Genomic DNA, 57671 nt, shown 5'->3' on the forward strand with positions numbered 1-57671 from the left:
GCAGGAGCACGTGGTGTTGTGAAAATCAACGAAACAGCTGTTCAGGTTATTGTTGGAACCGATGTTGAGTTTATTGCAGATAAATTAAAAAATGAATTAGATAAATAAAACTAAAAAACCCGTGATTTTCAACTTGAAAATCACGGGTTTTTATTTTAATTGCGGATATTTTTAGATAAGAATAGAGTTATTGATTTGTTAATTTTATGAAAATTTTGCACTTCCTACACTGGTTAGGTATAATGGAGGATAGGATGAGCTTACTGGGCAAAAAAATGCATAGTTATCTTTAAGCTGAACGCAAAATTTGCCATCCGTATTAAACGCTTTATTGAATCCAAGGAGGGTTACAATATGAAAAAAATACTAGTAGTAGATGATGAGAAGCCGATTTCAGATATTGTGAAATTTAATTTAACTAAAGAAGGATATGAAGTTTTTACAGCGTATGATGGAGAAGAAGCCTTAGCGATGGTACCCGATGTGGAACCAGATTTAATCTTATTAGATTTAATGTTGCCAAAGGTTGATGGTTTAGAAGTGTGTCGTGAAGTTCGTAAAAATTATGATATGCCGATTATTATGGTAACAGCTAAAGATTCAGAAATCGATAAAGTTTTAGGACTTGAATTAGGAGCAGATGACTATGTTACGAAGCCTTTTTCAAATCGTGAATTAGTAGCGCGAGTTAAAGCCAATTTAAGAAGACACGGTTCAATTGGAACAGCTGTTGTGGAAGAAGAAGACAACAATGAGATTGAAGTAGGTGCGTTAACGGTGCATCCCGATGCCTATATCGTTTCAAAACGTGGTGAAAAAATTGAATTGACGCATCGCGAATTTGAATTGCTGCACTATTTAGCAAAACATCTAGGACAAGTTATGACAAGAGAACATTTGTTGCAAACGGTTTGGGGATATGACTATTTTGGTGATGTTCGAACAGTCGATGTAACCGTAAGACGTTTAAGAGAAAAAATTGAAGACAATCCTAGTCATCCAGCTTGGTTAGTAACAAGACGTGGTGTTGGGTACTATTTGAGAAACCCTGAACAGGAGTAATCGTTCATGAATAAACGAATTAAAATTTTTCAATCCATCCATTTTAAAATTGTTATTGTATTTGTATTTCTGTTAATCGTAGCGCTAGAAATTATTGGTGCTTATTTTGTCGGACAATTGGAAACACAAATGGTTGATAATTTTCAAGAACAAATGAGGCTAAGAGTGGGATTTTTGGATAACAATCTGCAACCCTTATTAAAAAAGCCCGATTCCAAAAATTTTGAATCGGATGTTAGGAGATTGTTAACGGACTTCTCGGCTAAAAATGTCATTAAAGCAGAAGTGATAGATGGGAAATATTATATTGTTGGGACAAGTGATTACCAAGAAAACATGGTAGGACGCAAATCTACGGACTTTGACGTTAAGCAGGCATTGTTAGTTGGAAGTGAAATAACAAGGCAGTATTCAGACGAAAGCACCAATGAACGTGTTTGGAAATTGGTTGTGCCGATTATTTCAGATGACAATAAGGTGCTAGGAGTCATTAATTTAGAGTCGAATATTGAATCAGTATACGATCAAATTAACGATATTACGCTCATTTTCTTTAGAGCATCAATGATTGCAGCGGTGGTTACAGTCATTTTAGCGCTGTTTATTTCCCGGGCAATAACGAAACCTATTTCCGAAATGAAAAAACAAGCGATTCAAATGGCTGAAGGAGATTATTCCGGACAAGTGAAGATTTACGGACAAGATGAACTTGGTCAGTTGTCACTGGCTGTTAATAACCTTTCTACAAAAGTAGAAGAAGCACAAGAATCGACAGAAGCGGAGAGACGTAGGTTAGATGGTGTGCTAGCACATATGTCAGATGGTGTTGTGGCTACAGATCGTCGTGGGAAAGTCGTTATTATCAACGAAACAGCGTTGGATTTACTGAATTTAACACAAGATTACGCTTTAGGACACTCTATTTTAGAAATTCTAAAAATCGAGCATCATTTTACGTTCCGTCAGTTGTTAGAAACACAAGAAGAGTTGATATTGGATTTCTCAACAGAAGAGAATGAAGTGACTTTACGTGGTGAATTTTCATTGATTCAAAGAGAGACTGGATTTATTAGCGGTTTAGTTTGTGTGTTACATGATATTACGGAACAAGAAAAAGTGGAGCGTGAACGTCGTGACTTTGTATCAAATGTCTCTCATGAATTGAGAACGCCATTAACCAGTATGAGAAGTTATTTAGAAGCATTGAATGATGGGGCATGGAAGGATCCTGAAATCGCACCTAAATTCTTAGCAGTTACTCAAGAAGAAACAGATCGCATGATCCGCATGATTAGTGATTTGCTAAATCTTTCGCGAATGGATGCAGGAAAAGATGTTCTTTCATTGGAATATGTCAATATCAATGAATTGTTTAGCCATGTGCTAAATCGGTTTGATATGATGATTCAATCCAATGACAAACCTGAAAAACCTTTTGTCATTAAACGCGAATTTACCAAACGTGATTTATGGGTTGAAGTTGATGCGGATAAAATGATTCAAGTAATGGATAATATTATGAATAACGCTATCAAGTATTCGCCAGCAGGAGGAACCATTACATGCCGATTGGTTGAAACGCACAATAGTGTTGTTTTAAGCATAGCCGACGAAGGCTTAGGAGTTCCTAAAAAGGATATTCCGCATGTCTTTGACCGTTTCTTTAGAGTAGATAAAGCCCGTGCTAGATCAATGGGTGGAACAGGGCTAGGTTTAGCAATTTCAAAAGAAGTTGTACAAAAACATGGTGGGAAAATTTGGTTAGAAAGTGCTGAAAATGTAGGATCAACCTTTTTCATTGCCTTACCTTATGTTCCATATGAGGAGGATGAATGGGAATGAAAAGCATGCATTTTATTCGAGGATTTTTGATTTTTCTAGTCGCCTTAAGTTTAGTATTAACGTGGGCGATTTGGACAATGCCAGGAAAAGATGAAAAAAAAGCGAATAGCAATACGAGTAAACTCTCAGAAATTACCGTTTCTAGAAAAGACAATGAAGTCTTTGTTCCGACAATGGTTGTTCTCCATAAAAACAACATGAAGGAATTGACGGTAGATACTGACATAATGAGAAATTTTAACAAAGAATTTGCAACATGGTCATTTGCTTCGATTGATTCTTCAGAAGTATATTCAGGAGAAGACTACACTGAGAAACTTTCAGAAAATAATAATGTTGAGCTTGTTTTTCCAAATGAATTGCCATTAGGGTTATTTAGTAAGTTTTTTGGGAAACTAGCAAATGTCTATAAAAATGAAACCTTCCAAAGAATTACTGTTTCATTAGATGATCCCACTAGCATTCATTTTTACAATGACCGCGAACAGAAAATTTACTCAGGTGAGCTAGAGAATGGCGATAAGAAAAAACTTAATGAGCTGTTAGATGCTGATGATAAAAACTACACATCGGTTTCTCTTCAAAAGCTAGGAAGTAAGTACGTGTACCTGCCAACAGAAGAAGTGAAATTGCCACAGTATGCGTATATGGTAGAAACACAACCCAATAGTTTCTTCATTTATCGTTTGTTTGATGATACCTCTGAAGTCAAAGAATCAACTGCAGAGGCAGGTTATGAACAATTCAATGATAATATTAGCCGAATGAAAGTAAGTCAATCTACGAATATTTTGTCGTATTATCGTAATCGAACAACTACAAACAAACTTGATTTAGTTGATATGCTGAAAAGTAGTTTCTATGAATTACAAAAATATGAAAATTGGCCTGGATCCGTTCATTATTTTAATTACAATAACCAAAAACAACAAGCCATCTACAGGCGTTACATTGAAGGATATCCAATTTTTAGCAACACTAGTCAAACTAGCACGAATGAAGACGATTTGGGAGCGACTTATATTACCGTATCAGAAAATGGGTTATCACAATTGCAAGTGCCTTTAATTGTTGCTCAGACTCCTTTATCGGATAAAGAAGACGAAAAACAGTTGGCAAAAGGCAGCGATATTTTAGCTTCCTTGAATCAAGTTGGAATTGAAAATGAACAAATCGAAGGTCTTGAAATTGGGTATTGTTGGACGAATAGTAAAGAGTCTAGTCGTGTTGTCGATCTTGAACCTAGTTGGTATGCATGTATCAATGGAGTCTGGTTAAACGCAGAAAGTTTAATTAGACAAAAAGGAGGAGCTACAGATGGACTTTAAACGAATAGAGATTATTTTTACCATTACATTTCTATGCTTAAATATCTTTTTGCTCTCTTCTTATTTGGACAAAAATAAAATTGTATCGTATCAAAATGACAGTAGCTTGAAAATCAATACTTTGGAAGAAATGAAGAAGGAATCAATTGAAGTACCTTCAAAATTATCGGATGAGAAAATAGCGGTTCCCTTTGTTAAAGCTGAAAATGAAGATCTTTTAGAACAAAATTTATCAAAACTAAACAAACAAACAGTCAAACGGATGGAAAGTAGCAATTTATTATACAGTATTTTAACGAGTTCTTTTGAATTGATGCCAGCAGGACGTGAGTTTAAGCGTTCTGATTTAGCAAAAGTGGATGAATTTATTAAAAATGATCAAATTCTTTTTGGTAGTGAGTATCAATATTTCAAATTTACTCCAGATAAAAAAGAGTTGGTGTATACTCAAGTTGCCAATAACATTCCAATCACAGATGGAACGGGCCAAATTACCTTCCATTTAGATAATGATAACCGTATTATTTCTTATGAACAAACCTATGCAGGACCTGTGAAGGTGACGGGTAAAAGTCGTGAGTTGATTTCTGAGAAGCGAGCTGTTGAATTGCTTTATCAAAATAGCGAAGTTCAAGCAAACAGTGAAGTTCGCAAGCCGATTTTAAGCTATCATCGAACATTAAGTCTAAAAGATTTAAGTATTTATGGACCTATTTGGTATATTGAAGTGAAAACGTCGAATGAAGTAAAAATTAAACTTGTAAATGCCATTGATGGATCAATTATTAAAGATTTGTCTAGTCGAACAGATGGAACTGATTCAGCTAGTGATGTGTCGGATGGGAATATGGAATAAATGAACAAGCTTCCTAAAATGAAGCTTGTTTTTTTAGTTAAATATAACCTTTCCTTATTTGCATTCCTCCATTTTTGATGTAAACTATAGAAGATAGATTGAGGAGGCACTAGTTTCATGATGATGGAGAATAATCAAGGATTAAAAGTCAGTATTCTAGCGAGTGGCAGCTCAGGAAATGTGACGTATATAGAGTCCGCCAATCAACGATTATTGGTAGACAGTGGGTTAAGTGGGAAAAAAGTAACCGAATTAATGAAGCAAATTGATCGCGATATTGCAGATGTTGATGGGATATTGGTTACACATGAACATCGTGACCATATTCACGGAGTAGGCGTCTTGGCTCGCAAATACAAGCTTGACGTATATGCAAATGAAAAAACATGGGCAGCAATGTCCCCTATTATTGGCGAAGTCAAAACAGAACAAAAACATATTTTTGAAATGGGCAAAGTAATGACAATCGGTGACATTGACGTGGAAAGCTTCGGCGTTTCTCATGATGCGGTGGAACCCCAATTTTATTGCTTCCATAAAAACAATAAACGTTTTGCAATGTTAACAGATACAGGTTATGTAAGTGACCGTATGCGAGGTGTGATTCAAAATGCAGATGCGTATCTTTTTGAAAGCAATCATGATTTAGAGATGCTTAGAATGGGCCAATACCCGTGGTCTTTAAAACAGCGTATCTTAGGCGATAAAGGACATTTATCAAATGAAGATGGCGCAATTGCTATGGCGGATGTATTAGGAGACGCAACTAAGCGAATTTATTTAGGACATTTAAGCAAGGATAACAATATTAAAGAATTGGCACATATGACGGCAACGGATATTTTAAAAGAAAAAGGGACAGGTGTTAATGAGACCTTTACTATCTATGATACAGACCCAGAAGTAGCCTCTCCGTTATTTAATGTATAAAATAAAGTCTCTGCATAAGTAAAATTATGTCAGAGCTTTTTTTCATACCACAAAATAATGTGAAACCTTATCGATTTTGAAGAAACTGTGATAGAATTAATAGAAGAATAGCGTATTTTTTCCTATAATATTCATATAAAATTCAAAAATTGAAGGTACACTAAGAGTATAAAATACAACTAAAGAGGTGGATGAAAAGTGAGATACGATGCAAATGGAAATCTTATTCCAGAAGAAAATAATCAAACAGAAGTAGAAAAAAATGAATTCGTAAGTTCAGAAAATGAAGCTAAAATATCGCAAGAATCTTCTCAAAATGTTTCACGGGAAACACCAAAAGAAACACCTAAAAGAGCTTCATCAAGCTCTTCGACGAATGGAAACGGTGGAAATGGAGGCGGTCGTCCGCCAAAAGAACCAGCAACGAATCCACCACGTAAATCGGGTGGTTCTTGGAAGAGTGGCTTAATCGGTGGACTAATTGGTGGTTTGATTATCGCTTTAGTCGGTGGTGGATTAGCATTCTCTTATCTACCAAAAGATAATAGCTCAGTACCAGACACTACAACCAATAAAGGCAACGTTGTAACGAGTAATGTCAAAGCAAACGTAACGACAGATACAACAAAGGCCGTTGAGCAAGTAGAAGATGCTGTGGTTTCAGTAGCGAATATGCAAAAACAAAACCAACAAGGAATGCTTGGTGGGGATTACAGCCAATCTAAAAGCAACGATAGTTCAAATTTAGAAACAACAAGTGAAGGTAGTGGCGTTATCTATAAAAAAGATGGCGATACGGCTTACGTTGTAACAAATAACCATGTAATCAACGGTTCAGATGCTGTTGAAGTCATTTTAAAAGATGGCACTAAAGTTCAAGCCAAAGTTATTGGATCGGATGTTTGGACAGATTTAGCAGTTTTATCAATCCCTTCTGAAAAAGTAAAAACGGTAGCGACATTTGGTGATTCAGATAGCATCAAAGTGGGCGAACCAGCAATCGCAATCGGCTCACCTCTTGGAACAAACTTTGCGACTTCTGTTACACAAGGAATTATTTCTGCGAAAAACAGAACCGTTGCAATGGACATTAACGAAGATGGCGTAGAAGATTGGGATATGACTGCTATCCAAACAGATGCTGCAATCAACCCAGGAAACTCTGGTGGGGCTCTAATCAACATCGCAGGACAAGTCATCGGAATCAATTCAATGAAAATTTCACAAGACACAGTTGAAGGAATGGGCTTTGCGATTCCAAGTAACGACGTTGTGAAAATTATTAGCGAATTAGAGAAAAATGGCGAAATCGTTCGTCCAGTATTAGGCGTTTCGCTTCGTGATCTATCACAAATTTCTGCACAACAACAAGAACGTGTGCTTAAATTACCTGAAAAAGTAACAGAAGGTGTCGTTATTACGGATGTACAAACGAACTCAGCAGCAGAAAAAGCTGGTTTAAAACAATACGACACAATCGTTGAAATCAATGGCACACCAGTGACAGACAATGTGTCTCTAAGAAAAGTAATTTATAACTTAAAAGTTGGGGATAAAGTTGATGTGAAATATTACCGAGATGGTAAAGAAGCAACGGCTAATGTTACGATGGAAGCTTCAAAAAGCCTTTAAAATACAAAAGACCTAAATCTTGATTGATTTAGGTCTTTTTCTATTTAAAGATGTCTGTTCAGCCAATTTAGTAAATCTTGATAGACAAGCAAGTAAGAATCTTCCATTAAAATTTCATGTCGCAATTCCGGGTATGTGCAAAGGGTAATGTCTGTAAATTGCGCGTCTTCCAACTCATGAAAAACCTTTCGAACGCCTTTTCCCATACCACCAACTGGATCTTGATCCCCAGAAATTACTAAAATAGGAAGCTCAGTTGGAATAGTAGTTGCCCATCCTTTTTTGGTGCCATCGTTGAGTAACGTGAAGAGCGTTAAAAAGCCATTGTTTGTAAAAATAAAACCTGTTTGAGGATGCTCTTCATACCAAGCGACATTCTGTTGGTTTTTTGACAACCAATTAAAATCAGAACCAGTTTCCTCAAAATAAGCGCTAAAATTACCAAAAGCTAATTTATCCACAAGTGGATTGCGTGTTTTAGGACTTATTTTATTTAATAACGTTAAAGGACTTAAAATAAAGTTTAATTCAGGCTTTGGACCACTAGTCCCCATTAAAATTGCGCCATCTATCGTATCCCCATATTCCTGAAGAAAGTTACGAACAATAAAGGAGCCCATGCTATGCCCCATTAAAAAATAGGGCAAATGAGGGTAGTCTAGTTTAATTAAATCATGAAGTTTCTTAATATCTTCAATTACGTGCTGTTTCCCGTTTCCTTTTGAAAAATACCCACGATCTTCAACCGTAGCAACAGAGTCGCCATGTCCTAAATGATCATTTCCGACTACAAGAAATTGATTTTCTGATAGATAACGAGCAAAATCATCATACCGATCAATAAATTCAGCCATACCGTGACTAATTTGCAAAATAGCTTTTGGTGTACCAAGGGGTCGCCAGATACTTGCTGAAATAAGTGTTTCCTGATTATGAGATAAGTACGTGATTCGTTCTTTTACGATGATAAAAACCTCCTTTAAAACAATAAATGAATTACTATGATTGTATCATAAAACCAATTGTTCACAAACGACTATTCTGAGAAAAACAGACAGTTAAAGAAAATTGTGGATAAGAAAATCAAAAAAGTAATGAACATTGGGGATAAGTACTGTAAAATGAAAGATAGTAGGATTGTGGAGTGCATAACTTATCCACAAAAAAAAGGAGGTCCTGTGGATGAAACCGATTTATGCTTGTCACGAACACATTGAAGAAGCGCTTGATGACGCTGTTTATACAGGTTTTGAGATGCCTGTATTAGAGCAGTTTACCCCTGTGGATAACGAACAAACAAAATGTACTTATTGCAAAAGTCAACCCATATATATGGTGGCGAATTTCTGTTCGCCTACCAAATCATGATATGAAATTGTGGACATGTGGATAACTTCTGTGGATAACCTGTGATTAAAGGAGAGAAACTATGAATATCAAAATAATTAGTGTGGGAAAATTAAAAGAAAAATATTTAAAAATGGGAATTGAGGAATACGTGAAGCGTCTGGGAGCGTATTGTAAAATCGAATTGATTGAAGTACCGGATGAAAAAGCACCAGAAAAATTGAGTGCAGCTGAAATGATTCAAGTAAAAGAAAAAGAAGGCGAGCGCATATTAAGTAAAATTCCAGAAAATGCCTATGTATTTGCTTTAGCAATTGAAGGAAAACAACGTACTTCTGAAGAATTTTCAAAAGAAATCGATCAATTAGGGATTAGTGGGAAAAGCCAGCTTGTTTTTGTGATTGGTGGATCATTGGGTCTGAGTGACGCGGTTTTGAAACGCAGCAATACACAAATTTCCTTTGGAAAAATGACCTTGCCTCATCAGTTGATGCGGTTGGTTTTGGTGGAGCAGGTTTATCGAGGGTATCGGATTATGAAGGGGGAACCCTATCATAAGTAGTGAGGGTTCTTCTTGGAGAATGGGGTTGTATGGGGAGTATGGAATTAGCTAACAGTTTTAGGGGAATCATAAGAGGGTATATTAATTAATGTAGCTATTGTCTAGTGGTTGGGTGAAAACTATATTTTTGAGTGAAAAAAATCTAACCAAAAATAAGAAACAGCATGAAATTAACATTTGTAAAAATGTATTTCATGCTGTTTTTACTGTTTTATAACTTGTCCCAACTACTTTTTAATATATTTAAAGTATGCCGATGTGAACTAATCACTTGAAAAAGATACAAAAAAGAATTTACCTCAGAAATTTATAAACGAATATCATCGATATTCTAACGATTACTATCAAAATGTTGACTTAAAATATATAAAATTGTATTTTTGTGTAAGCGGTTTAATTTAATAGTGTATAGGTAGGTGAATAAATGAGCAATAAACTAAAATTCGTTATTGGTATTCTATTAGTATGCTGTTTAATTGGCAGTATCCTAATGTATTTACCTTATCGTAAATCGATTGCAGTAGATGCATTGTATGCTAAATTAGAAAAAGAAAATATTTTAAAAAATGAAGTAACAATAACGAATGAGGTTAGAGACTACAAAATAGCAGGTGGAGGGTACACTTTTTATTTTGAAATAAAAAACGATAAAAAAAAATATCGAGCATTTTATTTTTATGAACGAAAAAGCATCATACTCTATCAAGTAAAAGAAGGTGGGGAACCAGATATAATGCTTGATAAAATTAATTAAATACAAGAATAGGAGTGATGGAATGAAAAAAATATTGTTATTAACGGTATTATTAGCAGGATTATTTTGTTTTACTTCAGAATCAAAGGCAATGGATCATTCGGAGTTACAGTCTCTAGCCAATCAGTTTGCATTAACAGGGGATAAATTAACTACTTTTGAAACAGTAGAAAATAGTAGAGGTAACTTATCTAGGCAAATAAGTGTTCCCAGTTATGATGAATTTTTAAATTACCAAAACTTAGGTATTTTACCAGAAGATATGAGTTATGAAGATTACACAGTAGCTTTAAGTGTCCCAGAACCGACAGATCCAGTTGATACAAAATATAGAGAACGTGCTTTTATCCCACAGGCAGGAGATATGTTTATAACAAACGGAACCTCTTCAGCAGGGCTAACAGGTCATGCAGGAATCTTTTTACCAGATGGATCAATCTTGAGTATAGCTGGTTATGGTGCTAAACCAAAGGCTTTGGGTATTTTTGATTGGATGAAAAATTATTCCTCACAGCCTGGTCAATGGACTAAAATTTATCGAGTATCATCTTATAAACCAGGAAATGCCGCGAATTGGGCAATTGCAAATATTAAAGGTAAAAATATCTCTTATGGACTAAGCGGAGGTATTCTTAATCAAGATCCAACGTATTGCTCTAAAATTGTTTATCAATCTTATTATAATACAAATAATAATGGTTTGAATATGATTTTACCTTCTCTTATTTTACCGTATGCGTTACCTAATGTATTTATGCTAGGTTCTGTTCATGTTGGAACGTGGTCTAGTTAACAAGGTGATTTGACGACAAAAAACCACCTGATGGAGAGTCAGGTGGCAAAAAAGGAGTTGTTCATTATACTTTGGAGGAGTTGTTATGAAAAAATGAAAATAAAAAAGTTAGTTTGGTTGTTGTTTAATTTTAGGTAAGAATGTGTGTCATCCTTACTACTCTTTTAGTATACTTACAAAATGTGAAGAAAGTATGTTTAAAAGAGTAAAGAAGTTTGATGAATATAAGAAGTAAAGAATGCTCTCAATGCCTAAAAGGTTTTTGAGAGTATTTTTGTATTCAAGGATTAAAAGTCATTAATAGCAGTTGTTTAATATAAAAAAATGTATCATGTGACAAATAAAATAGACAAGATACTGTATAAAATGTTACTCTGTTTATAGAAGAACGTTAGTTTTTTATAAATCAATAAAGTAAAAGAAGAAGTGTTTGTGTATCTTTTTGAAAAATAATAAAAGAGGATGATTTTTTTTATGGGTCATATTGCATCTGATAGTGGCGCTGCTACAAACGCTATATCTGGTATCCAATCAGTTGAAGTAAACAAAGGTCAACAAGTTTCTTTAGGAGAAAGTAATGTATCTAGTATGAAGACGGGTACAGAAGTAACGAATCAATTATTACCAGATTTAACTAATTTAATTGAGTGTGTGAAAGAACAAGGCAATAAGTTTCCAAAAATTGCTGAATTGATTGCTATTGAAGACAGTAAAATTAAATTCTAAGGAGGATAAATTGAATAATACGACAAATGATCAAGAACGATTAAAATATAACCGTTTGATTACGGAAAAAGAAAATACGCTAGATGATTTAAATAGAGACAAAAGAAAAATTGAAGAATGTATTTCTGAATTAAAAGAAAATCTACATAGGGGATTTCAAGAGTTAAACATGTTAAATAAAGAAAATATTCGGCATGGAGGTAATGAAAATAGACTTATGCAGAGGCACAATGAGGAGCAAGAACATTTTTTTCAAAAACAATTCAGAGATGCGGAACATCAAATTATAGATAACTACAATGCAGAATCAAAGTCAATAAAGGATGAAACGGAAGTTCTGTATAAGAAAAGGAGTGAAGTTCCGTGGGATTAAAATATTCAAGTGCTGATTCATCTAATTTGATACAAGCATTGACTAGTAATTTAAGAAGTGGAGCAGAAGCTGTTAACCAATTAAAATCTGGAAGTCAAAAAGTAGTGGCGGCTATAGAGGGTAAAACATTATCAGGGGCTGCTTACACAGCAGGTAAAGGGTTATTCAGTGAGCTAATCATCCCAACGATTACAAGAGTAACTACAGCTATTGATTCAATCGAACAAGATATTCAGAAATATCAGTCTGCAGATCAAGTTATTTCAAGTGAAGGTTATTTAGATGAAGATAATCTGAATCAGCAAATCGCGATAAAAAAATCTATGAAACTATCAGTAGATGCCGCCGCTGTTATTGCGAAAACTTTGTCAAGAAATAATCCTGTTGCTAAAGTGCTAGATTCATTGTTTGAATTTCAGAGAAATTTAGGAAGAATGTCAAATGATTTACAAGAAGGTATACGCGATTTGGAAAAGAAATTACAAAAGTTGCAACAATTTTCTGCTGAAACAAGTGGGCTGTTTGGCGATAGTTTAAGTGATATGAAAATAGCTATGCAAGGTGTTATGGTATTAAACGCAACGATTGTTAACAGTGATGGAAGCTATACGTTACCCGATGGGGTTGAGAAAAACTGGTTTACATCACTTCAAGATGCTGGTAAAGTCGGTGAAATGGAAGACAAAGCAAAGAATACAGCAATCAAAGAATTAAATGACCTGTTTTCAAAAAATCCAGCAGCAGCGATTGAAAAAATTAAAAATAATGACCGACTATTTGGATATGTCATTGCGGCTTTAGATAAATTTCCGAAAGGACTTCAAGATGCAGCATTGGGTATCTTTATCGCACAAGAAAGCTGGAACCAATTGCCTAAAAATATTGCTCAAAGTATCTTAAACAACCCAAAATTTGGTTTATATGTAGGTAAAATGTCCTTGGATAACCAAGCTAAAGTATATGGGAATTTATTGCATTTAAGCGATAAAGGATGGGATGTATTAGCTCCACTTGGCTATGTGACAAGTGTACTGTCAAAATCAAAAGCTGGAGCTAAAGTCATTGCAGGTTCGAAAGTTGGTTTAACATTATTTAAGAAGTTTAAACCTATCTCTAAATTTATAAAAGAACATCCAGGAACAAGAGAAGGCTTGGCATATGGTGGAGATGCCTTAACAATTACTGCGTATGCCTATGAAGAGTATACAAATCCTAAAAGCCCAGCTTATGGAAATGAAAGTATGGCCTTATATGGTGGTATTAATAGATTTTTTTTAAATGCTGGGATATTAGAAGGCTTGGAATATGGCGGTCCAATAGGGGCTTTTGCGGGTGGTGTTAACACTCTTATACAAGGGGTTGAATTCAAAACGCCTTTTAAATGGTTAGGGGATAATGGTACTATTGGATGGGATGGTATAATGGGTTTTGGAACTAAAGAAGATGCTGAGAAATGGATTGCTGAGCAATATGAAATTTATGAAGAAAGAAATAAAAATTTAAAAGAAGGCAATGTCAGTAAAATAAAAGAAGATTGGTTTGGAAAACAAGAGGGACGAGTTGATGTTAAAGATTTTAATAACGGATTACCGAGGTGGTAAAATTTGGAAAATATAAGTTTTGAACAAGCAGTAAAAAAAATATCCTGTGAGGATATTCGTAATATGGTAAATAGTCGCAAAAATTCAAGTTCTTTTTTTTACAAAATAATAACTAGCTTTATACTTTCAGTATTAGTCACTCTTCCGTCGCTAAATTATTTTTTAATTTTTCCATGTTTTTCTTTTTTATGCTTAAGTATGATATTAATAAAATATTTAAGTCTAAATCGCTTATTTAAAATAGTAAATTATAACAAATTTATGTTCACAATATGGCAGACAGGAATGATTTTTTTTCTAACTGTGTTTTTATATATAAAAGTAGATAAATACCATATCGTGCCTTTTATATATGTTATTTTTGGATACTTATGTTCTTATTATTTAGTACGCTCTAAAATAGTTAATTTTATAAAAACTGAATATCCAGAATCAAGTGAAAAATACCATAAAAAAACAGGTTTACTAAGTCCAAAAACCTCTAAAATATTAAAAACATTCTTGTCAGTAATTATACTCGGTATTCTTTTTTATAGGTTCAACAAATGGTGGTTAATGAATGTTAATTTAAATCCTGAAAATGGAAGTGTTTTTGAATATATTATTTGGGGTGGAATTTTAATTACATTATTAATTGGTTTGACTTTATTACCGACACTAATATTTTCTCCAAGTAGTTATGTAAAAGGGAAATTGTTAGAAAAATATTCTGAAGAGTTTAGAAAACAATACAACTATACAAAAGAAGAGTGGTATGGGAAATAAATGTAAAATTTAGGAAGAATATAAAAATCCTAAAAGTCCTGCTTATGGAAATGAAAGTAGGGCTTTATACGTTGGCCTTAATAAGTTTTTAGTAAATAGTGAGCCATTGGAAGGAGCATAATTAGTGCAGTTTTTAATAAGTTAGTTCAAATGTGAGGGGTTAGAGTTATGTTTATTTTTGTACAAATAGGGATAGTCGTTATAACCGTTATTATTATAAGCAGCTTTATTATAATTGATCGTAAAAAGTTAGAAAAAGAATATATCGTTAGTGAGAAATATGTAATAGAGAAGGGAACACCTGTAGCTTGCAAAAGCTATAGGCACATACGTATTTCCAAAATGAATAATTATAAAGCGATTAACCATTATGTGACAGCAGATGGCAGAAATTTTGAGACGGTGGCAACTACTTTTTTTGATAAAGAATTAGCTATTTTAGATAAGAATGTGGTCGTCTTAAAATTAAGTGATAATAAAGATTATTCACTATTAATTAGCTATGATATGAAAAAAATGTCTAAAAAAAACTTGTCGATAGTAGAAAGTATAGCGGTAGGGGATACAGTGAAAATGAATGATATTGTAGCAAATTTAAGAGAGCAAGTTTTACCTTATACAATTGATACCACGATTCTGGTGAAATAACGGTCAGAGTCAATTTTTTAGACGAATAAAATGATAGATTAGGAGAAATTATGGCCCCATTCTTTTTGATTTTTGCATATATGTGTGTACCGTACTTTGTATATTCTATAGTATTTTCCTGTTTATATAAGATGTACTCTATTAATAGACCAATGAAAAATTTTGCAACTAGAATAGGACAAGAAGTACCCTTAAAGTACAAAGTAATCAGTTTTTTTTGTTTGGCTGTACTGGCAATTATAGGTACATGGCAGGTACTCCAATACTATTTATTTTCGGGAGCCTATTTTTGGTTTGTACTATTAACTGCTGGATTAGTGTTATTGGTTTATCTAGCTCCTATTGGACTCTGTGTTAGTCCATTTATAAAATTTAATTCTAACGGTAAAAACCGTTTAAGAAAGTTCTATTGTAATTTTGTTGGATCGTACACTCTTATGTGGGCGATAATTCTTTTGGTTGATAAAAATATAAAAATTTATAGCGATGAAAGTGGCATTTCTTATCGCAATGGAAACCTACCATTAAAAATGCTAGGTGGGATAGGTTTACTCATTGTAGGTTTGTACGGACTAGTTAGCATTTCTGCAAAATATAGTAACAGTTACCAAAAAATAAAGTAGAAGAATCAGCATGGACTCTCGCATGGTCTTCAATAGTAGTGAAAGTAACAAAAAAAATAAATCATTTGAAAAAAAATAATAGGTATCATTGTGACAAGCCGCTATTTATAGCATTGATGCCACTAATTTTATTGATGAGTTTAGTGGTAGTATTTTTATTATTGGGTGATTTATTTATTCTAGCCACATTAAGGATGAATCTATTCCCTTTTATAATTTTATTTATTGCGGTACTTCTTTTAAGAAAAGTATGGCTAAGCACAAGAGTAGGTTTAAGGATAAAGAAAATAGGCGCTACTGTGTTGACAATAATGTGGTTAATTGTTTTTTTATTATTAGTTTTAAGGATGACTATTAGCTGGGGGATAACTATTAAAACAGATCCCATTTATATTTTAGAGGATAGTATATTTTTACTAGTGAATGGGTACTCATTTATTTGGACATGGATAGATATTAGTAAAACAATAAACTCAAATGATAGATAAACTAATTAATAATTCACATCTATATCAAAAGGTAACTAAAATGGTGACTATTTTAGTTTTTTCTAAAGTTTTAAAAGTGTAAATTATAGATTGTTGAAACAAGTCTAACCGCAAATGTATATTATTTTTATGAACCAATCCTAGATCGTTTTAGGATTGGTTCTTTTTACCCATCAAAAGAAAGGAGAAAATGATGAGTAGTTCTTTTTTAAGAACGAATATTTTTGTAGTTTGTTGATGATAAATGAAGAATTTATAGGGGACGAGGATTGCATGAAAGAATCTGTGGTTTTACTATAGAGAGCTCTAAAATAAAGCGTAGAAAATTACACATATGCATATAGTTAATTTTTTAATAAATCACTTATTTATTATATAAAATGGTATAATATAGTAGGTTATTTTAATTGGTGAATAAATAACTCGTGAAATTACTTAGTACAGGTTTAAACTATAATCAAAGAATGAGGCCATTATATGAATAAAAAAACAGATATACTCGATGCTTGGATTACTATTGAACAATTATCAGAAGGTTCAATTAAAAAAAATGATCAACAATTAAGACCCTTTGATCAACGAATGGACAATGAGTTTGAAGGGCAATTTATAGAATTTATAACTATACAAAAAAAGAAAACAAATGCGAAAAAAGATGTCGGACTCGTATTTTATTTTGATATTTTCAACTTTCAAGAAATTATTAATATTTTACGGAAAAAATATAAAATTTTGGCGACGGAAGAAGAAACAAATAGCTCAGAAAAATTTACATTTGCCCTTTATTTTGACGAGGAATTAAATTTTATTTCTGAAAAATTATTTTTTACAATAAGTGGTTATATTCGTTATAAAAATGAATTGCCTAAAGATTTTTTCAAGGCAGAAGAGAGTTTACGAGATGATTTAACTAAACAGTTTGAAGATAAAGAGTTTAATACGGTGATGATAGATTTATTAAAACAATACAACGTTTCATTAGATAATTGTCGCTATGGTTTTATAAAGGATTTGGAAAATACCGATGTCAATTTACATTCGTTTTTTATTGACGATTTACAAAAAGCAAAAAAAATCAATACTGGAAATATGGAACGCTATTTAACAGAATACTCAGAAAATCGCCAAAATTTGGATAGCAAAAGCGACTCGCAAAATTTCAATCCGCTTCTTTTTCAAGAAATCTTGCAACCTAAATACTATCCTTTAGGTAGATTTCCAACCAATCCAGACTATTCTCTTTCATTCATGCAAGAAGTAACCGTTAATCTCGCTTTAAATGAAAAGAACACGATTCGTAGTGTCAATGGTCCGCCTGGCACAGGAAAAACCACATTGCTCAAAGATATTTTTGCAGAGCTAGTGGTGCAGCAGGCAGCAGATATTTGCAACCTTTCAGATAAAAAAATAAAAGGAAGTTTGGTATATTGGGAAAAAGCGAAGCTTGGTATTTTGCCATTCCAAATAGCAGAAAAGAACAGTATTGTTGCAAGTTCCAATAATGGTGCGGTACAAAATATTGTCAATGAATTGCCTCAAATCGAAGCAATTCCTGAAGAATTTCGAGAAAAATTACTAGAAGCAGACTACTTTAAAACGATTGCTAATTTAGAGCAAGAACCGAATAAGAAAAACAATACTGAATTACAGGATGACGTCAATTGGGGAACTTTTTCTCTTGAAGGAGGAGCAAAAGCAAATATCACGAAGCTGTTGTCAAAAATTACAAGTATTGAAAACTATTTAAAGAAAGAGTATCAATCAGATGCAAGCGTTTATCAAGAATTTTCAAAATTATACAACGAAGTTTTTAATGAGCGGAATAACGTTCAAAAATACTATGAACAAATGAAGCATGCTCAAGAATTAAAAATAAAATATAAGCAAGAATCAAAGAGTTATTCAAACGAGAAAAATCAGAATCAAAATAGATTAAATAAATTCATTCAACAGTCAAAACTGCAGTCTGATTCCCTAAACGAAGAAAAACAAAAATGGGAAACAATACTAGATGATGTTCAGTTGGAAATAAATAATTTGTCACAAGAATCCAATCAATTGCAAAGAAATTATGAGGTCATCAAATCGCAACAACCTTCTTTTTTTGGATTAAAAAAATTGTTTCATTCAGCAAAAGTCAGCGAGTACTTTGAAAGGTTAAACGAAGCCAATGAGAAATTAAATGAAAATGAAAAAGAGAAAAGTTCGCTATCCTCAACTAAAATTAAAGCCAAATTGGAACTTAAAAAAGCGTGGAAGGATAGCGAGCAGCTTAAAAAACAAGTGAAACAAGAAACAGCCAAATTTAATCACTGGTCAAGTACACAAGAACAAAACCTCAATGAGTTAGTACACAAAATAAATTCAATCATGGAACAAAAAGGACAAAGTAAGATAGAAGAACTAGATTTTTCAAAATCATATGAAGACCTTCAAAAATCAAACCCATGGTTTACAAAAAAGTATCGCATCAAACAATCGGAATTATTTATTTTATCCTTAAAGGTTAGAAAGCAATTTCTATATGAAAATAGCAAACATTTAGCTACGGCTAAGAATATTTGGAAACGTCAACCTGAATATAGCTCCAAACAAAACGGTGAGAAGTTACTAATAGAGTCTTGGCACTGGATCAATTTTGTCATCCCAATCATCAGTACAACATTTGCTAGCTTTGGTCGAATGTTTCAGCACATTCCTGAAAACACAATTGGGAACTTATTTATCGATGAAGCGGGTCAAGCATTGCCACAAGCAAGTATTGGCGCGATTTTTAGAAGTAAAAAAATTATGGTGGTAGGCGACCCTTCACAGATTAAACCGGTTTTAACCTTAGACTCCAATGTCTTAAATCTTTTAGGTCAAAACTATCAAGTCAACGAAACATTTGTTTCTAGCGAGGCCTCTACTCAAACACTTGTGGATGCCACCAGTCAATATGGGTTTCAAAAAAATGAAGACGAATGGATTGGAATTCCACTCTGGGTGCATCGACGTTCAAATTACCCAATGTTCACTATTTCAAATGAACTCTCATATGGAGGTTTAATGGTTCAAGGTAAGCCAGCAGATAGCGCACAAGGACAATCAGAGTGGTTTGATATTTCTGGTAAGGCGAATGATAAATTTGTAACAGAACAAGCAAATTTCCTGAAAACGAAAATAATGGAGCGATTAGAAGAAAACCCAGACTTGGCTGGCGAAATCTATGTTATTTCACCATTTAAACATGTGGCATATAAATTAGCTACAGCATTAGATAGCATAGGCTTTACAAAACGCGAAGGAAGAAAAGTGGTAAATGTTGGCACTGTTCACACCTTTCAAGGCAAGGAAGCCAAAATAGTTTATTTTGTTCTTGGAGCAGATAAAAGTAGCCAAGGTGCTGCTAGCTGGGCAGTATCTGATTCCAATATGATGAATGTAGCAGCTACCCGAGCAAAAGAAGAATTTTATATTATAGGAGATAAGACCTTATACGCATCTCTTGGAAGTGAGGTTGCGAATCAAACGATTTCCATTATCGAGGACTACAATCGAAAAACTAGATAAATACATGCATTTGAAATGTAATTCTTAAAAATTACAAAAACCATTGACTTAATATCCTCTTATGTTATTCTATAGTTACAAATAAATGTAATTTCAAAAAATTACAGAAAGGAGAAGGAGTAGTGAAGCTAAAAAAGCTAGTAGAACTCAATGTTGGCCAAAATGTGTCGCGAATGAAGGATCAAGAAGACCTTGCGTCAATGATGTATACAAACAGTGATTTATTGAATGACCTACACGAAAATCAAGCAATCATGCCTGTCTCCTCTAAAATCCAAAGAAGCGAAAAACATTCCATCGTTGCTGGAGACGTGTTATATAGCTTTATCAGTTCTACAGCCGGAATTGCTAGCCAAGCAAGTGAAGGAAAACGATTCAACCAAAATTTTGCTCGACTCACCATAACGTCTGAAGAACTAGATCCAAAGTATTTATGCTACGTGCTAAATGAATCTTCAAAGGTCACGAAACAAATGGCTATTTTAATGCAAGGAAGCGTCGTGCCAAAAATGACACCCGCAATCTTGCGGGAACTAAACATTCAGTTTCCAACTTTAAAAAAACAGTCTCTAATTGGCGATTCTTACTTTAATTTGAATAGGCAGCACTATTTAGCTAAACTAGAACTAGCCCTACAGAAAAAAGTACATTTGGAACTATTAAAAAAACTAGATCAATAATTGAAAAGAGGAATTTAACAATGGGTGCAGAACTTAATCAACGACTATTCAGTGCAGCGGACAACCTTCGCAGTAAAATGGATGCTTCAGAATACAAAAATTACTTACTAGGATTGATTTTCTATAAGTATTTATCAGATAAATTACTTCAAAAAGTTGTAGAACTAGCGGGAGAATCCCAAACAGAATACGATACGCCAAACAAGCAAGCAGAATTATACAAAGAACTCTTATCTGATTCAGAAACGAAAGCAGATTTAGTTGCTACCTTAGTAGACACATTAGGTTACGATATCGAGCATGACTTTTTATTCAATGTCTTAGCAAATCAAGCCAAACAAAATACCTTCCAATTAAACGACTTAAACAAAGCCTTTATTCAATTATCCAGTAAGTACGAACAATTTAACGGCTTATTTGAAGACGTGGATTTACAATCGAGAAAATTAGGTTCAGACAGCCAACAGCGTAACGTAACGATTACAGAAGTATTGAAAAAATTAAACGACGTGGATGTGCTAGGGCATGAAGGGGACGTGATTGGCGATGCCTACGAATTTTTAATCAGTCAATTTGCTTCCGAAGCAGGAAAAAAAGCTGGTGAATTTTACACGCCTCATATGGTTTCAGATATGATGGCGCAAATCGTAACCCTTGGACAAGAAGACAAGCAACTTTTCAGTGTCTTTGATCCAACAATGGGTTCAGGCTCCCTAATGTTAAACGTTCGTAATTATCTAAACAATCCTGACAATGTTAAATACCACGGGCAAGAATTAAATACCACTACCTTCAATTTAGCGAAAATGAATTTAATTTTGCATGGCGTTGATGCTGAAGATATGCACGTTCGCAATGGGGATACTCTAAACAAAGATTGGCCAACAGACGAGCCATATACCTTTGATTCAGTGATTATGAATCCTCCTTACTCTGCTAAATGGTCTGCCGACGATACCTTTTTAGACGACTCACGCTTCAATCGCTATGGCAAATTAGCTCCAAAATCAAAAGCCGATTTTGCCTTTCTATTACATGGCTTTTACCATTTAAAAGACACGGGGACTATGGCAATTGTCTTGCCACATGGCGTCTTATTCCGCGGAGCAGCAGAAGGCGTTATTAGAAAGAAATTACTAGAAGACGGCAGTATTTACGCTATTATTGGCATGCCAGCTAACCTGTTCTTTGGAACCTCTATTCCAACCACCGTAATTATTTTGAAAAAAAATCGGACAACGCGGGATGTCTTATTTATTGATGCCAGCAACGACTTTATTAAAGAAAAAAATCAAAATAAACTAACGCCAGACAACATTCAAAAAATTGTGTCTACCTATAAAGAAAGAAGCAACATTGAAAAATACGCACATTTAGCCAGTTTTGATGAAATCAAAGAAAACGACTACAACCTGAATATTCCTCGCTATGTGGATACCTTTGAAGAAGAAGAAGTAATTGATATGGCAGCGATTGGGGCAGAAATTAAAGAAATCCGTCAAGAAAAACGTAACTTAGAAAAGGAATTATTTGAAACCATTTCTTCACTACAATTTAGTTCAGAAGATACAGAATGGATAAACGGTGCATTAGAGGTGTTTGATTATGAAGAAGAATAAAGTGCCAGAAATACGTTTTTCAGGATTTACGGACGATTGGGAACTGCGTAAGTTAGGTGAATACGTAATTATTAAGTCAGGTTGGTCACCTTCAAATTTTGAAGTAACTGATGAAATGGGTAGCCTATTTATCAAGGTTGATGACTTGAATTACTCAAAACGTATCCAATCAGACTCAATTCTGAAAGTAAATATTCATCCCAAATATAAAAAACTGAAAAAGGGCAGTACTTTATTTCCTAAACGTGGTGCTGCTATTATGACTAATAAGGTGCGCATTCTGGGCGATGATGGCTATATGGACACGAATATGATGGCTCTTGAACCAAATGGGATTGATTCTGAATTTCTTTATACGTTTATTGCTAGAACAGGTTTGTATAAAATTGCGGATACCTCAACAATTCCCCAAATCAATAATAAACATATCGAACCATATGAAATAAGTCTTCCAAAATTAAAAGAACAAATCGAAATCGGTTCTTTTTTCAAAAAACTAGACAACACTATCGCTCTTCATCAACGTGAGTTAGAGATACTAAAAAATACCAAGAAAGCATTCTTGCAAAAAATGTTTCCGAAAGAGGGCGAAAAAGTCCCAGAAGTTCGTTTTCCAGGATTTATGGATGATTGGGAACTGCGTAAGTTAGAATATTTAGGAAAAGTTACTACTGGTAAAGCATTTAGTAGCACAGACTTTGATGAAAATGGAGAGTATTTGATTATTACAAATAAGGATATTTCTGATAGTTCAAGATCACAAAATACTGTTACTGATCGAATTAACACTTATGATAATAAAGTAATTAGTAAATATAATCTTAGTGGCGAGAATTTATTAGTCACAATGGATGGTGTAAATCTTGGTAAGACAGCAAAGTACAGTAACAATAAAGCGCTACTAGCTCAAAGAGTGGGACGAATTCAATCAGAACAGATTGAGTTTGTTTACCAAGTAACTGCAAACCAAGCATTTTTATCGACGATGAGAACATTATCAGTTGGAAATGCCATCAAGCATATTTCTTTGAAACAGATTGCAGATTATAAGAGTCTTGTTCCAAACAACAAAGATGAACAAGCACAGATTGGTAATTTTTTCAAAAAACTAGATAACACTATCGCTCTCCATCAACGCGAGTTAACAATCCTACAAAACACCAAAAAAGCATTCTTACAAAAAATGTTCGTCTAGGAGGCGGAATACATGCCTAAAATGGCACATCGTGATGAGGCAGAAGTTGAAGCGCATCTAATCGAAGTTCTTGGGGAAGGCCATAATCAATGGACGTATTGCCCTGAGTTAACCTCAGAAGAAGACCTTTGGCAAAACTTACGTCAAAAAATTGTTCAAAACAATCAATCGGAAATTGGCGAAACGCCTTTAACCGATAACGAATTTAAAAACATTCAAACAGAGCTATTAGTAAGAACACAAACGCCTTTTGAAGCTGCTAAATGGCTAAAAGGAGAAAATGGCATTGCTCGTATTACGATTGAGCGGGAAGATCCTTCATTAGGGTCGATTTCCTTGATTTTATATTCCAATCAAGATATTGGGGGTGGTATTTCTACCTATGAAGTCGTGCATCAAATTGCGAAGAAACGAAGCAGTGCCGAAGGAAGAGACCGTCGTTTTGACGTGACCTTATTAATCAACGGCTTACCAATCGTTCAAATCGAACTAAAACAAGTAACTGCAAAAGATGGCTATTTTCAAGCGTTTAATCAAATTAAAAAATATGCAGAAGAAGGCATGTTCCGTAACAATATTTTTTCAACCCTTCAGTTATTTGTGGTATCAAATGAACAAACGACTCGTTATTTTGCGAATGCCATGCCAAAAGACTTTCATAGTAAGTTGCTTTTTAGCTGGCGTACTAAAGACAATCGTAAAGTAGAAAATCTTTATGAGTTTTGCAAGCAAGTGCTAAACATTCCAGATGCGCATCGCTTGATTGCCAATTATACAATCGTCAGCGAAGATCAAGACAATAAAACCTTAATGGTCTTACATCCCTACCAAGTACATGCCATTGAAGCGCTATTTACTGCGGCCAATAAGCATCAATCTGGCTATGTCTGGCATGCAACAGGTTCTGGAAAAACCCTGACAAGCTTTGTTTCAACGAAACTATTGGCAAGGAAATCTGGGATTGACCGGACGATTATGTTAGTGGATCGCAAAGATTTAGATAGCCAAACTACGAGTGAATTTACAAAGTTTGCCTCTGAATTTAACACTGGACTTTCAACCGGAGATGCGAAATCTAATAGTTTAATTGTTGGAACAGGAAATGCTGAGGAACTAAGCGAAACCCTTCTTGCAGAAGCCAATTCCAATGTGGTTATTATCACCACACGTCAAAAGTTAGACGCAGCCTTACAGCAGGCTAAAAAGCAAGAAGAGAAAAAGGGAACCAACCGATTTAAAAAATTAGTCGGACAGCATATTGTCTTTGTAGTGGATGAGTGTCACCGAGCATTAGGTGCTGAAAATATGCAAGAAATAAAAGAGGTTTTTCCAAATTCCACCTGGTTTGGCTTTACAGGAACGCCGATTTTTGAAGAAAACAAGAAACAACTTAAGGGAGAACTTGCCCGAACGACGTATGATCAATATGGCGAAGTCTTGCATACGTATACGATCAAAAATGCGTTAGAAGATGGCGCTGTTTTAGGATTTCAAGTTGAGCACGAAGACACGATTGCACTTATTTCTATCGAGAATAAAATTCATCATCAACTTAAACAAGTTGAAAAGTATGCAGCCTATTCATCAGAGCAAATTAATAAAATCATTGATCAAATGGAGCCAATCAAAAAGGAAACGTACATTGACGCAAGCGTCTACGAGAGTGAGGAGCATATTCAAAAAGTCTTGCGAAAAATCTTCCGCCCTGACAATGCTTATATGAAGTTTAATTTTGAAAATGGACGTCCACAAAAATCAGCCATTTTAACTACCAGCTCCATTACAATGGCAAAACGTTATTATCAAGCAATCAAAGAAATGACAAAAGACCCCAATTGGTTGAAAAATGAATTTCCAAATCATCCAGTTCGAGAAGGTCGTACAATGGAAGATCCAGATTTCCCAAGAATAGCGATTACGTATTCATTGGATGAAAACACAGAAAATGCTGCTGAACAACAAGATGAAATGCAGGGGATTATCCAAGCGTACAATGGGTATTATGGAACCGCTTGGTCATTAGCAGACATTCAGCGCTACAACGGCGATATCAACAATCGACTGGCCCGTAAACGAGCAGAGTTCAAGCAATTTGGCCGTCAAGTGGATTTAGTCATTGTAGTCGATCGTTTATTAACAGGATTTGATGCACCAACAATCCAAACCTTATTTGTTGATCGTAATTTAGAGTATGCAGGACTAATCCAAGCCTTTTCTCGTACCAACCGCACGTATCCTGAGAAAAAGAAAGGGCTAATCGTCACTTTCCGGAAACCACATACAATGGAAAAAAATGTAGCCGATGCAACGAAGCTTTATTCGGAAGCAAAAGAAGAATCAGGATTAGTTTATCCAACTTATCAAGAGTCTAAAAAACGATTGAATAAAGCCTATCAAGCAATTCAAGAGTTTGTTTTTGTAGGAAAAGAAGTAGACGAGCATACGGCATTAGAAGCGAGAATTGACTATGTGAAAGCCTTCCAAGAGTTGAGCAATGCTTATGAAGCTTTAGTAACCTATGATGATTATAACGATGATATGGAGCAATCCACCGACTTACAAGCACAAGTTCATCTGTTAGAAGAGCAAGTGGGCATTTACAATACGGTTAAAGGATCTCTTGTTGAAAAAGAGGAAGCCATTTCTGGTGAAGAAGTTGATTTTTCAGGCATTGAATTTTATGGAGACAACAGCATTAAGCTGTACGACATCGATTCAACATATATCGATCAACTACTAGGCACCTATTTTGCAAATAGCCCAGACATTCGCGAAGAAATCGAGAAGGCGTTACAGAAATTAAATAAAACCGAGTGTGTAAAATCTGTTTATCGAGAAATTTTAAATGCAATGGATAATGAAAAAATCGCAACAAACGAAGATATCTTTGTAGTAAAACGACAATTCTTTACCCAAGCGCGTGATCAAGCAATCCAAAATTTTGCAGATGAATGGTTTGTTTCAGAAAGAGAGCTTCACTCCTCTGCTGTTCAATACATGCTGGGATCTGACCAAATTCCCAATCTTAAAAGAATTATCAGCAGTCAGAATTACGAAGGCTACAAAAAGGTCCATCCAGATGCAAAACCATTCAAGTATGCCCAATTAATCAAACGTGCTTGGCATGAAGTGTTAGATGGATTGGTTATCCCATTAGATGATGAATTAAGATAAGCAGAAAGGAGTTTATATGAATACAGATTGGCAACAATTAAAGCAATCAGCAAATGGCATTCCTCAATACGATTCTTTGATTCCATATATTCTTGAAGTTTTAAAAAATGGAGAAGAAGCAACGAGTAGCGTTATTAAAGAACGGGTTATTCGTTTTTTACAAATACCAGAGTCTATTTTGGCAATTAAATATCCTAATGACCTCAATGGTAATGGCATTTTATTAAACAGATATAGTTTTGCACTTAGTGATCTCTATAAAGCGAATGCCATTGATCGACCAAAGCGGGGCATTTATAAAATTACTGAAATAGGTCAATCTTTATTGCAACAATATGGTAGTGAGTTGACAAAGAAAAATTTAGAGGAACAACCTGCCTACCAACAATATATGCAAGAACTAGCTATTCGAAATGAGCGTGCAGGAAACCTTCCTACTATCGATGAAAACGAGCCAAAAGAAATAAACGTTGAAAGTATAATAAATAATCAAAACAACGAAGTAGCGATTGAACTGCTAAATAAAGTACAGCAAGTAGCACCAGCTTTTTTTGAAATAATCGTAGTCGATTTACTTGTTGCGATGGGATACAGTGGTGAAAATGGTGAAGCAAAAGTTACTACTCGAACAAATGACGGGGGAATAGATGGTATTATCAATCAGGATCCTCTTGGCACGAGCACTGTTTACATCCAAGCGAAAAGATACAAAGAAGAAAATACAATTGGAAGACCTGCAATTCAATCTTTTTATGGTGCTTTAGCAGCAGTAAATGCGGATCGAGGCGTATTTATTACTACTTCAAGTTTTTCAAAAGGCGCTCAAGATTTTGCGAAAAATCAAGGGATTGTATTGATTGATGGAATAAAACTGACTGAATTAATGCTTCAATATGGGGTAGGCATAGAGATAGCCAAAACCTATCAGCTGTATAGAATAGATAATGATTATTTTGAGAGCGAAATTTAATAAGCAATTTTTCATTGACTAGTATAATCCAATACTAGTCAATTTTTTTAAGTATTTACATAGCCATTTGTTCTAGTTTAAAGAATAAAACATAAAAAACCACCTGATGGAGAGTCAGGTGGCAAAAAAGGAGTTATCATGGCTGTAGATTTTTAAATCGCACAGACATGATGTCATTACACTTTGGAGGAGTTGTAATGAAAAAATGAAAATAAAAAAGTTAGTTTGGTTGTTTGCTGTGTCAGTAAACTTATTACTCTTTTAGTATACTGAGAAAGTATGAAGAAAGTGTGCCGAAAGGACGAAATAAATGGGGTCAATCAGTGATGAAAAAATGAAGAGACGCTACTTTAACATGCCATAAATCAAAAATGTAGTAAATGTGAACAAATAACATTTTGTTATTTTATTATATGAGCTAAAATCCTCTTTTTATACTTTAAGTGCATTGATTTTCTATTTTTAAATGATAAAATTGTTCTAAATGGGAAGTTGAAAGGATTCATTTAGTTTACTTTAAACATATAAAAACTGTATATCGTGTTATTTATTTTTTGAGTTTAAAGTTAAATCAACAACTGAGAGATCTTATCAAAAAACGAACGCCTGTTGACCCATTTAAGTGAATAACTAAAAATGCCAACGCAGCAAAAATAGGGACGAAAAGAAGGAGAGGATTATAAATGAAAAAGAAAAAAATAGGCTTGTTCATGCTTGCCTTATTAATCACACAAACCTTGAGTTCTTCTGTCAGCGCTTTCGCTGTAACAACAAGCGAAGAGACTACGGAAGCAGCAGTTAGTAGTGAAAAAGAGGACAGTACAAAAACTAAAAATAACCAAACTGAAACAACTTTGCCAAAAGACGAAAAGGCACAAGAAGTTCCTGCTTTAAGTGAAGAAAAAACAGTAGAAACGCCAATTAAGGAAGAAGCTGTTCCGACAACTAAAGCAGAGACGCCAAATACAAAAGCAGTCATTACAGATGAGATTTTATCAACTATGACGATTACAGATATGAATGGTGTTGAATACAGCCAACAAGCGACTAATCGTATCTTAAATTCATCCCCTGTAACGGCAAAACTAAAATTTGTAGTGGAAGATAAAGATTACTTACCAGGATCTGTGTACACAATGAATTTGCCAGCACAACTTGGTTATTCTGACGCTAGTGGTGAGGTTGGCGGAGTTGGCGCGGCTTGGTCAGTAGATGCAGCAAGTAAAACCGTCAGTATCACATTTAACCAACGAGTGAGAGATACGGAATTTACATTAAACTTGAAAAGCTACATTGCTACGGAGAATAATCCTTTAGTAACCGTAGACACACCTGGACAAACGAAAAATCAATACAAATTTGACTTGTACGAAGAAGTCGATCCCATTAAATACACTGAAAATGAATATACATTTGGTTTGCAAGGCGATATTTACTATAATTTAAATCGAACACTTTCAGGAAATCAAACGCTAGAATTAACAATGGCTGAAACGCCAGAAGCACTATTTGGTAAAGAAGATAAACAATTCGATGTAAATTCTTATGACGTAGATGTTAATGGAACCATTCTACCAGAAACGAAACAAAAGTTAACAAACGGTACAGACTACATCCTATCTGAAGATACAGTGACAAAAACAGCCATTACAGTTCCAACAATGAACCAGCAAAAAGCCTATGTTGTTTCAATTAATCGTACACTTTCTTTAGAAAGTGCATCAGCGTATGATTACTTTCTTTCTCAACAATACCCTACTACAAAAGTTGGGAGTGTGACCTTATTAAAAACAACGGCTGTCAATAAGGCCATAGAGTTTACTGCTAAAACAAGTCAAAGTCAAAAAATGATTAACCAGAAAAACTTCTCTCAAGTTCATGGAGCAAGCTTTCAAAGCAAAGGAAATTATTATTTAACGATTTATGGCAATGCATCCCAAACGAAAAAAGGGGAAAAGATTGTTGTTAATAGTAAAAATGGTCAAGAAATTCAAGAGTATAAACTCAATGCGAGAAATGCAGAAAATCAAAGTGTTCTCATAACGGACTATTTTGACGTTAGCAAAGAAGGAAGCAAAGTAATTTTAACGGCAACAAAAGACAGCAACTTACAAATTTCTATGGACAACGTTAAAATGCAGTTAGAAGAAAAAGATATAGAATTAGCAGTGAGTACTCCCGTGATTGGCATGGATAAAGAATTTATTTTGATTTCTGATAAATACATTCAACCAATTTCAGTTCTTAACCCAAACAATGCTGAAACAGCTTGGGGGAATTACGATCGAAATGGAGCTTACTTTAATCGTACATCAGTCAATGTAGAAGGCAGTCGCGAGGCACCAATTGAAAATGTAATCATTAATGTGAAAAATCCGAATTATTTAACCTTGAGAGAAGTCACGACGGTTTCTTCTTATAAATTAAATAAAGATTACACTGTAACCAATACGGCAGATGGTGCTGTTATTAAATTCACGACACCAATTACCAATTCAATCACAATCCCGATTGGGTTTAACTATGTGCCAGATAGTTTGGCAAAAAACAAAAGCATTCCCGTTGATACCATTCCAATCACGATGAGTGCAGATGGATATGAGCAACTTGATGCAACCGTCACAACTGGGAGTAAGCAAGGCTCAGAACGTACATTACAAGCAAGTGGAAACCAATTTTTAGTGAACGCTCGAAACGATTCCTTTGACTCACTAGTTGTTTTAACGAAAGTACCACAAGGAGCAGATGTAATTTTTGATATCTACGATGTCTCAAATGATATGGTGGACTCTATTTATCCTCAATATTGGGATCGCGGTCAGTACTTTGATAAACCAATGAACAAAAGCAGTGTAGGTTACCCGACCATTACATTTGACGAAGCAACGAATAGTTATCAATTTGATTTTGGAAAAACATCGAAACGTTACATTATTGAATACAAGCTGGCAAACGGTTGGGTTGATGTAAGCCCAATTAGAGTGACCGGGACGACAGCAGAACCTTTGTATAACAATCAAGAAATGTCTGCTACCGCTTCTGTTAGCAATGAAGCAGTAGCGATTTTATCCGCTAGCCAAACAGAGCATGCAACGCTTAAAAATGTGACAAGTAATAGTATGACGACAAAAAATATTGACGATAAAACCCGGAAAGTCATCAATCCAGTATTTGATATCGCAATTAAAGGAGTCACAAATGGCGGAATTGATTTAAATTCAATTGTAATTGATGGGGTACCAAAAGATGCGTATACCGTTAAACAAACGGCAACAGGTGTGAAAATTAGTTTTAACGATTACACACTGACTGAAAACATCACGATTCAGTACAACACCGTTTCAGAAAACCCAGGACGTATTTACTCAGAAACAACGATTAGTTCTGATAGTTTAGATTTAATGAAAGCCGAGCGCAAAACAGTTGCTAGCAATGTAGTTGTATTGAAATTCTCAGATGGAGAAGCAGAAGGAATTGTTTATCTTGGCAAAGTACAGTTCCATACAGTTGATGCAGCAGATAAAACACTTAATATCCCCAATGTTCATTTTGAACTTGTGGATAATCTTAGTGGAGCTACGAGTGAATTTGTGACAGACAGCAAAGGTGCATACAACATTGACGCAATTATGTCAGGTGAGTATACGCTACGTGTAACCGAAGTTCCGAAAGGCTATGTTATTTCTGAAGAGTATCTAACAGGAAAAGGAATTAAATTAACGAAGGGTAGTAATCTAGTTGAAATTCCATTTAACGTAGATTTAACAAGTGTGAAAGCTAAGGATTCTACTATTTTTGTAGGAGATCATTGGCAGCCAGGTGATAATTTTGTTTCAGCAACAGCTGTAGATGGACAATCGGTTGATGTTGATAAACTAACTGTGGAAGGAACAGTTGATACAAATAATGCTGGTAAATATGATGTGGTTTACAAAAACCAATCAGCAACAGCCAAAGCGACCATTACAGTAGTAGAAAAACAAGAAACGCTTGAAGTGAAAAAAAATTCTACCTTATATGTAGGCGATCATTGGCAAGCAGAGGACAACTTTATTTCAGCAACCGATCAAGCTGGGAACGCTCTTGGGATTAACGATTTAACCGTTACAGGATCGGTAGATACAAGCAAAGCGGGAGTTTATCAAGTGACTTACAGTCATGGCAGCCAATCACAAACGGCTACAATCATTGTAAAAGCGGATCAATCAAGTGTAGTTGTGAAAGATTCTACTTTATATGTAGGCGATTCATGGAAAGCCGAGGATAATTTTATTTCAGCAACTGATCGTGAAGGGCAACCGATTTCCTTTGATAAAGTAAACGTAACCGGCGTTGCCGATCCAACTGTTAAAGGGAGATATGAAGTTTCTTACACGATTGACACAGAAGATTTTCCAATAGAAAGTAGCCTTACACGAGTACTTCAAGTAAAAAACAAGCAATTAACAAACGTTGCTACGATTACAGTTCTTGAAAAAGAAGTGCCGGTTAAACCAGAAGAACCAAAAGAACCAATTAAGCCGATTGAACCAGAAAAACCCGCTTCTGGAAATCAAGGAAATACCGAAAAGAATCAAGTCCACATTTCTAAACCTAAGCAAACTCAATCAGAAACCAACTTCCCACAAACTGGGGAAAAGAAAAGTAACTATCTAGTAATTATTGGTGTGTTGATTGTAGTTGTAGCACTAGGTGGAATTATTTTAGTCAGAAGATCAAAAAGAGAAGAAAACAAGTAAGTAAAATAAAGAAACCCAATAAGAAGTTCAATTAATCCTTGAACTTCTTATTGGGTTTTTTAGATTTAAAGAAGAGTATCTTTTAAGACCACTTCTTGGTAATGCAGATAAAGTTCTTCAATAGAGGCACTCATCAAAAGAGGTTCTGCTTTTTTTATTTGTTCTGGCGTCCAATCAAACCATCTAATTTCTAATAACTGTTGGATTTCCTTTTCAGAAAATCTTTCTTTAATAATGCGTGCAGGATTCCCACCTACAATAGTGTAAGGAGGAATATCCTTCGTAACAATTGATCCAGCAGCGATAATAGCGCCTTCCCCAATAGTTACTCCAGGCATAATCATAGCATTCATCCCAATCCAAGCATCGCTTTTTATAAGGGTATCGCCTTTAGGTGCGTAAGAATCCATGATCTGATTTTTAAAGGGATAGACGGTAATCCAATCAGGATGATGATTGTGATTTCCTCCCATTAAAATGGTGACACCTGCAGCAATACAGACATAATTTCCAATGATAAGTTTATCCAGCGTCCAACCAAATTCTTCAATTGGATTAAATAAATTTTTTGTTTTTTTATCGCCCCAAAGATAACGGACACAGCCATCCTCAAAATCTTGATTGGCGTAATAGCCGGAATAATAAGAACCATTTCCGACTTCAATCAGGGGGTTTGTTACGATATCCTTCAAAAGTTTGGTTTCTGACCAGTTGTTAAATTGTTTCATAATGTTTTTCCTCGCTTCTAAGTTAGTCTTGCGTATAAACCTAGAAGCTGAATGCCGTAGCGACATTTTTTAATTTTTTTAACCGACGAATCATGAAAATGCCTCCCTTTTACTTGAGATTATTCTAACATAAACGAAAAAAAGTTAATAGGTAAGCTGTATAATAAAATAACATAATACGACTTTTATTTATGCTGTAATTGGACAATACACTAAGGGGAAATAGAATTAGTGTATCAAATTAACGTAATACACTAATCAGTGTATTTGTTTTTCGTCTATTTTTTTGATAGAAATGCTGATATAATAGTTTTTGGAAATGATACACTAAAGTTGGCACGAAAATTGCTATATAATAAGAGAAGCCAAACAAATGGATGAACAAGAAAGAGGGGATTCTGTTGGGGATTGATATCCGCTTAGTAAGAATCGATGATCGGCTCATCCATGGGCAAGTTGCGATCGTCTGGGCTAAACGGCTAGACATACAACGAATTATTGTTGTAAGTGATGCTGTGACAAAAGACAATATACGAAAAATCTTACTTCAACAAGCGGCTCCACCAGGAATCAAAGTCAATGTGATTACTGTAGCTAAAATGATTGAAGTCTATTCCAACCCACTGTTTGATGGAGTAAAGGTCATTCTGTTGTTTACCAATCCCATTGAAGTTTCGCAAATAGTTAAATCAGGTATTCATTTTCCCACCGTAAATATTGGCGCGATGGGGTATACCTCAGGAAAGAAAATGGTGGCGAATACAATTGCTGTTGACGATGCCGATTTGGAAGCTTTCCACTATTTAAATGCCCAAGGAACGGAACTGGAGATTCGAAAAGTCATTACTGATAATAAACAAAATCTGATGGATGTATTAAAAAAAGCGAAGGTTTAAAATGATCAACTAAAAGGAACCTTGAAAGGGGGCGGTTTTGTTAGGAAAGTCTGTTTTTAATAGACAAAGACTAGCGAAACGTGTAAAAAATAGCTGTGCAGGTTGGCAGCTATTTGAACAAAATCTAGAGACATTATTTAGGAGGTAGAGAGATGGTAGGAATTATCCTAGCAAGTCATGGCGAATTCGCTGAAGGCATCTTGCAATCTGGCGCAATGATTTTTGGAGAGCAAGAAAACGTAAAGGCTATTACGTTGATGCCAAGTGAAGGTCCAGACGATGTAAAAGCAAAAATGGAAGCTGCAATTGCATCTTTTGACAATCAAGACGAAGTATTATTCTTAGTCGATCTATGGGGCGGAACACCCTTCAATCAAGCAAATAGTTTGTTTGAAGCACACAAAGACAAATGGGCAATCGTTGCCGGTATGAATTTACCAATGGTAATTGAAGCTTATGCGTCACGTTTTTCAATGACGTCAGCTCAAGAAATTGCAACACACATTCTTGGAACAGCTAAAGAAGGGGTTAGAATTCAACCTGAGGAATTAGAGCCTAAAGAAAAAACAGCTGCTGTCGTTACTGAAGATGCACAACCAAAAGGATCACTTGCTCCAGGAACGGTTGTTGGAGATGGCAAAATCAAATTTGTATTGGCACGTGTGGATTCTCGTTTATTACACGGTCAAGTTGCAACAGCATGGACAAAATCAACACAACCAAATCGTATTATCGTTGTTTCAGATACAGTTGCAAAAGACGATTTACGTAAAAAATTGATTGAACAAGCTGCACCACCTGGTGTTAAAGCAAACGTTATTCCAATTAGTAAAATGATTGAAATTTCAAAAGATCCTCGCTTTGGAAATACAAAAGCATTGCTATTATTTGAAAACCCTGAAGACGTTCTTAGAGCAGTTGAAGGTGGCGTAGATATCAAAGAAGTAAATGTTGGATCAATGGCTCATTCCGTTGGAAAAGTTGTGGTAAGCAAAGTTCTTTCAATGGGACCAGAAGATGTTAAACATTTTGAAGAAATGAAAGAAAAAGGCATCAAATTTGATGTTCGTAAAGTACCAAATGATTCTCAAGCCAACATGGATGACATTCTTAAAAAAGCAAAAGCTGAATTAGCTAACGCAAAGTAAAAATAAATTAATTAGGAGGCTATTATGTCTATTATATCAATTGTTTTAGTAATATTAATTGCTTTTCTAGCTGGTATGGAAGGAATTTTAGATGAATTCCAATTTCATCAACCACTAGTAGCATGTACGTTAATCGGATTAGTAACAGGTAACTTGACAGCGGGTATCGTTCTTGGCGGTACACTTCAAATGATCGCTCTTGGATGGGCAAATATTGGAGCAGCCGTAGCACCAGATGCTGCATTGGCATCCGTTGCATCAGCAATTATTTTAGTATTAGGTGGACAAGGCGTTAAAGGCGTTCCATCAGCAATCGCAATCGCGGTTCCACTTGCAGTAGCAGGTTTATTCTTAACAATGATCGTTCGTACACTTGCAGTACCTATCGTTCACATGATGGATACAGCGGCAGAAGATGGAAATATCAGAAAAATTGAAATGTTACACATTCTTGCAGTATGTATGCAAGGGATTCGTATTGCAATTCCTGCAGCAGCACTTTTATTCATCCCAGCAGAAACGGTTCAATCATTCTTGGAATCAATGCCAGCATGGTTAACTGAAGGTATGGCTATTGGTGGTGGAATGGTCGTTGCCGTTGGTTACGCATTAGTAATCAACATGATGGCAACAAAAGAAGTATGGCCATTCTTCATTATCGGTTTTGTTGTAGCAGCAATTTCTCAATTAACATTAATCGCTCTTGGAGCACTTGGTGTTGCATTGGCATTGATTTACTTGAACCTTTCTAAAATGGGTGGTTCTTCAAACGGTGGCGGCGGAAGCAATTCTGGCGACCCACTAGGGGATATCTTAAACGACTATTAAATTAAAAAGTAGCTAGCAAAGTCTTATAATGTTCGATTTGTATCGTGTCTCTAAGGTTTCAAACCTCTAAGAGAGCATGACAAAGGAGGAAAAGAAAAATGGCAGAAACAGAAAAAATTCATTTAACGAAAAAAGATCGTTTAGCCGTTGCATGGCGTTCAACATTTATTCAAGGTTCTTGGAACTATGAACGTATGCAAAATGGTGGTTGGGCATTCTCAATGATCCCAGCGATCAAAAAATTATATAAAACAAAAGAAGATCGTTCAGCAGCATTGAAACGTCACTTAGAGTTCTTTAATACTCACCCATATATTGCTTCACCAATTCTTGGGGTAACCTTAGCACTTGAAGAAGAACGTGCGAATGGCGCGCCAGTTGATGACGTAGCAATTCAAGGGGTTAAAGTTGGGATGATGGGTCCATTAGCTGGTGTTGGTGATCCAGTATTCTGGTTTACAGTTCGTCCAATGCTAGGCGCACTTGGTGCATCTTTAGCAATGGGTGGAAACATTCTTGGTCCAATTATTTTCTTCGTAGCATGGAACTTAATTCGTTGGGGCTTTATGTGGTACACACAAGAATTCGGTTATAAAGCCGGTTCTAAAATTACAGAAGATCTTTCTGGTGGCGTATTACAAGACGTGACAAAAGGAGCGTCAATTCTTGGGATGTTCGTTCTGGCAGCCTTAGTACAGCGGTGGGTATCGATTAAATTCTTACCCGTTGTCTCTGAAGTTAAGCTAGACAAAGGTGCGTATATTGAATGGGATAAACTTCCAGGAGGAGGCGAAGGAATTCGCAATGCTTTCGAACAAGTGAACTCAGGATTAGCCCTTTCATCTACTAAAGTAACAACATTACAAAACAACTTAGATCAATTGATTCCTGGTTTAGCTGCATTATTATTAACATTCTTCTGCATGTGGTTATTGAAGAAAAAAGTTAGCCCAATCGTTATCATTCTTGGTTTATTCGTAGTTGGTGTGCTTGGTCACGTAATCGGTCTTTTATAAGCCGATAACCAATTAGTGCTTATCTAAAAAGTGGCTGCAGATAATTGTCTCAGCCACTTTTTTTATTGGCGAAACTAAATAAAAAACGTATAATGAATGAAACAAGCTAAACGAAATGGAGCGGATAGAATGGTAGAGTCAATTAACACAAAAGTAGATTTGGTGATAGATGCCACCGCTTTTACAGGTCTAACAGATTACGGGAAAATTATGATTGGAAACAACGGTTTTGAATTTTACAATGCTCGTGACGCCCATAAATTTATTCAAATCCCTTGGGAAGAAGTTGACCAAGTGATTGCTTCAGTCATGTTTAAGGGGAAATGGATTCCGCGTTATGCGATTAAAACAAAGAGAAATGGGACTTTCACCTTTTCGTCAAAAAACCCTAAAAAAGTTCTTAGAGCCATGCGAGAATACGTAGATCCAAGTCATATGGTTCAATCATTGAGCTTCTTTGATGTGATTAAACGAGCATTTAAATCAATGGGGAAAAAGAAAACTAACTAAACATTTATTTAACCAAGAGTCATTCTAATAGAGAGTGATTCTTTTTTTGTTGGAAGCTAGAACTCAATGACTGTATTTGGGATAGGGGCCTTTTTTCATTAAGTAAATTTTTAGAATAACCTTAATAAAACTTAAGTACTTAACCGTTGCTAAAAGAAGGGGAAACGATTAAAATTATGCTAAGTAGCATACCAATGAACGAGCATTTAAATGAAATTAGTCCACAATCGTTATAAAATAGGAGGCAACAATTAGATGAAACTAAAAAAAATACTTACCGCTAGCTTTGTTGGATTGATCACACTGGGTGGATTAGCAAGTGCTCATCCAGTTCAAGCCCGTACGTCAATCAATGAAACATGGGGAAAACCAGCTTTTACAAGAGGCGTAACATTAAATCAAAGCCAAATTGCAGAAACACGCAAGCTATTAGGGATACAATCAGATGATGCTGTTGATGAGTTTGTCGTAGATGGCAATGTTATTTCAAAATATTTGCAAAACAGCAATAATCCAGGTGCCCAAGTTTATTCCAGTTCACTGATTCAGCGGACATCAGCAGGTGATGGTGTAAAAGTCGAAATCGTAACGCCTGAAAATATCACATTGATTACTACTGAACAGTATCGAAATGCAAGCATTACAGCAGGTGTAACGGATGCGACCATCAAAGTAGCTTCAGCAGTTCCAGTAACAGGAGAAGGAGCTTTAGCCGGCGTATTTATGGCATTTGATGAGAATGGCCAAGCATTAGACAAAGAATCAATTGCCGTTGGGCAAGAAGAGTTGGGAGTTATTTCAGGAATTTCAGAAGCGAATAAAGACAATGCAGATTTTAGTGACGCGAATCTAAATGTTGCCTTTGCTGAAATTAAAGCGGAACTTGCAAAAATTCATGAAAAACAAGATCAACTTGCAACAAAAGAAGATGTTGAAAAAATTGTCAACGAAGCATTGAAGAACAACAATTTAGAGAAAGTTGTGACACCTGAACAAACCACACAAATTACTAATTTTATGATTCGCTTCCAAAATTCGCCAGCGATTAATAACAAAGAATTGATTAGCCAACTCAATAACTTCGGAAAAGATGTTATGAATAATGCGAAAAACTGGCTTGGAGAAGCCCGCAATTCGTTAAACTCAGAAGAAGCACAGAACTTTTTACAAAAAGTGAGCAATAGTTGGGATCGTTTTGTCAGCTGGGTAACAGGATTTTTTAACTAGATAAAGGAGAACCATTCTTAAAAAGAATGGTTCTTTTTTTGAGTAGATTTAAATAAAAGAGGCCGTCCTAAACATACATTAGGACGACCTTTTTTACTCTAGTATAAATGGAAAGCGAAAAGATTTCTGGAATTTTTCTTTTAAAATCAGAAGCATCAAATTTTGCCACATTTCTGGTCGAGAAATTTCAGTAATGAAAAATAGAATTTGATCGGGCTTCTGATGCTCAAAACAATCAGAAATAATAATTCTGGCATCATTAATATCATCTACAATAACAATATTTTCTTTACCGAACATAGTAAAGAGTTTTCTTTTGATAATATTTACTCCTGCCACATGTTTTGAATACTGAATGTATATTTTTAAATACATAGGGTCAACGTAGTCAATAATAGAAGCAATTAAAAAGTAATACCCATTTAAATATTTTTCGTCAACTTTCATATTGTATTCAGTAGTTATTGAATGAAAAAAATGCATAATTTTATGTTCAATCAATTTGAAACGCTCGGATTTAGTCGAAAAACGTTTCAGGCTGACAGGATTTGCAAACAATACAGACAAGTCTGTATCAAAATAATAAATGTAGATATGAAAAATAAAAATATAGTAGAAGGTAACAGCACGATCTTCAATTGAAATAAAAACATCTGGGAAAAATTGCGTGAAAATTGACTCGGTTAATTCTGTAGAATGTTTGACAATTGGAGAGTTTAAGGACTCCACTTGAGAATAAAGAGCAACCTTTTCCTCTAAATTATCAAGCTCAGAAATCGAAATTCTAGACAATAAATTTATAAATAAAAGCTCATCTTCATCTGTTAAATAGTCATGAGAATAAACCGATACATCATTAAGTTCTTTAAAAATAGTCGCAATTTCTTTAATATCTTCAGAAAGTGTAAAAGGCGGATTTCTTTTATCTAAATAAGATAATAAAAATAGAATTTCTAATTTTTTTGTTTTAGAGGGATTGTGAGCGGGAGCTGAAAAGGCGAGCTTGAATTCTTTGTTGAATTTTTTTATTGGAAACAGGTCTTCAAGAGGCCATGCGATTCCTTGAGAAATTCCCCAGTAAAAAAAGTAATAGAATGTTTTTAAATGTTTTGGAGAACCAACTAAGTTATTCTCATTTTTGGTTTCAGTAAAAACAATATCAATTTTAAAACCAGCTAAGAAGCGTTTAAGATCAGCCATTTGTCTGTATAAATGGGGGGTGCTGATGTATAAATACTCAGCTAATTGAATCATTGAATCAAAGTGTTTCGTTAAAAGTGAATAAATAATATTGAATTGGATTGAATTTTTCAAATAGTGTAGTTGCAAACTCACCATAAAGTATTCGATGTTCATAGGAGAAGAATTTACTATCGAATAACAATATTTATTTTTTTTAATTTCCAAATCCTTAAAATCTTTTTCTATTTCTAAATCATGAGCCAGTTCTTCAATCGTGTTTAGTGTTGAACGTTTAGAAATTTGAAGTAATTCAGAAAAGGATTCAAGGGAGAGTTCTTTTGGATGAGTGTAAACAAGCTCTCTAAATAAAGTTAATTTAGCTAAATCTTTTTTCGTCATTAATGTGTCCACAGCAAAACCTCCTTTTATTGAGTAGCAAATGATATGTAAAGCAATTTATCTAGCTCTAAGATTATAACGGAAATAAGACGATAGTCAAATACGTCGAGAATAGTAGTTTTAAATATAATTCCAGAAAACGTATACGAATACTATTAAATAAGACTTTTATCATAAATTGGAGAATTAGATACTAAATTAAGATAACATGAGAAAATATAAATGTTCTACACTTATAGTACAGTAAATTAATTATTACTTGTACAAATAAGGCGATGGAGTGACAAAATGATTATTGATGATAATTGGGACGATGTTTTCATTTATAATGTAGAGTTTCAAGTTTTAATTACGAGTAAAACAGGTGAATTTGAGAAAAACATTTCGAAAAGTTTGGTTTTCAGTAGTGAGCTAGATGAAAATAAAGTAGCTGATATTGTCAAAGAAAAATTTGGGAATGTTATCAAAGTAAACTACGTTGATTATTTTGGAGATTCATTAGAATTTAAAAATCAAAATCAATTGGAAAGGGGGTGAACGGATGCGTACGCAAAAGCAAGAATTGCTTTTGTTTTTCATTATTGTGCTAGTTCTTTGTTTCCCGTCAGTGTCTTTAGCAAATACGACAAAAAGCCAAGTAGGTATTTTTTTTACTGAAGGAAATGAAGCTGATGAGTTAGTGCAGGAAAAAAAGTCTAACGGAAAAAAAAATCCTAGCATAGGGGCTAAGGAAGTGCAAAGAGGGGATTATTTACCTCAAACAGGGGAGCAGGGTCAAGAGAATATACTTATAGTGGGGAGTCTACTTTTAGTTATTTCAGTAGTAGGAATGAATAAAATAAAACGGGGGTAGTAAAAGATGATTTTAAAAAGAATGTTAGTTGTAGGATTAATTAGTACAAGTTTTTTATTTAGTACAGCAACATACGCAGTTACCGGAGATGAGGTAAAGGGGAGTGAAGATGGAAAAAGTGGAACTTCTTATGGTTCTATTAATTTAACTCCTGGAGACCAAACAGAAGGCCCAACAGAACCAATTAAGCCTACAATTCCACCAGGGGAAACTGGAAATAGGGGTTCTTTGACAATTGATAACGTAGCCCCATTATTGTTTGATACACATAAATTAGAAGGAAAAGAACAAGTGTATACTTCAGTAGTAATGGATTCAAATGCCCAAGTAACTGACAACCGTGGAGAAGAAGCAGGTTGGAATTTACAAGTTTCACAAACTGCATTTATAGATAGTAAAGATGCAACGAAAATATTAAAGGGTGCAAAGTTGATCTTACCTGTTGGATTGCTTGAAACAGCTGGGACGAACGTATCTCTTGCGCCTACAGTGTCAGCTGTTGAAGTAAATGAAACACCTAACGTTTTAATGAATGCCCTAGCAGGTTCAGGTGCGGGAACTTGGACAAGTGTTTTCAACAAAGATGAAATTAAATTAACGGTACCAGCTGGAAATAAAAATGGAGAATACATCTCTACAGTAACGTGGTCGTTAATGGATGCACCAAAATAAAAAAGTAAATGAAAAGGGGTAATAAAAATGAAAAAGAAATTAATCGGTCTATCCTTAAGTGCAGGTATTTTAGTTAGTATTACGTTAATGAACAATTTGCAAGCAAATGCAGCAGAGGTCAGTAAAGGTTCTTCAACAGCTAATTTTGAATTACAAGCAGGAGATTCGACGACAATTCCAGAAGTAATTGATCCAGAACTTCTACCACCAACAGGAAATAAAGGACCACTCAGTCTAGATACTGTCTCAAGTTTTAATTTTCAAACAAAAAAACTAGGTGCAGAATCAAAAGCGCTTCTTGAAGCAACGCCTGTTTTAGGAACTAAATTAGGACTTCAAGTGACAGATGAACGTGGGGAAGATTTAGGTTGGAATTTAAAAGTAAGTGCAACGCCTTTTAAAACCGAAGACGATACATTAGAGTTAAAAGGCGCTGTTATGACTATTCCAGAAGGAGCACTAACGACAAAAGAAGGGGTAGATCCACTTTTAACACCAACGGCTTTTAAAGTAGCGTTATCGCCAACACCAACAAGTATTATGAAAGCTAGTACAACACAAGGGCGTTCAACATGGGTAAACTCATTTGAAGCCAAAGGAGAAAAAGTAACTTTAGCTGTTCCATCGGGAAATAAAGTTGCCACCTATTCATCCACAATTACTTGGTCGCTAGAAGATGCACCATAACAGGATTTAAAAAATAACAGAAAATGATAGGGGAATACGATGAATAAAAGATTTTTTTTGACTGCACTAATTATTTCAATCCCAATGGCTGGAGGATTACAAGTAAGTGCTGCCTCACCAGGAATATCAGACAGCAAAATTGATTTTCTTGCAGGAGACGGTGTAGTGACGCCACCAGTGAATCCAAAAGAACCAGATAATTTGATCCTACCAAGCCCTATAGATAGCTCAGATCCAGAAAATGAAGGAACAGGTCAAATTGGACCGTTATCTGTTGATTATGTTTCCAATTTAAAATTTGGAAAACAGAAAATTTCAGGAAAAACAGTTGCATATAAAGCATTGAATGCGGATCCTTTTGTACAAGTGACAGATTTACGTGGCTCAGGAGATGGCTGGAGATTATCAGCAAAAATGAGTCGGTTTATTAACGAAAACAATCACGAATTAAAAGGTGCTACCTTATCAATGCAAAGCAGTATAGTAAAAGCTGGAAGTACAAGTAATATATCACTATCTCCAGTTTCATCAGATATTGTATTTGATAACCAAGAAAGTAAACCAGTTATTATTGCAACGAATAAAGGAGGGCGGGGTACGTGGCTCAATGTTTGGTCTGGTGCCGATCAAGCCAATGAATCTATTCAATTAAATGTTTTAGCAGGTACACCAGAAGCGAACACTGAGTATACATCTTCAATCACATGGGAACTGGAAGATGCACCAAAATAAGTAAAACTTACAGACAAGGATCACTTTGAAAAGGAGGTCCTTGTTGTTTCATTAAGAAAAGGGGAATCGATCAAGATGAAAAAATTACATTTACTAACCGTTGTATTACTAATAGGGAGCTTAATTTCACCAATTATAGGTCAAGCAGAAGGAAGCATGGCTTATTCTGCAAAAGCTAATATACCAGAAAACCAAATCAACAAAACACTTACTTATTTTGATCTGAAAATGGAACCAGGTCAAGAACAAGAAATTACCCTAACTGTTAGTAATTCTAGCGATAAGGAAACAACAATCATTCTTTCTCCTAACATTGCGACAACCAATCAAAATGGTGTGATTGATTATAGTCAAAATAAAGTAAAACTAGATTCCACCTTAAAAATTCCCCTCAGTTCCATTATTTCAAAGAAACAAGAAGTGACACTGGCTCCTAACGAAACCAAACAAGTTCCATTTACACTTAAAATGCCAGATAAACCTTTTGAAGGTCTTTTGCTAGGCGGATTTTATGTTACTAAAAAAGAAGAAGCAGATGCTTCAAAAGAAGCTGAAAAAAACGTGCAAATTAAAAATAATTATTCGTATGTGATAGGCATCCAATTAAGAGAAGCATTAACAGAAGTGAAACCTCAGTTAAAAATGAATCAAATTAAACCGACCTTACTAAACTATCGAACGGCTATAACTGTGAACTTACAAAATACAAAAGCGACGCTCATAAAAGAATTCGATGTCCATGCAAAGATAAGAAAAAAAGGCAATGCGACTGTTTTACATGAAATAACAAAAACAGATATGTCAATGGCGCCCAACTCAAATTTTGATTTCCCTATAAACTGGAACAACCAAAGCTTAGAGCCAGGAACCTATACATTAGAAATGACCGCTAAGTCAGGTGACAATCAGTGGGAATTTGAAGAGGAGTTTAAAATTTCAGCAAATGAGTCTAAAACGCTAAACAAAGACGCTGTAGAATTAGAAAAATCCACTCCAAATTGGCTAATGATTAGTTTGTTAGCAATAGGTGTCATAACGATAATGACTAGTGGAATCATTTATTTCATTTACAAACATAAAAAGAAAAAAGAAGCAGAACGTCAAGCTCGGATAAGAAAGCAAAAAAAGCGAAAAAAAGCTCAAGCAAAGAAAAAAAAGCAACAATCAGAAAATGTTAATGAACACTGAACTGATTAAAATAACTATGGGAAGGAGGCGTTTAAAGTGAGAAAACTAAATGTGAGTTGTCTCTTATTAACGATTTTAGGATTTGGAACCCCCGCTTTTGCCGAATCAACTGGAGTGGTTGATTTTGAAGATGATACCGATGTCATGAGCCCTGTTAATCCACTAAATCCATCGGAATTAGGAATGGAAGATCCCAATAATCCGTCTACGAATAATCCTGGACCTCTGTCACTAAACGTTGCCCCACTTCAGTTTGATTTTGGCGTAAAAACAATGAAAGATTCTGTTTTAAGCTACTCAGCAAAGGATGTTGGAACTCAATTTATTCAAGTAACGGACAATCGAACAGATGCAAATGGATGGGTGTTGACTATTCAGCGAAATGAACTAGTATCGAAAGAAAATACAGAAATAAAAGGTGCTAAATTAACAATTCCTAAAGGAATCCTTCGGAATTCTTTACATGTACCAGCAAGCAATAGTGCCGAAGACGAACATCTAAAGACGTATAAAGTAGAAGTTTATGGTGATAATACACCAGTAACGATCTTATCAGCAGATCAAATCAACAATAATGGAAAAGCAACAACGATAAGCGCTTGGGAAAGTTCTAAAGTACAGTTAACATTTAAAACAATAATCACTAAAAAGGGAAGCTATACGTCTACTATTAACTGGAGTTTGTTAACAGCACCAACTAGTTGAATTAGAAAATAAATTTGTTGCAAATGGACACAGTAAAGGAATGGAATCATGAAAAAAATAATCAGCGCAATGAGTTTGATCTTGTTACTACTTGGAAACAATGTTTCTGCTGAAAGTTCGGAGGAAACGGCACAACCAAAATCTGATGTCAGCTATAGCGTTAAAAAAGTAAAAGCAGCTAATGAAATTAATGAAACAAATTCTTTTTATGATCTAAGAGCAACAGTGGGTGAAAAAAAAGAAATTCAAGCGATCATAACGAACGCATCAAATCACCCAATCTTTGTAAAATCTCAAATATTTACAGCTTTTACAAATGAGAATGGCGCAATTACGTACAACGATATACCTAATCCTGTATCAAAAAGCTTGAAATTTAAACTAAGCGATTTTACAACGATTGAGTCTTCGGATAAACGAGTGGAAGTACCGCCTCATTCAGAAAAAACAGTAACATCATTGATTGATGTGCCAAATAACGCACCAGATGGTGTGATATTAGGCGCTTGGTACTTTGAAAAAGAAGATCAAGTAGTAGAAAATCACGAAGAAAAAGGGATTGGAATAGCGAATAAATACAGCTATTCACTTGCAATAAAAGTAACGGTCAATCAAGAAATTGACAAACCTGAATTGAACTTAAAAAAAATCACTACAGGATTAAGCAACTACCGAAAAGCGATTCAAGCAACTATTGAAAATGAGTCGCCAGGAATTGTTTCAAAACTAACCATTAATGCTCAAATTTTAAATCAAAAAAATAATAAAATTTTATACGAACGGCAACAAGAAGAAGTAACGATGGCTCCTAATTCAAGTTTTTCTTATCCTATTTTTTTAATGAATCAGGAGATGAAAGCTGGGGATTACATTTTAAATATAGAAGCGACCACTGAAGACCCAAAATGGCCAAGTCAAAACTGGAGCTGGAGTCAAACCTTTCGCATTACTAAAGAAAAAGCACAGCAAATAAATCAGGAAGCACTAAATGACAATGTCTCAGCAAAACAAAATAAGGATGTACTTATTGTTGGTATTTTGTTTCTTAGCCTAAGTGTCGTAGTAATATTGTTCTTAATAATAAAAAAGAAATATAAGAAAAAAAAGAAAGTCAGAAAAATCATTAAACGAACTAAAATGAAAAAAGAGTCACTAGATAAGAATAAAGGAATAGGTTGGTGAAACATTTGAATAAATATATAAGAAAACTTCTTTTTGTTGTGGGTCTCACCTTAATCGGATGGCACTATTGTCCACTAAATGTATCTGCTGAAATTAGTCAAGAATCTCTAGTAGATAGACCTCAACCAACATCAGATAAGGTAACAGACATAAATCTGTTAACTAAGTATAATTTATTAAAAGGTAGTAAATTCAGAGCGTATTTTTATGATAAGTGGTGGGAATACGGAAGCATAGATCAAGACAATAATATATTAAATCGGAGTTATCAGCCTTTAGGGAGTCTGAAAAAATTTGATGACATATCATTTAGCTTTATGGTAAATGGAAACAGTAAGATGTTAATGGTAGCTCGTACTTTTCTGGTCAAGCCAGGTCATGAATATCAAGTTAGTTATTCTCTTAAGAATGCGTCTTATGACCCTTTATATCCTCTAACTCTTAACATGGCTATTGTTCCAGGAAGTACTTTTGGAGGAATACCCTATAAAACCTTGCCAAATACGTTTGATACTATGATGTATCAAAATTTTAAGGTGGATATTGAGACTGCTAAGGAAGCCTCATACACAGTAAATATGGATTCAATACAAGTCTATCAGGGCATTATCAGTACAAATACTACAATCATTGATCTAAATCAAAATATTATTGAAGCTAGAAGGGATGTTGAAAAGCTATTTACTGACAATACCTATACAAAATTAAAAGAATTTGTAACGCAAAAAGAATTGGATAGCGTGAAAAAAACTGTTGATTTAGTGGTGAATTCAACCGAAAGAACGTTTCTACTTCAATATACAGAGTTAGCACAAAAATTTTTAGATGATGTACAAATGACGTTAACAACAACAGAGATAAATGACAATATAGAAAGCCTAAACAATAAAGAGGTTAAAGGAACAACTTACCCACATGCCTATGTCCGGATTACAGGAAAAACTAGCTTACCTACCGCCAGTCTACTTTCACCATTTAAAGATGATCCTAAAAATTTTACAATCCAAGCAGATGAACTTGGCAATTATACAGTAAGATTAGAAAATGATGAACATTTTATTGCAGGTGAAAAAATTGTTGTTGAAGCCAATAGACATGGCAAACAAGCAATTGAAAATGTAGTAGTTAAAGATAAAACGCCACCCAAAGGAGAAGCAAAATCCATTCATAGTATTTTAAAAGATGCGATTCCAACACCTGACAAATTTGTGACAGACTTAAATGATTCCAACCCTAATAATAAAAAAATTACAGCTGAGTACTCAACGAAAAATAATAGCGATCAACTGCAACAAATGATGCAAAAAAGTGGGACGTATACGGTTTATGTGATGATTAAAGATGAAGCATCTAATAGTACTGAAATTCAATCAGAATTAATTGTTTATGATTCAAATTCACTATTAGAGAGCACCGATTTTCAAATGGATCAAGAAGAACTATTAAGTTTTTCCAATGAAGAAATGGCCAATCATTTTTTAAGAAGCAGTCAAACGCAAGCCTATCTAATCAAAGATACCAATAAAATTGATTTAACAGATAAACTTCAACTTAGAGGTTTAGATACCTTTAAAAAAGAGTTGGGATCTTATACCTTGAGTTATTTTTTATCTAAAGAAGACAGCGGTTTAACGATAGATTTAACAAGTGAATTTATAGTAACGGTTACACAACCTGACGCGAGTAAGCCAGTAGAACCTACTAATCCGCAACCAGAGACAAGTGTTGACGCTGAAAATGAGGGGACAGGAAATAAAGGATATCTTCGAATGGACTATGCTCCATCAATTTTTGACTTCGGTAAATTAAAAACCTCCTTTTTAAATAAGACGTATCAAGCAAAACAGCCTTTGTCTGTTTCTGGGAAACCGCTAACTAGACAATGGGTACAAGTATCTGATACTAGGTCAAGTAGCAATGGGTGGACGCTAAGCGTACATCAAAGCACTCCGTTTGTGGGGTCTGATGGCTCAACTTTGAAAGGCGCAATATTAAGGATTCCTAAGGGAACAATTTACAACACACTATCAAATGAAATCCCTGTTAGTGATACTAGTATAATTAGTCATGAAATCAGTCTTAGTGAGACACCAACAGCCATTTTAGCAACGCCAAAAAACAAGAATAGAGGGAAAAAAATAACAACTAATGTTTGGAATCCTTCACAAGTTACCTTGTATGTACCTAGTGGCAGCGCAAAAAATAAAGTTCATTACCAAACAACGGTTAATTGGTCACTAATGACTGATGTTCCAAATTAAATTTTTAAAAGATCACAAAAAATTATGAACAAAAAATGAGAATCTTCTGGAACTTATAGATAACAATAGAAAAAAATGATATACTGATTAAACAGTTAAATACAAATTAGGTTGGGCGCAAGCTTTCAAGATCTAGTTCTCCAAGGGTGAGGAGAACATCTTGAAGGCGTGCGCTCTTTTTTGTATTTATTTTGAAAACTAACAGAAGCAGAAGGGAATGGTTGAATGAAATTTTACAACAAGGAGAGCCAAGAGGTACTAAATGAATTTAAAGTGTCTATAACAGAAGGATTAACAGATACTGTTGTGGAATCAAATAGAGAGCGTTTCGGAGCAAATAAATTAAACGAAGAAAAATCAGATCCCTATTGGAAAATCTATTTACGCAGTTTTAAAGAGCCAATTGTGATTGTTTTAATGGGTGCAATTTTATTGTCTTTTTTCAGTGCCTATTACGATTTTCAAATTAAGGGTGATGTAAAACACGGAACAGAAGCTCTTTATGAAGGAACGGCAATTTTAATTTTGATTATCATTAATGCGACCCTGTCTTTTTGGCAAGAAATTAGTGCTAAAAAAAGTTTAGATGCGTTAAAACAACTTTCCAATCGTCAAGTCGCTCTTTTACGAAATGGCAATTGGGGACGCTATGATTCAGTCGACCTTGTGCCGGGAGATATCGTAAAGGTAAACGTTGGTGATTTTATTGAAGCAGATATCAGATGGATTGATACGTCAGAACTACAGGTGATTGAATCGCATTTAACAGGCGAAGCAGATGCCATTCAAAAGGACAGTCAAGTGCTTGAAGGAGAGATTGGTGTTGGCGATCAACGAAACATGGGGTTCTCAGGATCAACAGTTTCAAATGGTAGTGGAATTGGGATTGTTGTTGCAACCGGTCAAAAAACCGAATTAGGAAAAATTGCTGAGCTACTTCAAAATGTTGAGTCAAAACCTTCACCATTGCAACACACAGTTGGAAAATTGACGAAATCGTTAATGTTGATTTCTGGTTTAGTCGTTGTGTTCACCTTAATTGTTGGAATGATTCAATCCTATCAAGCAACAGGGGCATTAACCTTTTCCGCAATTGGCGGGGTGTTGTCTACTTCAATTGCTTTAGCAGTAGCCTCTATTCCAGATGCATTGCCAGCGGTGTTATCCATCGTTTTAACCATCGGTGCCAGCAAGATGGCTAAAAACAAAGGGTTAATTAAATCACTAAACAGCGTTGAGACGCTAGGCGCAACTTCTTATGTTTGTTCCGATAAAACAGGAACGTTAACGAAAAATGAAATGACCGTGACGCAATTCTTTGCCAACGGTGACGCATACTTTGTTACAGGCAAAGGGTATTCACCAGAAGGTAAAATTATCAGTGACAATCCAGATACGAATGCCTACCAATCATTTATGAAAGGTGCTGTTCTATGTAATGAAGCCGAGGTAAAATTGGTAGAGCAACAATACAAGCCTTTTGGAAATCCAACAGAAGTAGCTTTAGTGGTTTTAGGAGAGAAAGCCGGAATTACCAAAAAGGACATCCTTGAAAAGGGCAGTGAGATTTACCGTGTTCTACCGTTTACAAGTAGCCGAAAAATGATGAGTATTATTGTAAAAGAAGACGACCAGTATAAGCTTTATACCAAAGGAGCACCAGATGTATTGGTTGAAAAAAGCGCCTATATTTTACATGAAAATGAACGCGTTGAAACCTCTCTTTTAATTAAAAAGTTAGAAGAAACAACCTTGAATTTTGCTAAAGAGGCATTAAGAACGCTTGCCGTAGCGGAAAAAGTTTTAACCAAAGAAGAAGCAACCAATGGAACGGTGGAAGAATTAGAAGTAGGCTTTACTGTGACCGGTATAGCCGGGATTATTGACCCGCCAAGAGAAGAAGTCAGAGAATCTGTTCAGCAATTGAAGGAAGCTTCAGTTAAGGTTGTGATGATTACTGGGGACCATGAAGCAACTGCTAAAGCGATTGCCTATGATTTAACCATTATTGACTCGTTGGACGCGCCTTCAATCAAAGGGTCAGCAATTGAAAAAATGACCGATGAAGAGTTATTTGAAGTTGTCAAAGAAACACAAGTTTATGCTCGTGTTTCACCAGAACACAAACAACGAATTGTCGAACAGTTGCAAAAACACGGTGAAATCGTTGCAATGACGGGAGACGGAGTGAATGATGCGCCTGCACTAAGAGCCGCGGATATTGGCATTGCAATGGGGATAGCAGGAACAGAAGTGACGAAGGACTCTGCTGATTTGATTTTACTAGACGATAAGTTTACGACGATCCAAAAAACAGTTGAAAGTGGACGAACCATTTATGCCAATATTAAAAACTTTATGCGTCATGAGTTGACAACAAACGTAGCAGAAGTGTTATCTTTATTAATTGGCCTGCTTTTCTTCACAAAAGGGATGGGACAAGTTCCAGCGTCAACACCGACTTTAACAGCTTTAATGATTCTTTGGGTAAATATGGTCAGTGACGCTGTTCCATCATTTTCACTAGGATATGATGTGGCAGAATCAGATATTATGAGTGAGAAACCACGTAATCCAAAAGAGTCAGTCTTAGCAAATTACACATGGTCTCGTGTGTTGATTCGAGGAACGGTAATGGGATTAATGGTATACGCAGCCTTTATCTTGGCAGCAAAAAATGGAATGAGTAGCAATCAAGCCCAAACCGTTGCCTTTTTAACCCTAGTATATGGGCAATTATGGCACGTTTTTGATGCCCGTAGCTCTAAAACATTATTTAGAAGAAATCCATTCCAAAATAAACCTTTAGTCGCAGCCGTTTTATTTGCTGGAATTAGTTCGTATCTTGTAACGATTATTCCATTTTTCAATACAGTGATGGGCACAGCACCATTATCATTAAATGTTTATCTTTTATTGCTAGTTGTTCCCGCAATTCCGACGTTCATTTTATCAGGATTAAAAGAATTGTTTGGCATTAAAATCTGGTAAAACAAAAACCATCTATTTTGAATAGATGGTTTTTTATTTAAGCTAAAATTGTTCATTGTATGAGACTAAGAATCGTTTTCATTTAGGGGTTTCTCTTCGCTTTTCTTATTTTTCGATGGTATGCTTTCACTAGGAAAGAGAACGAGTTTTGATTTAAGTTCAATTAATTTGTTAAAGGAAGAATGCGCCTATGAGAAATGATAAAAAATTGTATTTGGTATTAAGTGTGGGAATTATTGCTCTGATTTTAGAATTTTTGTTTCAGCAAAATAATCTCGCGCAAGGATTAATAACAATCGCTGGCGTGGTCATGTCAGGAGTGATGTTTGTTGGAATGGTTAAAACGTTACGTTCAGGGAGTTATGGAGTAGATATTTTAGCGATCACAGCTATTATTGCTACACTAGCAGTTGGAGAATACTGGGCAAGCTTGATTATCCTCATTATGCTGACCGGTGGGGATTCACTGGAAGATTATGCAGCTAAAAAAGCGCGGAGCGAGCTAAAATCGTTATTAGATAATTCTCCGCAAATTGCGCATAAATACGAAGGAGATCAACTTGTTGAACTTCCTGTTGAAAACGTTAAGGTAAAGGACGTTCTAGTTGTTAAACCTGGGGAAGTCGTTCCAGTTGATGGTACGGTGCTATCTGGACAATCGCTATTTGATGAAGCCTCATTAACGGGTGAGTCAAAACCTGTCAACAAACAAGCAGGAGATTTGTTAATGTCTGGTTCAATAAATGGCGACGGAGCCATTACGATGACAGTGGACAAAGTAGCAGCAGATAGCCAATTCCAACACATTGTTCGACTCGTAAAAGAATCAGAGCAACAACCTGCTCATTTTGTTCGATTAGCAGACCGATACGCCGTTCCATTTACAATTGTTGCGTATTTAATTGCTGGAATTGCGTGGTACATTTCAAAAGATCCGAAACGTTTTGCTGAAGTTTTAGTCGTAGCCTCACCATGTCCGTTGATTTTAGCAGCTCCAATTGCGATGGTTTCTGGAATGAGCCGTTCTAGTAGAAACGGAATCATTATTAAGACGGGTACAACGATTGAGAAATTAGCAACGGCTAAATCCATTGCATTTGATAAAACAGGAACGCTCACCAACGGTGTGTTATCTGTTGACCAAATTCGATCCACTGGAACGATAGCAAATGACAAGATGGTCTTGCTTGCAGCGAGCGCGGAGCAACAATCAGGCCATATTCTGGCAAAATCATTGATGACCTACGTTGGCAATCAGAATTTATTAAAAGCAAGTGGAATTGAAGAGTCCGTTGGAAATGGGGTTACAGCGGAAGTAGAAGGCCAAGAAATAAAAGTTGGGAAATTAACTTTTGTTGCACCCAATCAAACACCAGAAGGCATCAAACAAACAGCTTTATTTATTTCAGTTAACAACCAATATGCGGGTTTTATTACTTTTACAGATACCATTAGAAGTGAGGCTAAAGAAACAATTAGTCAATTGAAAGCAGAAGGTTTGACCAAACTGATGATGCTAACCGGTGATCAAAAAGATGTTGCGGTTACAATTGCCAAAGAAGTAGGGATTACAGAAGTTAAAGCAGAATGTTTACCAGGTGATAAAATTTCAGCATTGAAAGAAATACCTGATTCAGAGCGTCCAATTATAATGGTGGGAGACGGAGTCAATGACGCGCCTTCACTGACTATTGCAGATATCGGAATTGCAATGGGAGCACATGGGTCAACTGCTGCAAGTGAATCTGCTGATGTAGTTGTCCTAAAGGATGATCTAAGCAAAGTTAGTACCGTGATTCAATTATCAAAAGATACAATGAAAATTGCCAAAGAATCCGTTCTATTAGGTATTTTAATTTGCACCATTTTAATGTTGGTTGCAAGTACAGGGGTTATCCCAGCATTGCTAGGAGCAGCGTTGCAAGAAGTGGTTGATGTTGTTTCAATTTTCTCTGCACTTCGGGCACGGAAAGACCGAAAAAGAAAACGTATAAATTAACAAAACCCCATCCTTTTTATTTAGGATGGGGTTTTTAACCAGTAGATAAAATAAGTATGAGGGTTACTTTGTTTTCAATGGAATGTTATTTTTTTCAAGATACCGATAGACAGTTGATCGAGAAATTTGAGCGGTTCGAGAAATTTTAGCAATGGACATATTTGTGTTTACATACAAATCCAGAACCAATTCAATATTCTTATTAATGGGTGGACGGCCAAGTTGCTTCCCGTTATTTCGAGCAGCATTTAATCCGGAAATGACGCGCTCGCTGATTAATTCAGCTTCCATTTCAGCAAAAGCGCTCATAATAGTGAAAAAGAATCGACCCATTGACGTAGTAGTGTCAATGTTATTTTGAATACTAATAAAATGAATATTCCGCTGTTTAAACTCTTCCATCAAAATCAAGAGGTGTTTCGTACCTCGAGATAAACGATCCAACTTGAAAATAACAAACGTATCCCCTGATTGCAATTCATTAAGTACCTTGTTCAGCTCCGCTCTTTTTTCGTTCCTACCGCTTTCTGTTTCGGTATAAATACGGTCACATCCATAATGTTTCAGTGCAGCTAACTGAGAATCCAGTTGTTGATAATGTGTGCTGACGCGAGCATAACCTAGTATAGCCAAAAAAATTCCTCCTAAAAGTAATGAACTAATCCTATCATAATCGAGTTAGTTCATTATTTAAAGAAAAAAGGAAGTGTTTTTTTAAGAAATTTTCGTTGTTATAAAAAGAAAAAAATTAAAACGGAAAAATAAACGTTATTTTTTAATTCCATAGAGAATACAGCCTGATAAGTTTGCAAGTAATTGGCCTGTATTCGTTTGAGTAAAATCATCGTTATTCCCTCCGCTACTAGGATCAGGAGGCAAAACAGCCTTTGGTTGAATCGAGTAGGGAGTAAGATTAGAAATTTTTAGAGCGGATTGTTTTTTTGTAGTTTCTTTTTTTACTTTTGTTTTCTTTTTGACAGATGCTGTTTTTTTACGAGGGGCTGGATGAACAGTTTCAAGTTCTTTGTTTTGTCTGGAAGGACCTACAGTATCCGTAGATTCAGGAGGTGCTTCAACGGGGTCTACTGTGATCGCTGGATTGAGCGGGTTGACAGGCGAGCTATCGGCTAATAAAACGATAGCCGGATCATTTGGACTAGCTTTAATAGACATAGGGAAAAAGAGTCCCGAAAATAACAAGCCGCAGATAATAGAAGATTGAGTAAAATGTAAAAATTTATGGTTCATAAAATTCACCTTTCCTTATGTTTCAATTCAATAATTTTGTTTCCGAAGTATTCCCAATCAGTTGGCAAAGGCGGATTTTTCCAAATAATATAATCGCACTGGGAATGAGCGGGTTTAAAATCAGAAAGATACAGATTTGTTTGATTGGATAGACTGGGTTCAATCACGATATTTAGAAATTTAAAAGACTTGATTGAAGTGCTAATGAAATGATTATATGATTTTCCATGAGAAAAGTCGACACAAACGTATATAGGATTATTCAAAAGTGAGGCAGGTAAGTATCGAATCAAGGAAAATAAATAATCATAAAATAAAATAGTTGTTTCCTCATTCTTATTGAAATTCTTATGAATAAAAAATTCAGAAAATAAGAAAAAATCGGGATAATTTTCTTTTAAAAATTCAGGATTGGCTTGGAAATACATCATTAAATCAGAATGATTAAACTTTAAAAATTTGTAGTGAATCCGATTTAATTCCTTTTTTAACAAAGCATAGTAAGTTTCCTCTGTTTGAATATCAAAACGGTTGCCTAGCTGTTTTAAAAAAAGATCGGTTAAATCTAAAGCAGGTGTGCAACTTGATTCAATAAATTTTAGAGAAGCGGTTGTATTGATTTTTGGAATCAAATTTCCAGCAAATAAGAAGGAACATAAAAAGCTGGTTTCCAATTTTAATTGCGCTTTTGTCAGAGTTGTTGTATCTACAAAGAATTGAACAATCATTGGCTTTATCGTTAATTGAATAGCATTAAAAGGCACACTAGTTCCTTGTTTTTTCAGTGTATTTCCAAAAAAAAGTCGTTGAAACGTAATACATAAAAAGAAAGTAATTTTAATTTTCTGTGTAGAAGAGAAGGTAGTGTTGAGAAAGGCTGAAAGTTCCTTAAGAAATAATTCGGCTAGTTCAACGAGTTCTTTAGAGAATGGGTACTCTAAGCTGTTGAAAGAGTGAAAATATACCTCAAAAAGAAAGAGACGAATGTCCGATTCTAGCCCTGCAAGCTGTAAATCAGAGTCAATCGTAATACGATAATTTTTTAAAATAGTTTCCAATTCACTTCTCAATAGATACGCAGCAGAAAGGCTTAGAAATTGATTTGCTGAGAACTGTTCTAACGAGAAGTTCTTTTCTTTAAACATACCATCTAACAAGAGAAACAAGTTAGAAGCCTTTAAATAAATCCACTGTAACGAAAGAATTGAATCAGTTCCATCGGATTGAAAGGTAATTTTTTTTGAATCTAATTTGATTTGAATGCCAGTAATATGATGGTCGGCTAAGTCTTCAATAATTTGTTTAATTGATTTTTTGACAATAAAATTTGAAAAAGAGAGGGCGTCACTGACTTCTTGAATCGATGTAGTTTGTAAAGGAGTTAATTCTAAATGATGTAAGATGGCCATTCTATGTTGATATTCTTTATTTAACAAAAAATTCATGAGGATCCTCCTTATACATTATTTTATTTAATCTAGTCTATACTTTATAGGAATATAATTATCAAGTCTAGAGCTAATTTTTATGTTTTAAGTGAATTCAAACAACTATAGAATAACAGAGACATATATTTAATGCTATTTTATTTTAAAAACTAGCTTATTTAAACCCATTCAAATAAGGATTCTAAAAAATTTCCAAAAAAAATAAATTTTTTAAAATGACAGTGAAAATAGTAGATGATATAGTAATTGCAGATAGGAACAACATAAAAAAAGTGTCTCGTAAACAAATGTTTACGAGACACTTTTTTTTTGCCTTTTTCACCAATCTAAATTGGCATCAAAGCTGACTTTCACTCGTGTATGACGATTTTTTTAATAGCGTGTCGTAATCATTTGTTTACACGACTCATTTAAGGGGTGAAAGAATGCAAGTCAGGATGAACAAAAAGCAAATGAGCATATGGATTGTCGCACTATTTGTTTTAGGATTAATCGTATCCGGAATTCACTATGTAACTAAATTTAAAGAATCTGGAATTAAAGCTGAGGAATTAAATTTAACGATTTCCTCAAGCCAACAAGAATTTTATGAGAATGAAGAGTTTCAATTTGACATAACGATTGCTGATCCGTTAAGCAATCCAGTAATTTATTTAGAAGTACCACTAGAATTTGAATTAAATACAGAGCACATTCTCCAAGCCAATCAAGGAGTAATTGAAAGAATCGAACCAGTAGGAACTAGACAAAAAATTACATTGGCAAGTGAGATAAATACTCCTATTAAGCTAAATATAGCAGGGAACCTTACAAATGCAGGAGAGTTCAAGGCAACTGTAGCAGATGAAGCTGGGGCAGAAAAACAATTTCCTATCACAGTCAAAGCACATCCGTCGATAGAAACATTGAATGAACCAAAGGAGAATACAGAAGCAGAACCAGTGAGTCCAGAAGTTCCAACAAAAGAGCAACCCACTCCGAATGAGGAACTTGAGCCACCGGCTGTAGAAAATCCATTAGAAAAGACAGAAGCAGACAGTGCTATTCCTTCTTCTCAACTAGAAGCAATTCAATCCCGATTGAATTTATTGCCAAAAGATTCTCTGTTGGTAAATGAACCAGACGTCATCAAAATTCCAAAAACAAATCCACCTCAAACCATTTCAGGAGAGTATGGGCTTGTACTCACACGTTTTAAAGAAAGCACAGTTAATTACTTTATTCATGGAGTAAATAAAGGGAAACCAAGTGCGAAACAACGTATTACAAGAGCACAATCAGGCGAAGATACCTATATTTACTACACAAAAACAGGTATCTATAAAGGGCGAGTGATTGATGTTAAAGAGGTCATTGTAAACACAGCAAGTGGCGGGTCTTCATTTGGAACAGCGACACCGACTCCAGGGGGGAGCAATAATATGCTATCAGCATGGGTTGGTGGTGGTTCAAGGTATAATCCTGCGACAATCAGAGTTGAATTTTATGATTCTGAAACAGGAGAGAAGATCA

General features: G+C 35.0%; 47 protein-coding genes and 1 other annotated feature (1 of these 48 only partly in view). Of the genes, 41 read left to right on the forward strand and 6 right to left on the reverse strand.

The genetic code is table 11. The features are described 5' to 3' along the window. Positions 1-354 precede the first annotated feature (354 nt). From yycF to CDIMF43_RS02215, 6 genes are all read left to right on the forward strand, one after another. Positions 355-1062: a response regulator YycF gene (yycF, locus tag CDIMF43_RS02190; RefSeq protein WP_034572575.1), complete on the forward strand. Its 708-nt coding sequence runs from the start codon at positions 355-357 to the stop codon at positions 1060-1062. Positions 1063-1068: 6 nt separating this feature from the next. Next, positions 1069-2904 carry a cell wall metabolism sensor histidine kinase WalK gene (gene walK / locus CDIMF43_RS02195; protein WP_109841070.1) on the forward strand — a complete coding sequence of 612 codons (1836 nt, stop codon included), beginning with the start codon at positions 1069-1071 and terminating at the stop codon, positions 2902-2904. Next, entirely contained in the window at positions 2901-4232 is a 1332-nt protein-coding gene (locus CDIMF43_RS02200) for a YycH family regulatory protein (RefSeq protein WP_162532897.1), read from the forward strand. The genes walK and CDIMF43_RS02200 overlap by 4 nt, the downstream gene beginning before the upstream one ends. After that, a complete protein-coding gene (locus tag CDIMF43_RS02205; RefSeq protein ID WP_109841072.1) occupies positions 4222-5088 on the forward strand; it encodes a two-component system regulatory protein YycI in 867 nt (288 codons plus the stop codon). The genes CDIMF43_RS02200 and CDIMF43_RS02205 overlap by 11 nt, the downstream gene beginning before the upstream one ends. A 120-nt stretch (positions 5089-5208) precedes the next feature. Next, on the forward strand, positions 5209-6018 hold the full coding sequence (locus tag CDIMF43_RS02210; RefSeq protein WP_404989895.1) for an MBL fold metallo-hydrolase: 810 nt from the start codon (positions 5209-5211) through the stop codon (positions 6016-6018). Positions 6019-6486: 468 nt separating this feature from the next. Further along, positions 6487-7650 carry a S1C family serine protease gene (locus CDIMF43_RS02215; protein ID WP_051915751.1) on the forward strand — a complete coding sequence of 388 codons (1164 nt, stop codon included), beginning with the start codon at positions 6487-6489 and terminating at the stop codon, positions 7648-7650. 44 nt (positions 7651-7694) lie between these two features. On the opposite strand, the gene CDIMF43_RS02220 is transcribed toward CDIMF43_RS02215, so the two are convergent. Next, positions 7695-8639 (reverse strand): alpha/beta hydrolase, encoded by a 945-nt coding sequence (locus tag CDIMF43_RS02220; RefSeq protein WP_332888387.1) that lies wholly within the window; start codon positions 8637-8639, stop codon positions 7695-7697. Between the two features lie 193 nt (positions 8640-8832). Between CDIMF43_RS02220 and CDIMF43_RS02225 the strand changes: the two genes are divergently transcribed. From CDIMF43_RS02225 to CDIMF43_RS02310, 17 genes are all read left to right on the forward strand, one after another. Continuing rightward, positions 8833-9018 (forward strand): CxxH/CxxC protein, encoded by a 186-nt coding sequence (locus CDIMF43_RS02225; RefSeq protein WP_074402374.1) that lies wholly within the window; start codon positions 8833-8835, stop codon positions 9016-9018. A 61-nt stretch (positions 9019-9079) separates the two neighbouring features. Next, on the forward strand, positions 9080-9559 hold the full coding sequence (gene rlmH / locus CDIMF43_RS02230) for a 23S rRNA (pseudouridine(1915)-N(3))-methyltransferase RlmH (RefSeq protein ID WP_034572552.1): 480 nt from the start codon (positions 9080-9082) through the stop codon (positions 9557-9559). 424 nt (positions 9560-9983) lie between these two features. Further along, positions 9984-10313: a hypothetical protein gene (locus tag CDIMF43_RS02235; RefSeq protein ID WP_109841074.1), complete on the forward strand. Its 330-nt coding sequence runs from the start codon at positions 9984-9986 to the stop codon at positions 10311-10313. Positions 10314-10335: 22 nt separating this feature from the next. Then, on the forward strand, positions 10336-11106 hold the full coding sequence (locus tag CDIMF43_RS13780; RefSeq protein WP_109841075.1) for a C40 family peptidase: 771 nt from the start codon (positions 10336-10338) through the stop codon (positions 11104-11106). A gap of 474 nt (positions 11107-11580) precedes the next feature. Next, positions 11581-11832 (forward strand): hypothetical protein, encoded by a 252-nt coding sequence (locus tag CDIMF43_RS02245; protein WP_034572549.1) that lies wholly within the window; start codon positions 11581-11583, stop codon positions 11830-11832. 10 nt (positions 11833-11842) lie between these two features. Continuing rightward, complete coding sequence (locus CDIMF43_RS02250) at positions 11843-12205, forward strand: hypothetical protein (protein ID WP_109841076.1); 363 nt, start codon at positions 11843-11845, stop codon at positions 12203-12205. Next, positions 12196-13806 (forward strand): T7SS effector LXG polymorphic toxin, encoded by a 1611-nt coding sequence (locus CDIMF43_RS02255; RefSeq protein WP_109841077.1) that lies wholly within the window; start codon positions 12196-12198, stop codon positions 13804-13806. Before CDIMF43_RS02250 ends, CDIMF43_RS02255 begins: the two co-directional genes overlap by 10 nt. 3 nt (positions 13807-13809) lie before the next feature. Further along, positions 13810-14571: a hypothetical protein gene (locus tag CDIMF43_RS02260; protein WP_109841078.1), complete on the forward strand. Its 762-nt coding sequence runs from the start codon at positions 13810-13812 to the stop codon at positions 14569-14571. 168 nt (positions 14572-14739) lie between these two features. Then, complete coding sequence (locus tag CDIMF43_RS02265; RefSeq protein WP_109841079.1) at positions 14740-15219, forward strand: hypothetical protein; 480 nt, start codon at positions 14740-14742, stop codon at positions 15217-15219. A 661-nt stretch (positions 15220-15880) separates the two neighbouring features. Beyond that, positions 15881-16330 (forward strand): hypothetical protein, encoded by a 450-nt coding sequence (locus CDIMF43_RS02275; RefSeq protein WP_109841081.1) that lies wholly within the window; start codon positions 15881-15883, stop codon positions 16328-16330. Positions 16331-16807: 477 nt separating this feature from the next. Beyond that, positions 16808-19882 (forward strand): AAA domain-containing protein, encoded by a 3075-nt coding sequence (locus tag CDIMF43_RS02280; RefSeq protein WP_109841082.1) that lies wholly within the window; start codon positions 16808-16810, stop codon positions 19880-19882. Between the two features lie 122 nt (positions 19883-20004). Continuing rightward, a complete protein-coding gene (locus CDIMF43_RS02285; protein ID WP_162532898.1) occupies positions 20005-20562 on the forward strand; it encodes a restriction endonuclease subunit S in 558 nt (185 codons plus the stop codon). 20 nt (positions 20563-20582) lie between these two features. Next, positions 20583-22181, forward strand: a complete 1599-nt coding sequence (locus CDIMF43_RS02290) for a type I restriction-modification system subunit M (RefSeq protein WP_109841084.1) — start codon at positions 20583-20585, stop codon at positions 22179-22181. After that, positions 22168-23376, forward strand: coding sequence for a restriction endonuclease subunit S (locus tag CDIMF43_RS02295; protein WP_109841085.1), 1209 nt, complete (start codon positions 22168-22170; stop codon positions 23374-23376). The genes CDIMF43_RS02290 and CDIMF43_RS02295 overlap by 14 nt, the downstream gene beginning before the upstream one ends. Positions 23377-23388: 12 nt before the next feature. Then, positions 23389-26550 carry a type I restriction endonuclease subunit R gene (locus tag CDIMF43_RS02300; protein WP_109841086.1) on the forward strand — a complete coding sequence of 1054 codons (3162 nt, stop codon included), beginning with the start codon at positions 23389-23391 and terminating at the stop codon, positions 26548-26550. A 16-nt stretch (positions 26551-26566) separates the two neighbouring features. After that, on the forward strand, positions 26567-27520 hold the full coding sequence (locus CDIMF43_RS02305) for a restriction endonuclease (RefSeq protein WP_109841087.1): 954 nt from the start codon (positions 26567-26569) through the stop codon (positions 27518-27520). A 683-nt stretch (positions 27521-28203) separates the two neighbouring features. Next, on the forward strand, positions 28204-32259 hold the full coding sequence (locus CDIMF43_RS02310; protein WP_109841088.1) for a bacterial Ig-like domain-containing protein: 4056 nt from the start codon (positions 28204-28206) through the stop codon (positions 32257-32259). 65 nt (positions 32260-32324) lie between these two features. On the opposite strand, the gene CDIMF43_RS02315 is transcribed toward CDIMF43_RS02310, so the two are convergent. After that, on the reverse strand, positions 32325-32987 hold the full coding sequence (locus tag CDIMF43_RS02315) for a CatB-related O-acetyltransferase (protein WP_109841089.1): 663 nt from the start codon (positions 32985-32987) through the stop codon (positions 32325-32327). A gap of 401 nt (positions 32988-33388) precedes the next feature. On the opposite strand from CDIMF43_RS02315, the gene CDIMF43_RS02320 reads away from it, so the two are divergent. The 6 genes from CDIMF43_RS02320 (at position 33389) to CDIMF43_RS02345 (ending at position 38612) form a co-directional block, all read left to right on the forward strand. Further along, the gene (locus CDIMF43_RS02320) at positions 33389-33883 is read left to right on the forward strand and encodes a PTS sugar transporter subunit IIB (RefSeq protein WP_074402381.1); all 495 of its coding nucleotides are present in this window, start codon (positions 33389-33391) and stop codon (positions 33881-33883) included. A gap of 152 nt (positions 33884-34035) precedes the next feature. Continuing rightward, a complete protein-coding gene (locus tag CDIMF43_RS02325) occupies positions 34036-35031 on the forward strand; it encodes a mannose/fructose/sorbose PTS transporter subunit IIA (RefSeq protein ID WP_074402382.1) in 996 nt (331 codons plus the stop codon). A gap of 24 nt (positions 35032-35055) precedes the next feature. After that, complete coding sequence (locus tag CDIMF43_RS02330; protein WP_034572473.1) at positions 35056-35859, forward strand: PTS mannose/fructose/sorbose transporter subunit IIC; 804 nt, start codon at positions 35056-35058, stop codon at positions 35857-35859. Positions 35860-35957: 98 nt separating this feature from the next. Then, positions 35958-36875, forward strand: a complete 918-nt coding sequence (locus CDIMF43_RS02335; protein WP_074402383.1) for a PTS system mannose/fructose/sorbose family transporter subunit IID — start codon at positions 35958-35960, stop codon at positions 36873-36875. A gap of 129 nt (positions 36876-37004) precedes the next feature. Then, positions 37005-37385: a DUF956 family protein gene (locus CDIMF43_RS02340; RefSeq protein WP_034572467.1), complete on the forward strand. Its 381-nt coding sequence runs from the start codon at positions 37005-37007 to the stop codon at positions 37383-37385. Positions 37386-37640: 255 nt separating this feature from the next. Next, the gene (locus tag CDIMF43_RS02345) at positions 37641-38612 is read left to right on the forward strand and encodes a DUF1002 domain-containing protein (protein ID WP_109841090.1); all 972 of its coding nucleotides are present in this window, start codon (positions 37641-37643) and stop codon (positions 38610-38612) included. Between the two features lie 93 nt (positions 38613-38705). On the opposite strand, the gene CDIMF43_RS02350 is transcribed toward CDIMF43_RS02345, so the two are convergent. Further along, positions 38706-40205, reverse strand: coding sequence for a helix-turn-helix domain-containing protein (locus CDIMF43_RS02350; RefSeq protein ID WP_109841091.1), 1500 nt, complete (start codon positions 40203-40205; stop codon positions 38706-38708). A gap of 276 nt (positions 40206-40481) precedes the next feature. Between CDIMF43_RS02350 and CDIMF43_RS02355 the strand changes: the two genes are divergently transcribed. The 11 genes from CDIMF43_RS02355 to CDIMF43_RS02400 all read left to right on the forward strand — a co-directional run bounded on the left by CDIMF43_RS02355 (position 40482) and on the right by CDIMF43_RS02400 (position 53463). Continuing rightward, entirely contained in the window at positions 40482-40730 is a 249-nt protein-coding gene (locus CDIMF43_RS02355) for a hypothetical protein (RefSeq protein WP_074402386.1), read from the forward strand. A gap of 4 nt (positions 40731-40734) precedes the next feature. Beyond that, a complete protein-coding gene (locus CDIMF43_RS13785) occupies positions 40735-41046 on the forward strand; it encodes an LPXTG cell wall anchor domain-containing protein (protein WP_074402387.1) in 312 nt (103 codons plus the stop codon). Positions 41047-41052: 6 nt separating this feature from the next. Beyond that, the gene (locus CDIMF43_RS02360) at positions 41053-41718 is read left to right on the forward strand and encodes a WxL domain-containing protein (protein ID WP_227001269.1); all 666 of its coding nucleotides are present in this window, start codon (positions 41053-41055) and stop codon (positions 41716-41718) included. A 27-nt stretch (positions 41719-41745) separates the two neighbouring features. After that, on the forward strand, positions 41746-42405 hold the full coding sequence (locus CDIMF43_RS02365; RefSeq protein WP_109841092.1) for a WxL domain-containing protein: 660 nt from the start codon (positions 41746-41748) through the stop codon (positions 42403-42405). A 39-nt stretch (positions 42406-42444) separates the two neighbouring features. Next, the gene (locus CDIMF43_RS02370) at positions 42445-43137 is read left to right on the forward strand and encodes a WxL domain-containing protein (RefSeq protein WP_109841093.1); all 693 of its coding nucleotides are present in this window, start codon (positions 42445-42447) and stop codon (positions 43135-43137) included. Between the two features lie 75 nt (positions 43138-43212). Continuing rightward, entirely contained in the window at positions 43213-44325 is a 1113-nt protein-coding gene (locus CDIMF43_RS02375) for a DUF916 and DUF3324 domain-containing protein (RefSeq protein WP_167554788.1), read from the forward strand. Positions 44326-44361: 36 nt separating this feature from the next. Beyond that, on the forward strand, positions 44362-45030 hold the full coding sequence (locus CDIMF43_RS02380) for a WxL domain-containing protein (RefSeq protein WP_074402391.1): 669 nt from the start codon (positions 44362-44364) through the stop codon (positions 45028-45030). Between the two features lie 48 nt (positions 45031-45078). After that, a complete protein-coding gene (locus CDIMF43_RS02385; RefSeq protein WP_109841094.1) occupies positions 45079-46212 on the forward strand; it encodes a DUF916 and DUF3324 domain-containing protein in 1134 nt (377 codons plus the stop codon). Between the two features lie 5 nt (positions 46213-46217). Continuing rightward, the gene (locus CDIMF43_RS02390) at positions 46218-48473 is read left to right on the forward strand and encodes a WxL domain-containing protein (RefSeq protein ID WP_135017056.1); all 2256 of its coding nucleotides are present in this window, start codon (positions 46218-46220) and stop codon (positions 48471-48473) included. A 109-nt stretch (positions 48474-48582) separates the two neighbouring features. Continuing rightward, positions 48583-48629: a sequence feature (sodium ion sensor (DUF1646 type); this cis-regulatory element may regulate processes involved in with the transportation of sodium ions), on the forward strand. Between the two features lie 69 nt (positions 48630-48698). Next, positions 48699-51464 carry a cation-translocating P-type ATPase gene (locus tag CDIMF43_RS02395; protein WP_109841096.1) on the forward strand — a complete coding sequence of 922 codons (2766 nt, stop codon included), beginning with the start codon at positions 48699-48701 and terminating at the stop codon, positions 51462-51464. A gap of 190 nt (positions 51465-51654) precedes the next feature. Continuing rightward, complete coding sequence (locus CDIMF43_RS02400) at positions 51655-53463, forward strand: heavy metal translocating P-type ATPase (RefSeq protein WP_109841097.1); 1809 nt, start codon at positions 51655-51657, stop codon at positions 53461-53463. 63 nt (positions 53464-53526) lie between these two features. On the opposite strand, the gene CDIMF43_RS02405 is transcribed toward CDIMF43_RS02400, so the two are convergent. The 3 genes from CDIMF43_RS02405 to CDIMF43_RS02415 all read right to left on the reverse strand — a co-directional run bounded on the left by CDIMF43_RS02405 (position 53527) and on the right by CDIMF43_RS02415 (position 56156). After that, positions 53527-54096, reverse strand: coding sequence for a recombinase family protein (locus CDIMF43_RS02405; RefSeq protein WP_074402396.1), 570 nt, complete (start codon positions 54094-54096; stop codon positions 53527-53529). A 135-nt stretch (positions 54097-54231) separates the two neighbouring features. Beyond that, positions 54232-54636: a hypothetical protein gene (locus CDIMF43_RS02410; RefSeq protein WP_109841098.1), complete on the reverse strand. Its 405-nt coding sequence runs from the start codon at positions 54634-54636 to the stop codon at positions 54232-54234. Positions 54637-54716: 80 nt separating this feature from the next. Beyond that, entirely contained in the window at positions 54717-56156 is a 1440-nt protein-coding gene (locus tag CDIMF43_RS02415; protein WP_109841099.1) for a helix-turn-helix domain-containing protein, read from the reverse strand. A gap of 455 nt (positions 56157-56611) precedes the next feature. Here CDIMF43_RS02415 and CDIMF43_RS02420 point away from each other — a divergent pair, with 455 nt between their 5' ends. Beyond that, positions 56612-57671: the 5' portion of a WxL domain-containing protein gene (locus CDIMF43_RS02420; protein ID WP_233218278.1), read on the forward strand. 2051 nt of this gene lie beyond the right edge of the window; only the first 1060 of its 3111 coding nucleotides appear in the window; its start codon is at positions 56612-56614; its stop codon lies off the right edge, out of view.

The organism is Carnobacterium divergens, assembly GCF_900258435.1.
GTDB lineage: Bacteria > Bacillota > Bacilli > Lactobacillales > Carnobacteriaceae > Carnobacterium > Carnobacterium divergens_A.

Bases quoted from the DNA above. Each gene is read 5' to 3' on its own strand.
- yycF (WP_034572575.1), top strand. From the start codon at position 355: ATGAAAAAAATACTAGTAGTAGATGATGAGAAGCCGATTTCAGATATT.
- CDIMF43_RS02210 (WP_404989895.1), top strand. From the start codon at position 5,209: ATGATGGAGAATAATCAAGGATTAAAAGTCAGTATTCTAGCGAGTGGC.
- CDIMF43_RS13780 (WP_109841075.1), top strand. From the start codon at position 10,336: ATGAAAAAAATATTGTTATTAACGGTATTATTAGCAGGATTATTTTGT.
- CDIMF43_RS13785 (WP_074402387.1), top strand. From the start codon at position 40,735: ATGCGTACGCAAAAGCAAGAATTGCTTTTGTTTTTCATTATTGTGCTA.
- CDIMF43_RS02305 (WP_109841087.1), top strand. From the start codon at position 26,567: ATGAATACAGATTGGCAACAATTAAAGCAATCAGCAAATGGCATTCCT.
- CDIMF43_RS02410 (WP_109841098.1), bottom strand. From the start codon at position 54,636: ATGTCTATTAAAGCTAGTCCAAATGATCCGGCTATCGTTTTATTAGCC.
- CDIMF43_RS02375 (WP_167554788.1), top strand. From the start codon at position 43,213: ATGAAAAAATTACATTTACTAACCGTTGTATTACTAATAGGGAGCTTA.
- CDIMF43_RS02200 (WP_162532897.1), top strand. From the start codon at position 2,901: ATGAAAAGCATGCATTTTATTCGAGGATTTTTGATTTTTCTAGTCGCC.
- CDIMF43_RS02330 (WP_034572473.1), top strand. From the start codon at position 35,056: ATGTCTATTATATCAATTGTTTTAGTAATATTAATTGCTTTTCTAGCT.
- CDIMF43_RS02295 (WP_109841085.1), top strand. From the start codon at position 22,168: ATGAAGAAGAATAAAGTGCCAGAAATACGTTTTTCAGGATTTACGGAC.
- CDIMF43_RS02335 (WP_074402383.1), top strand. From the start codon at position 35,958: ATGGCAGAAACAGAAAAAATTCATTTAACGAAAAAAGATCGTTTAGCC.
- rlmH (WP_034572552.1), top strand. From the start codon at position 9,080: ATGAATATCAAAATAATTAGTGTGGGAAAATTAAAAGAAAAATATTTA.
- CDIMF43_RS02280 (WP_109841082.1), top strand. From the start codon at position 16,808: ATGAATAAAAAAACAGATATACTCGATGCTTGGATTACTATTGAACAA.
- CDIMF43_RS02340 (WP_034572467.1), top strand. From the start codon at position 37,005: ATGGTAGAGTCAATTAACACAAAAGTAGATTTGGTGATAGATGCCACC.
- CDIMF43_RS02345 (WP_109841090.1), top strand. From the start codon at position 37,641: ATGAAACTAAAAAAAATACTTACCGCTAGCTTTGTTGGATTGATCACA.
- CDIMF43_RS02300 (WP_109841086.1), top strand. From the start codon at position 23,389: ATGCCTAAAATGGCACATCGTGATGAGGCAGAAGTTGAAGCGCATCTA.
- CDIMF43_RS02415 (WP_109841099.1), bottom strand. From the start codon at position 56,156: ATGAATTTTTTGTTAAATAAAGAATATCAACATAGAATGGCCATCTTA.
- CDIMF43_RS02360 (WP_227001269.1), top strand. From the start codon at position 41,053: ATGATTTTAAAAAGAATGTTAGTTGTAGGATTAATTAGTACAAGTTTT.
- CDIMF43_RS02265 (WP_109841079.1), top strand. From the start codon at position 14,740: ATGTTTATTTTTGTACAAATAGGGATAGTCGTTATAACCGTTATTATT.
- CDIMF43_RS02235 (WP_109841074.1), top strand. From the start codon at position 9,984: ATGAGCAATAAACTAAAATTCGTTATTGGTATTCTATTAGTATGCTGT.
- CDIMF43_RS02370 (WP_109841093.1), top strand. From the start codon at position 42,445: ATGAATAAAAGATTTTTTTTGACTGCACTAATTATTTCAATCCCAATG.
- CDIMF43_RS02315 (WP_109841089.1), bottom strand. From the start codon at position 32,987: ATGAAACAATTTAACAACTGGTCAGAAACCAAACTTTTGAAGGATATC.
- CDIMF43_RS02355 (WP_074402386.1), top strand. From the start codon at position 40,482: ATGATTATTGATGATAATTGGGACGATGTTTTCATTTATAATGTAGAG.
- CDIMF43_RS02205 (WP_109841072.1), top strand. From the start codon at position 4,222: ATGGACTTTAAACGAATAGAGATTATTTTTACCATTACATTTCTATGC.
- CDIMF43_RS02290 (WP_109841084.1), top strand. From the start codon at position 20,583: ATGGGTGCAGAACTTAATCAACGACTATTCAGTGCAGCGGACAACCTT.
- CDIMF43_RS02400 (WP_109841097.1), top strand. From the start codon at position 51,655: ATGAGAAATGATAAAAAATTGTATTTGGTATTAAGTGTGGGAATTATT.
- CDIMF43_RS02225 (WP_074402374.1), top strand. From the start codon at position 8,833: ATGAAACCGATTTATGCTTGTCACGAACACATTGAAGAAGCGCTTGAT.
- CDIMF43_RS02310 (WP_109841088.1), top strand. From the start codon at position 28,204: ATGAAAAAGAAAAAAATAGGCTTGTTCATGCTTGCCTTATTAATCACA.
- CDIMF43_RS02395 (WP_109841096.1), top strand. From the start codon at position 48,699: ATGAAATTTTACAACAAGGAGAGCCAAGAGGTACTAAATGAATTTAAA.
- CDIMF43_RS02325 (WP_074402382.1), top strand. From the start codon at position 34,036: ATGGTAGGAATTATCCTAGCAAGTCATGGCGAATTCGCTGAAGGCATC.
- walK (WP_109841070.1), top strand. From the start codon at position 1,069: ATGAATAAACGAATTAAAATTTTTCAATCCATCCATTTTAAAATTGTT.
- CDIMF43_RS02245 (WP_034572549.1), top strand. From the start codon at position 11,581: ATGGGTCATATTGCATCTGATAGTGGCGCTGCTACAAACGCTATATCT.
- CDIMF43_RS02365 (WP_109841092.1), top strand. From the start codon at position 41,746: ATGAAAAAGAAATTAATCGGTCTATCCTTAAGTGCAGGTATTTTAGTT.
- CDIMF43_RS02385 (WP_109841094.1), top strand. From the start codon at position 45,079: ATGAAAAAAATAATCAGCGCAATGAGTTTGATCTTGTTACTACTTGGA.